This window comes from Chryseobacterium pennipullorum (genome assembly GCF_003384725.1).
GTDB classification, from domain to species: Bacteria; Bacteroidota; Bacteroidia; order Flavobacteriales; family Weeksellaceae; genus Chryseobacterium; species Chryseobacterium pennipullorum.
In genome coordinates this window covers 57672-111070 of record NZ_QNVV01000017.1, presented here as the reverse complement: position 1 = coordinate 111070, position 53399 = coordinate 57672, and the positions used below count along the sequence as shown (strand labels likewise).

Here is a 53399-nt window from a genome sequence, read left to right as displayed (position 1 = left end):
TTAAATGGACTTAGTCCATGGCTATATGCTAAAGAGTTTTTGATCAATTAGAGAATATTTTATATTTATAAACTGTTTGAAAAAGGGTAAGTCTTCAAATAGAATAGAAGTTAAGAAAAATTATAAATATCTCTATATTGAATTTAGAGGGAGTGACTTATTGGAAATTGTATACACAACTGAAAAGCCAGCCTTTACTTAAGACATAGGGAAGTCTACCCCTGCAGCTGCACTCAAAACAATCATTAATATAAGACCCAGTAATGATTTAAAAGAAACGTTGCCAAAGCCTGTTTCATGAAATTTTTATATCAAAAGTAAAGATCAATTCAATAATGTTGTGATTTATCTTTTGTTAAAATGCCTACCTTTGGGGACTTAATAAAGAACGTATTTCCGGAGATGTCCATTTCTGTCAGAAATATTTTCTCTCCAACAAAATTTTATTTTAGACATGCAGGTGAGCTCTACGAACGGTATTTCCAGGACGGTGATCTGGTTGATGGCAATTATTTCAGGACTTGTTGTAGCCAACAATTACTATAACCAGCCTTTGCTGGCACTCATTTCTACAGATCTTCATATTTCCGAAAGTGCTGCCAGCAGGATTTCTGTCCTTACTCAGATAGGCTATGCTTTGGGACTCTTGCTGATTGTTCCTCTGGGGGACAAATTTTTCCGCAAAAGACTGATTCTGATAGACCTTTTCCTGGTTTTTGGTGCACTGCTGTGGATGACCTTTGCGACCGAACTCTGGATGTTGTACGCTGCCAGTCTTTTGATTGGTGCGACTTCAGTAATTCCTCAATTATTTGTACCCATTGCGGCTGAGCTTTCTTCGGACAAAGAAAAATCTTCTAATATCGGATTGGTCATGTCTGGATTATTGCTGGGGATTTTACTGTCCAGATTTATAGGAGGAATTGTAGGAGAAGTCTGGGGATGGAGAGCCATGTTTGGTATTGCGGCCGGACTGATGATCCTGGTATGGCTTGCCGTTTATAAAATGCTTCCGGAAATGCAGCCCAACTTTAAGGGTTCTTATAAAGAGCTGATGCGTTCTGTTGCCCATCTGGCAAGAACTCAGCCTGTCCTTCAGCTGGCCGCCTTCCGGGGTGCCATGGCTTTTGGATCGATGTGCGCTTTATTTACAACCCTGGTGTTCCATATGGAAAAAGCGCCTTTTTACGCAGGCTCGTCAGTAGTAGGAAGCTTTGGCCTGGCTGGGGCTGTGGGAGCGCTGGCAGCAGCTAAAGTAGGGAAACTGCAGCGTTTTCTCGATATCAACAGGATTATCCTGTATTCTTTGCTGATTGTTATTGGAAGCTGGGGATTCACTTATTTTGCAGGAGATACTTATTGGGGGCTTATTGTGGGCGTCATTCTTGTGGACCTGGGTGTACAGTCCAGTCATATTATGAATCAAACCAATTACTTCATGATCAAATCCAATGCTGTGAACCGGCTGAATACCGTGTATATGGTGTCTTATTTTATCGGTGGATCATTGGGAACCTGGCTTGCATCTCTTGCCTGGCAGAAAGCAGAATGGACTGGCGTTTGTTTTGTAGGAACCTTGTTTGGAGTACTTGCTCTGCTCGCGCATCTACTATTCTCCAATAAAGTGAACAGCAAATTATAAAGATTATTTTTTCATTTCCGATCAGCTAAGCCCATTCTCTTTGAAAAGATTGGTTTTTTCTTACAAAGTAACCTGAAGGGACCGATCCCCATTAACCCTTACTTTAATTTTCAGCGTGCGTTGGTTCTTGGACCAATTCCCTGTGTTTTCCACCCCATTTGCTGAGTTCATTCCAAATCGGAATAAGCTCGCGGGCAATAGCTGTAAGTTCATAATCAACTCTTGGTGGAACTTCAGCATATACGGTTCTTTTGATCAGGTGTTCTTTCTCCAGCTCTCTCAGCTGTAAGGTGAGCATCCTTTCCGTTATTCCAGTGATGGATTTTCTAAGTTCACTGAATCGAAGTTTTCCTCCTTTAAGCTTATCAAGGATTAAAAGCTTCCAACGTCCTCCGATCTTACAGACGGCATAGGTCAGATCACACTCATGGATATATTGTCTGTTGATATTATTCGTTGAATTTTCTTTTATTTTCCCCATTACTTACAAATTTGTTAGTACCGTACAATTCGATGCATACAGTGCAAATGTAAGGTTTGAATTTTAATTTTGCCAGTACAAACATAAAAATAAGTTGTTATAAAGAACAGTAGCGCTAACGTTCATCCGGACAACATTAATTAAAAATAATCAACAACATGCAGTTAACACCTGAAATAAATCTGATTTTAAATCATTTACAGAAAATACAGACATTCAATGCGAAGGATTCCCTGGATGATATCCGTAAATACCTTGAGACTATGAGCTTTCAGCTGAGTGGCAAAAAAGAAGCTGTTTCGGTGATTGAAGAACTGGAAATTCCATACGGTAATCGACAGATTCCCCTCCGGGTATATTACCCAAAGGGAAAAATGACCCAACATTCATCCGCTGTTATTTATATTCATGGAGGATGGTTTATGGCTGGCGGATATGAAACCCACGATGCTGTTGCCCGGAAGCTGGCCAATACAACGGGGTCGGTCATTTTCTTTATCAATTACCGGCTTGCTCCCGAACATCCTTTTCCGGCAGGATTAGACGACTGCCTGGATGCTTCAAAATGGATTATAGAACAGTCCGAATCGCTGGGAATCGACCGGAACCGGATCGGAATCATTGGCGACAGTGCAGGAGGCGCTTTGGCAACTGCTGTTTCTACTCAGATTGGGGAGCTGCTGAAATTTCAGATCCTGATTTATCCTGCCTCTGATAATCAGCTGAATTCAACATCCTGGAGCACCTATGAAAATGGCCCCGTTCTCACCAGGGAGGGCGGAATACAGGCCTGGAAGTGGTACCTACCCCGGAAAGAAGAGAATAACCCACTCGCCGTGCCTGCCTTAATGAAAGATTTCAGATCGACACCTTCTACATTGGTTATTCTTGCAGAACATGATCCGTTGTCAGATGACGGAAGAAAGCTTGCTGAAAATATGGAAAATGCAGGAGTTTCTGTTCAGGTAAGTCTATACAAAGATATGGTTCATGGATTTATGCATATGGGAGAAATTCTGAATGAGGTACAGACCGCAGTAAATGAAATGGCATCATTTGCCATCCGGAATCTTGAAGCCGAAAATCTGGACTGATGACAAAGAAATATGCATACATCGGATGTCTGGGGCTTATTGCAGTGATTACGACAGAATTTGGAATCATCGGAATTCTGCCTCAGGTTGCAGCACATTATCAGATAAGTATAGACAAGGCAGGCTATCTGTTAAGCGCCTTTGCCTTGGTTATAGCACTTACAGGCCCTTTTATGACTTTGCTCACATCAGGGATCGACCGTAAAAAAGTAATGATAGCAGCTATTTTTATATTTTTGATGACAGGAATTATTTCTGCATTTTCACCCCCTTTCTGGTTGTTGATGACCGTACGGATACTTCCTGCATTTCTTCAGCCTGTTTATATTGCTACCGCTTTATCTGTTGCAGTCTCCCATGCGGATCCCGATAAAAAGAATGAGCTGATGGGTATCGTTTTTAATGGGATAGCCATCGCGACAGTTACCACCATTCCTTTTTCTACATGGATTTCCGGAATGTATTCCTGGGAGTATTCATTTGTTGTACAGGCAGTGGTAAGTTTTATTGCTTTATGTATGATCCATGGTATGTTACCGCGCATGCCTGTTAAAGAAAAGAAATCCTATGGAAGCCAGATCAGGATCTTAACACAGATCCCATTTATTCTGAGTACAATGACCAATTTCTTCATGATAACAGCCTGGTTTTCTACCTACAGCTATTTTGCAGACTATCTGAACAGAGCAAAAGAAATGGATACATCAATGGTAAGCTATATGATGTTTTTGTTTGGAGGATTAGGAATTGCTGGCAATTGGATCGCAGGTAAAATGCTCAATAAAAATGTCTCCCGTACAACAGCATTTTTTCTTTCCGGAACGTTAGTGGTTCCTGTTCTGCTGTATGTGGCGGGTGGAAATCTTTGGGCCAATATTGTGGTGATTGCTATATGGGGATTCCTTTATTCACCAAGTTTCCTGAACGCTTCTACCTACATGATCTCTTCGGCACCCGATTCTATGGAGTTTGCCAATAGTCTGGCGACCTCATTCGGTAATCTCGGGGTCACTTTAGGAACAACATTGGGTGGGTGGATCATCATCACAATGGGAGTGGAATATAATCCATGGATAGGCTGTATCTTCGGGCTTTTTGCCTTTTTGATGATGTTCCTTAAGGCTGCTGCTGAGAAAAAGAGAAGGGTCCTATCGGCCTGTCGTAATTAAACTGTAACAAATTTTGTTACATTGAATAAAATGTATTACATTTGATTAAAATTTTAGACAATGAAAATAGAAATATGGTCGGACATCATGTGTCCGTTTTGCTATATCGGAAAAAATAATTTTGAACAGGCTTTACAGAAACTTCCCTTTAAAGATGAGGTAGAAGTAGAGTGGAAGAGCTTCCAGCTGGATCCCTCTTTAGATCCTGACAAAACGCAGAATACCATTCAGTATTTCAGAGAAAAAAAAGGTGTTGCGGAGGCCCAGGCTACCCAAATGCTGAGCCAGGTTACCCAGATGGGAAAAGGAGCGGGGATTGATTTTGATTTTGAAAAAGCTTTGATCACCAATACCTTTAAGGCCCATAAGCTGCTTCATTTCGCTAAAAAACATAACCGGTCCAATGAAATGGAAGAGGCTTTGTTTATCGCCCATTTTATTGAGGGTAAAAATGTAGCGGATCCTGAAGTTTTGGTAAGTCTTGCAGAAAAGCTGGGCATTGATAAAGGAGAGGCCATCAAAGCAGTGACTTCTGATGAATTGGATTACGAAGTAAATCAGGATATTCAGGAGGCCAGAAATAATGGGGTTTCCGGAGTTCCTTTCTTCGTCCTGAATGGGAAATATGCTGTTTCCGGTGCCCAGCCGGTTGAGGTTTTTGAAAATGCCCTGCAGCAGACCTACAAAGAAACGGTAAGTCCTTTTAAAGATCTTTCCGGTGAAGGCGGTGCGTCATGTGATGCTGACGGTTGCAGTATTTAATATGAACCCAGACGATTTTATCCGTTTGGGGTTTTATTTAAATATTTTTATACATGCTTTTTACTATCTGATATTTACTACCCTGTTGGAGGCTAAAAAACAAAAAGCTGTTGTATCTTTGTGGATAGGCTAAAATCTAATTTTTCAATGATCAAAATTACTAACGGACATCAGTATCCGGTTGCGGATACCCTTTTTGTTTTTGCACTGGAGTCAGAAGCAGGGATCGTATTTGACGGTAAAAATAAACTCATAACAGGAATAGGAAAAGTAAATGCTGCCATAGAGCTCACCAGAGAGATTCATATCCGTAAACCCAAACTGATCGTCAATCTGGGATCTGCCGGAAGCAAAGGATTTCATAAGGGGGAAGTGGTATGCTGTACCCGATTTATTCAGAGGGATATGGATGTAAGGGGGCTTGGATTTCAAATGTATGAAACGCCTCTGTCGGGAATTCCTCCGGTTTTGGAATACGGTCTGAAAATGGAAAACCTGAAAGAAGGGATCTGCGGAAGTGGCGACAGCTTCGAAATGAATCATTCCGAAACGGATTACAATATTGTGGATATGGAAGCGTATCCGCTGGCCTTGATTGCTCAGAAGGAACATATTCCCTTCCTGTGCCTCAAGTACATTTCTGACGATGCCGGAAGTGATGCCGCCGATGACTGGAGTGTACAGGTACATCTGGCCTCTGAAGCATTTAAAAAGATACTTTTTTCGTAAAACTCAAATATGGCTGCTATTATCATTAACAAAGCTTCATGGGAAGATCTGGAAATCTTGCATAATCTAGGAATTCAAACCTTCTACGAATCCTTTGCTGAAAATAATTCCGAAGATGATATGCAGAAATATCTGGAAGAAAGCTTCAATATCAATACAATAAAAGCAGAACTTGCTGATCCTGATTCGACGTTCTACATAGCATGGGAAGATGATGAACCTGTAGGTTATCTGAAGGTAAATTGTGGTCAGGCACAGACCGAGTTACAGGATGAAGTAAGCCTTGAAATTGAAAGAATCTATGTAAAAAAAAGCCATCAGGGTAAAAAAGTAGGCCAGCTGTTGTATCATCAGGCAGTGGAAACCGCTAAGGCCCTTCGAAAGTCCTGCATCTGGCTGGGGGTATGGGAAGAGAATATAAGAGCGCTGAACTTTTACAGGAAAAACGGATTTGTTGTATTTGATCAACACATTTTCAGGCTTGGCAATGACGAACAGACCGACCTGATGATGAAAAAAGTACTGGAATAATACCATGCTGTACAGTGCTGTTTTTTCTTCTTTTCAGTGTAAAGAAATCCATCAGTACCAAACACAAACTCTGCCAAGACATCCCGAATGAATACCACCGCATTTTTACAACAGATCAACCAGTATCATCCATTATCCCAAGAAACAATAAAAGCCTTTCTGGAGATCTGTACAGAAGAGCAATACTCTAAAAATGATTTCCTGCTGGAATCCGGCAGCATGGCCAGGTATTATTACTTCGTCATCTCCGGGTTGGTAGGATATTATACCACCAGTGAACAGGGAGATTATCTCTATAAAATCTTCTTTGAGGAAAACAGCTTTGTCGCTTCTACAGCCGCTATCATTAAAAGCGAACCCAGTGACTTCAATATTGTAGCCCTGGAAGACTGTACCGTTATCCAGTATCCGGTGAGGGCTTTCCGGGAGCTGTTGACAATGCATCATGACCTTGCTCTTTTTCAGGTACACTATCTGGAAAAAAACTGGGTGGTACAAAAAGAACCTTTGGAAGTTTCCTTAAAATACGAAACAGCTAAACAACGGTATAGGCAGCTGATGGAAAACCAATCCTTGTTTAACCGGCTGAAACAGCATCATATCGCTTCTTATCTGGGAATCACTCCCACACAGCTCAGCCGTATAAAAAAAGAAATAAAATGATCAAAGCTTCAACATATGTTGAGGCTTTTCTTTTTTTTCATCCTGAACTTTGCGTCAGCATACGATCTGGGACAGGCACATTTTTTGAGTGATAGATCAAAGGGGTTTCAATACAGTGGAGTAGATCAGTGAAACCAAATGTCTAACCCGGATAGGGATGTACTCTTAAAGTATGCTTCATTGATTTTAAAAATTTTTTACAGCATGAAAAAGTTAATCAGCATTGTTATGATGATGGCGGTTGCAGCACAGCTTTCCGCCCAAAAAATTACCCATCAGGAAATTTTCAGTCCGAAAATGAACAAAAAGATCAAAACCATCGTTATTACTCCCAACCTGCAGAGCAAAATGACCTATCCTTCGGTCTATATTCTTCATGGCTTTAGTGGGAGCCCGGACAGAATCATCAAGCAAGATATTCCTGACCTTGTAAAGAAGGCACAGGAATATCAAACGATATACATCATTCCGGACGGTAATTATAGCTCCTGGTATGCAGACAGCCCTATTGTCAAAGATTCCCAGTATCAAACCTTTATTGGAAAAGAGCTGGTGGATTTTATAGATAAAAATTATCCAGTGAAGCCGGAAAAAAAATACCGCGGCATTCTGGGATGGAGCATGGGGGGATATGGGGCCACAAACATTGGGGTTACCTATAACAAGACCTTTGGTATAGTAGGAAGTTCATGTGGTGCTTTAGATTTAACATCAATAGGAGAGGGATATAATAAATATATGGTCAATAAAGTGTTAGGTCCTCTGGAACGTTTAAATTCTGCTTTTCTTACAGACTCAAAAATCAAACTGATGGCTGAGGCAGACCAACGCTATATTTTCGACTGTGGTACAGAAGATGTCCAAATGATTGGAATGAACAGGAGTTTTCATAAAAAGCTCACCGAACAGAAGATCCAGCACCTGTATACAGAATCTCTGGGTGGGCATGATACCCAGTACTGGAGCCGATCGCTCTCTGAGCAGTTGACCTTGTTCGACAAATTTTTCAAATAAAAAAATGCATAAAAAAATCCTTTTTAAGATCAAATCTTAAAAAGGATTTCATTTGATATTATTTAATTTACAATGTTTACAAAACATTAAAAGTGTTGGAAATTTTTCCCCAGATGTTCTTCAATCACAAAGAACGGGTCTTCCGTAAGGGTATGGCCTCTCATATCAATAAGGCTTACCTTGCTCATCATTCGGAGCATAATCCTTCTTTCGCACGGATGCTCTATGCCGTCAATATGTCTCACCCCTGCACGGAAAGCAGATCTTCCATGAGCACATAAATGATTGTTGACCAGGATCACATCTCCAGCCTGTGGTGTAAAATCAGAATAGATGAGATGTCTGGCCTCTTCCCAGAATTCTTCCAGATAGTGCTGGGCCTTATCAGACTGTCTGATGCTGGAGCTGAAAAGCTGTTCCGCAGCATCAAATCTTATAAAAGGAAGCTTTTTATTTCCATAGAGCACAGAGTCCAGTGTATCCTCTTCATTCATACCGGTTTCCAGGTTGGCATCCTTGGGGATTTTGTAGATGGGCTCAAAAAGCGGATGATAATTTTCCCCAATAACTTCGTGGGACCGGATAGAGTATAGGGTAGAAGGAACCTGCTCCTCATTCCGTACATACATAAAGCTTAAAAAATCAGCCTGATGTTTCAGGAAGGCATCCTCAGTATGTACATACAGATCTGTGGACGATCCTGATCCCGTTTGCGTTTCCTTCATTTTTTCATCAGGAATAATGGCGTGAATCAATCCGCCACCTTTTCGCTGGGAATAATACTGTACCGGTTTTGATGGTAGTGCACCATGAACCAGTGCGCAGGCAAATCCGTACAAATTAAACTTTGAGTAGTCGGCAGACTGCCAGTTTGCCGGAGTATTTCCGATATTCTCCTGGTCGATATCCATCAGTCCTTTAAAAATCAGTGCCCCATATTGATCTTTGGAAAAATCACTTGCAAAATCGGCGGCCATGTTTAAAATTCTTTCCGGCAGAAAGTAGGAAGCCAGCTGGTGAACATGTCTTATAAAATCGCGGTTTTCATAGCTGCCATATTTTTTCTGGAGATGCTCCGCTGCATCTTTTATCATTCTCCGTTCCTGAGAAGTAATCTCAATAACGACGGGAAGCAGTTTTACCGCAGTAATACTGTCGTTATCTAAAATTTTTATAGAATTCATTAAAAAAAGTTTGGTGTTAAGTAATAATTTTTATCTTTGTTTTTAATTATTCTAAATAACAATAGCGAGTTCAAATTTAGTAATAATTAAACAATTACCAAATAAAAGTTTAAAAAAATGAAAAATTTAAAGACCTGACTGTCAGATATATAAAATTGTATATCAAAAAAACCACAAACAATTTTCGATTTAAAAAATCACCAACAATTACTTATATGAACAATAATATAATATCCCTTGGAGCGCTTTCAGATGTAGCTTCACCTCAGATTTCGGGGAATTTTGGGAATATTTTTCATCCTGACAATTATGATCATTATCGTAATGCTGTCAATAGTACTTTAGACCTTGTACAGGAGTTTCTTTATAGAAATGATAAACCTTTCAGCGGGATTGAAGCCAGAGAAATGAAAGGGATGGTACAACAGATCGATCTCAATCAAAAACTTTCAAATTATAATGAACTTCTTGCCGAGGTAGATGATATCTATGTAAAACACGCCACGGCTTTCCACCTTCCCCAGTATGTGGCCCATCTCAATTGCCCGGTGGTAATCCCTGCCCTGGCAGGTGAAATTCTTGTAAGCGCCATCAATTCTTCGCAGGATACCTATGATCAGAGTGCCGGAGGAACTTTTATGGAAAGAAAACTCATAGACTGGACGGCCGGTCAGATCGGCTATAATACCTCGGAAAGCGATGGCGTTTTCACTGCAGGAGGTTCGCAGAGCAACTTAATGGGACTGGTGATGATGCGCGACTGCTTCGCCCAGAAAAGATACAACCACAATATTAAAATGGATGGCCTTCCTCAGGAGGCTAGTCGTTTCAGAATATTTGTTTCAGATAAATCTCACTTCAGTAATCTGAAAAATGCCTCCATCATGGGGCTTGGTGAGAAATGTATTGTTAAGGTACCCACAGATGACCGCTTCCGTATGGATATCTCTCTCCTGAAGAAATACATTAAAAGGGAAGAGCAGCTGGGTAATATCCCGATTGGTATTGTAGCCACAGCAGGCACCACGGATTTCGGTAATATTGATCCTTTAGAAGATATTGCCAACATTTCTGACCATTACAATATATGGATGCATGTAGACGCCGCATACGGCTGTGCTTTACTGCTGAGTGATAAATACAGGGATCTTATTAACGGGATTGAGAGAGCAGACTCCGTGACCATCGATTATCACAAATCTTTCTTTCAGCCCATCAGCAGCAGTGCTTTTATTGTTAAAAATAAAAAAGAGCTGTTGATCCTTAAACACCACGCAGACTATCTGAACCCTAAAGAAATGGATGAAGAAGAAATTCCTGCCCAGATCAATAAATCCATCACCCAGAGTACCCGCAGGTTCGATGCGCTTAAACTTTGGTTTACATTAAGAATGATGGGAAGGGAACAGCTTGCTGAATACACCGATACAGTAATAGATCTCACTAAGGATGCAGCAGCCATGATCACAGAAGATCCGGACTTTGAGCTTCTTTCCGATTCGGATCTGAGCGTTCTTGTTTTCCGCTACCTAAGGCCGGACATACATGATCTCAATGCTCTGAACCAATATATTAAAATGAAACTTTTCTACAGTGGGGAAATCCTGGTCGCCAGTACAAAGGTCGACGGAAATTTCTATCTGAAGTTTACGTTCCTCAATCCGATAACCACTACGGAAGACATCCACCAAATTCTCACCACAATCAAAAGGCATGGAAAAGACTTTAGTACAGAAAAATAAAACCGGAGAAAAAGCGAGGGAAATCACATTCAGGATTCTGCTGAACGGGATGCTGAGAGAGCTTGGAAACGGAAAATTCTACCAGGGCGTTCCGAAATACGATCCGCTCACAGCCAAGGCTCTTCAAAATAGTAAGTTTCCCCTCCATATAAGATTTGAGCTTAAGAAGAGCGGACTTTTTCTGTTTGCTCCCGTTTCTTATCGTTCAGAAAGTGCTTTTCATGAATATGGTCCCCATGTGTGGGCTGTGGATCATGAAAACCAGAAGGTCTTTGAAGTAGATACCGACGAGCTTATCGGGCTTATTTACAGGGAGTTTTCCGACACGTACAGTGAGACAGGACTCAATCGTTTTGCAGACAGGATCAAAAGCAGCTTAAAAAATCTGGAACTTACTACGGAAGCATGTTCACAAAAGGAAGAAACACTGACCTATTCGTTTTTGGAATCCGAACAGAAACTTCCGGCAGGACACCATCTTCATCCTTTTACCAAATCAAGAATGGGGTTTTCAGAAGACGAACAGATGCTGTTTGGGCCTGAATCGGGAAAAGGCTTCCCGCTGGATTATTTTCTTATTCACAAAGACTGTGTTACTGAGAAATCATTACCGGGAATCTCGGCGAAAGAAATATTTGAAAAACTGGTGTCTATACCGGAAAGCTACGATTTTGAAAACGCAAATGACTTCTATATTGTTCCATGCCATCCCTGGGAAGCACAATATCTTCTGTCTACTGAAGAATATCCGGAAATGCTGGGATCAGGAAAGATCATCCATCTCGGACAGCTGGGAGAAGAGTTTTACGCAACCTCATCGATAAGGACCCTTTATAACCCGGATTTCAGCTGGATGCTAAAATTTTCACTCCATGTTTTAATGACCGGATCGGTACGCACCAACAGTGTCAAAGACCTCAACAGGGGCTACGCGTCTGCCATTTGGTGGGAATATCAGAAACCTGCATTTGCAGAGAAGTTTCCGGACTTTCAATTATTGCTGGAACCTTCCTCTTTGAGCGTTCATTATGATGGAAAAAATATAGACAGCTTCAATATCCTGATCCGCGATAATCCGTTTACACCGGAAGACAAAATTCTTCTGCTCGCAAGACTTTGCCAGGATGAGTCTGTGAACGGCTTCAATTTTACAACCCATTTCTTCAAAGATGTTGCCGGTAAGCTGAGAACAACTCCTGAAGCCGCAACGATCATATGGTTTGAGAAATATGTGGATGTATTGCTGTCCCCTCTGAATGTGTTGTTCAACCAATTGGGAATGGCACCGGAAGTCCATCAGCAGAACCTTTTGATACAGCTTAATGATCAGCTTCTGCCTCAGACCATTTATGTCAGAGACGGACAGGGATATCTGTTAAGAGAAAGCTTTAAAGAAAAGTATCAGCCTATGATCAGCAGCTGTCCGGAAATTGATGAACTTTTCATACGGGATGGACGTCTTTTGGATATTGTTTCCCATCACCTCCTGGTAAGCAACCTGGGAGCGTTGATTTCTTCTATTGGTAAAACCGGATTTGTAAAGGAAAGAAAACTGATCAATATTCTGTATCAATCTTTTGAACGTCTGCATGAAACAGAGCCATCAGAATTGACAACATATGCATTGTACCAAAGATATTGGGCTGTAAAATCAAATCTTCAGTCGGCGGTCTTTGATGTGGACGGCGGCGCCAATGCTGCTGCAATTGTCTACGCTAAGGTGCCCAATCTCCTGCACAAATACTTTTTTTCGGATCAGCTGATTCATCCTCAGGGAAAAGAGGCTTTTTTTAAACGGTATTTCCAAAAAGAAGAGGTTACTATGAGCATGCGTCCGATAGATCTTGAAAATGATCTTGAAATGCTTCACGAATGGTTCAACCGCGAACATGCTGTGAAAATATGGCAGATGAACTGGCCGATATCCGAGCTGGAGACCTATTACAGACTGATGCTTCCGGGCGATGAAGCCCACAGCTATATTGTGGCCGGCAATGATGAACCTTCATGCAATATTGAAGTGTACTGGGCCTGCAGAGATATCGTAGGTGACTATTATGAAGTATTGCCAACCGATTACGGAACCCATCAGTTCATCGCACCTACCGATCCCAAAAAGAAATTTGTATCTCCTTCTACACAGTCTATGGTCGATTATGTGTTCGCACAGCCTGAGGTAGGTAAAATGGTTGGTGAGGGATCTGTAGATTCTCTGGCTTCCATGATGAACAAGGCACATGTAGGCTTCAAAGTGGACAAAGTGATAGAAATGCCTCATAAAAAAGCCAACCTTAATTTCTGCTACAGAGAATGGTACTGGGAAAAATTCCCTCAAAACAAAGACGTACCCATCACTACAAACATCAAAGAACATGAATAACGAAACGATATATAACATCATAGGCATAGGAATAGGTCCGTTCAATCTGGGGCTTGCCGCATTATCCGACCCGATTCCGGAACTTAAAACACTTTTCCTGGACCAGCGGGATGGTTTCGACTGGCATCCGGGATTGATGATTGACCATGTTACCCTGCAGACGCCTTTTCTATGTGACTGCGTATCGATGGCTGATCCTACAAGCCCGCTGAGCCTTTTGAACTATCTGAAAGAAACCGGAAGGCTGTATAAATTCTTTATCAGGGAAAGCTTCTTTATCCCAAGAAAAGAATACAACCGCTATTGCCAATGGGTGATTCAGCAGCTTCCACAATGCCGTTTTTCTACGCAGGTAGTGGATATCACCTATGAGGATGGCTTGTATCTGGTGACTACAATTCACACAAAAACCAAAGAAACGACGGTTTTCAAAACGGAGAGACTGATTCTTGGGACAGGAACACAGCCCAATATTCCTTCTTTTATTCCTAAAGATGATGCACGCATTATGCATACCAGCCATTACCTGTACCGAAAAGAAGAACTTTTGACTGAAGGAAAGAAAATAGCCATCATCGGCTCCGGACAGAGCGCTGCGGAAGTTTTTTACGATCTTCTTCAAAACAGAAATGAAACTACGGAACTGGGCTGGTATTCAAGACCGGACAGGTTCTTCCCGATGGAATATTCGAAGCTTACGCTGGAACTTACTTCTCCTGATTACGTAGAATATTTCTATAACAGAACCGAAACGGCAAAAAAAGCCATTTTAAGCAAACAGCAAAGCCAGTTCAAGGGAATCAATTATGATCTGATCAATGATATCTATGATTTCATCTATGATCTTAATATAGACAATGCCGATCCAAGGCTCAGAATTATTCCGAACAGCCAGCTGAACAGGGTAGAAATCAACGACCCATATCTTATGAATCTGGAATTTACGCAACTGGAACAGGAGGTTCCTTATGAACAGGAGGCGGATTACCTGATTCTGGGAACCGGCTACCGTTATCATGAGCCATCTTTCTTACAGAATATTCAATCGAGAATCAAAAGAGATTCCAGCGGATTGTTTGACGTCAACAGGAATTATTCCATAGACCATAACGGAGGCGAGATCTATGTGCTTCATGCGGAGGTACACACTCACAGCTATATTTCCACAGACCTTGGAATGGCCGCCTACCGTAATTCTTATATCATCAATGATATTCTTGGAAGGGAACATTACAAAATAGAGAAGAAAATCGCTTTCCAGGATTTTGATGTAGAACAATACGCTGAATTACCAACTGTCAAAATTTAATATTAAAAATGAACACCCACTTAAAAGATAATACCATTAGCCAGGAACACTGGCATCAGGCCAACAGAAACCTAATGGCCAAAACGATTGCAGAGCTGATACATGAAGAGCTTCTGAAACCAACTGTAACCTCTGAAGACCAGGACGGATTCACTGTTTTTACTCTTGAAACCGGTTTTGAAAACATTGTGTACCACTTCCGGGGCCAGGAAAGAATGATGGACTACTGGCATATTGATAAAAAAAGCATCGTCAAAACAGAGAATGGACAAGAGCAGCCTTTCCTTGATGTTGCCGCTTTCTTTATGGAAATGCAGGCTGTATTTGATCTTGATCCTTACACCATCGCAAGATATACGGAAGAATTGCTGCATACCCTGTATTGTGATGCCCTGATCTTAACCAAAGGAGTTATGGCTTCACAAGATCTTGCCGCTGCAGATTATCAGACCGTAGAACACAATATGACCGGACATCCATGGGTGATTGTGAACAAAAGCAGACTGGGTTTTTCTCCCCGTGACTTGAAGACATTTGCTCCTGAAGCAGAAGAAAACCTCAAAGTGATCTGGCTGGCCTCTCATACAAGCAGATCAGAATTTCAATCACTGAATCATATCAACAGGGAGGAATTTTACCGTTCCGAAATAGGAGATGTATTGTATCACGCTTTTCAGCAAAAGCTTATCAATGAGGGCAAAAATGTGGAGGATTATCACTTTATTCCCGTACATCCGTGGCAGTGGGAGCATAAGCTTCAGATTCATTTCGCCGGAGATATTGCTTCGGGACTTTTAATAAAGCTGGGCGAAGGAGAGGATACCTATAGCCCCCAGCAGAGCATCCGTACTTTGTTTAATGCAGATCATCCCGAAAAAAGATATCTGAAAACAGCGGTCTCTATCCTGAGCACCGGTAATATCAGAGGTTTGTCTCCGAAACAGATGAAAATTGCACCGTCGATTACAGATTGGGTAAAAGGTCTGATAAAGGATGATGCTTACCTTGAAGAGAAAGGAACTATCTTTTTAGGAGAAGAAGCTTCCATCGCTTATCTGCATCCACAATACGGCGCTATTGCTAATGTTCCTTATCAGTATAATGAATTTCTGGGTGCTTTATGGCGCGAAAGTGCTGAAAATTACCTGACGGAAGATGAGCAGATGGTCACTATGGCCTCTCTGCTTTACGTAGACGATAACGGAATTCCTCTCGTTCAGGCATTTGCAGAAAAAGCGGGAATGAGCATTAAAGAATGGATCACCAATTACCTTGATGCTTACCTTACTCCTTTGCTGCATATTTATTATACCCACTCGCTGTGTGTTACTCCTCATGGTGAAAACATTATGGTCGTCCTTAAAAATGGGGTTCCACAGAGAATTGTTATTAAAGATTTTGTAGATGATATTGTATTGACGACAGAAGCAAGGGAAAAGCTTCCTGCCCATCTGGCAGACGGATTGATCCAGTCTTCCAATAAAGAAAATATACCACTATTTATTCTGCTTGGTGTTTTCGATGCCTTCTTCAGATACCTTTCGAATGTACTGCATACATACTCTGACTTTAAAGAAGAAACATTCTGGACACTGGTTCACCACTGTATCGAAAACTACAAAGAAGAGAACGCACACCTTCAGGAACGTTATGAGAAATACGATCTGTATGTTCCTGCATTCAAGAGATTTTATATCAACAGCCTGCGTCTGAAAAATAACGGATACAGCGAAAACAAAGCGTTTGCAATTCCAAGAAAAGACGGGGCACTGCCTAATCCGCTGCACCAGATTGCCAACAAAAACTCTGTTGCAGCGGTATGAGGAAATTCCTGCATATACTAAAAGAAGGAACGGTTTTTACCTATGGAGCCCTGGCCGGAAAGAAAACAGAGCTTACTTCCGGAAGTATCAACCGTTCCATCTTTAGCTTAGCCATTCCTATGGTGATGGAGCTGGTGATGGAGTCCGTATTTGTAAGTGTCAATCTTTTGATTATTGCCAGATTAGGTGATAAGGTGCTTGGGCTTGTAGGAATTACGGATAACTACATCAATTTTGCATATGCCATTGCTGTTGGGCTTGGTATTGCGGCAGCTACGCTCACTGCAAGAAGGGCCGGTGAAAAAGACAAAGTAGGGATGGGAAGAACAGCTCACTATATTATGATGTTGGCGCTCTTTTTCGCCTTGCTTATCGGAGGGATTTCCTGTTATTTTGCGGCGGAAATTGTAAGCTTTTTGGGCATCAATGCAGATACTGTAAGTGACGGGCTTTCTTTTTCCAGACTGGTTTTTATAAGCATTGGGTTGGTGATCCTGCGTCTTTCTGTAAATGGGCTTTTCCGGGGAGCCGGGGATGCTGATCTTGCTATGAAATCACTTTGGATCTGCCATATCTCGAACATTATATTTGCCGTCATCCTGGTATTTGGATTGGGTTTTATTTCCGCTTTCGGATTGATGGGGCTAGCTTATGCCACGGTTTTATCAAGGCTCCTGGCTGTTTTATACCAGGCTTTTATTCTTCTTTCCGGAAGAACGAGCATCCAGATTCTGGTTCCTTTTCATCTGGACATTCCACTCTTACAGAAAATCCTGAAGATCGCCTTCGGAGGACTGGTTCAGTATATTATTCCCACATCCAGCTGGCTGATCATGGTGAAGATTATTTCAACCTTCGGAACGACCGCTCTTGCAGGGTATATTATTGCACAGCGTATTGCTTCAGTAGCAACCATGCCGGCATGGGGAATAGGCAATGCTGCCGGGGTGCTTACGGGTCAGAATTTAGGAGCCGGAGATCCTGAGCGTGCAGAGAAAACGGTCTGGAGGGCAGGAACGATCAACATGACTTATCTTGTGGCAGTAGCTTTGTTCTGGCAGCTTGCAGCAGAATACGTGGTGAAATTCTTCACGACAGAACCTGAAGTCGCACGGTATGCCGTACAGTACATCCACGTGGTTTCCATGGCCTATCTGCTGTTAGGATTCACCATGGTGATCAGCCGGGCACTGAATGCAGCCGGAAATATTATGCAGGTTACGCTGCTGTATATCATCATGTTTTATGTTATTCAGCTTCCGTTAGCCTACCTTCTGGGGGTAAGGTTTCAATGGGAACTGAGCGGAATATTCACGGCTATAGTTTCTTCGGAAATTGTATTGGCTGTGCTATTCCTTATGATTTTTAAAAACGGTAAATGGAAAACTATAAAAATTTAAAATGAACACAACAGAAGAATTTTATGAAATTATCGCCTCTGCAATTGCAGTAAAAAAAGAACTGGTGGATGAAAACCTTACCTATCAGGAAATTCCGGAATGGGATTCTATGTCTCATCTCCTTATTGTAGAAGCTCTTGAACAGTTCTACCAGATCAAATTTGATTTCAATGATATCCTGGAAATGGGTACTGTTGGAAAAATTCGTGAAAAAATGAAAAAATACGATGTCCTCGTAGAAAACTAAGAATATGAAAATTTTAGAAAATGTAATGGCCAACAAGAACCTGGTGTTTACAGAAGCTTCAAGCGGTACCACAATACCGCTTGAAGTCCTGTCCGGGTCTTTAGGCTTAAACCCTGCAGAAAAAGGATTGCTTTTTCTGTACAATGACAATCAGCTGCCCGGGATTGAGGTTCTCCTCAATTTTTACGGAACAGCACACACCATTGCCATATTGGGACAAAAGCTGCATTCGGAGTTTAAAGACCGTATCGAAGCAGAGTACCGTCCCAAATACATCTTTGATCCGCTTCGTGAAGAAATTCCGGGTTACAGCATGAAGAAGCTCTCGGATACCATCAGCATCTTTATGAAGGATGATTATCAGGATGAGGTTAACATTCATCCAGAAATCAAAATCTTGCTGAGTACTTCAGGAACCACTGGGATTCCGAAGCTGGTAAAGCTGTCAGATGAAAATCTCTATCAGAATGCCATCAGCATTCTTCAGTACATGCCAATTCTTGAGTCTGATGTTGTCCCCCTGAATGTACCGATTAATTTTGTGTATGGATTCTCTATTTTTACCACCAACTGTATGCGGGCGGGAAGAATCGTATGTTCAGATAAAGACATTATGCAGAAAGCATTCTGGGACGAAATGGAAGAATACGGCTATAGTACGTTGGGTGGTGTTCCTTATCTGTATGAAAACCTGAACAGAATAGGATTCTTCAGAAAAGACAGCCCGAGCATCAGGTATTTTACCCATACCGGAGGAGTGATCAACGCTGAGCTTAGAAAAACGATTTTCTCCTATTGCCATGAATTTGGGAAAGATTTTTTTGCACAATACGGACAGACTGAGGCTGGTGGAAGGATGGCGTATCTTACCACAGACGGATTGCTGGAAGAGGAAACGTCTATAGGAACACCTGTAAAGGGTGGAAATTTCAGTATAGATCCTGATACGGATGAGCTTCTTTTTTCACATTCCAGTATTTTCGGGGGATATGCCAATACCCTTGCAGACCTTGCAACCTATGAGCAGTCTTCGGTACTGCATACCGGCGATACTGCCAGAAAAGGACCTAACGGGATCTATTACATCACCGGAAGAATCAAACGTATTATGAAGCTTTTCGGAATACGCCTTAACCTGGACGAAGTAGAATTTATCCTTAAAAATGAGCTGAAGGGAAATACATTTGTATGTCTGAATTCCAACGATAAAAAAATTGTTGTGTTGTATGACAACCCGGATGTTGATCCCCAGGTCATCACAGAAACCATCAAAAACAAACTGCGTATCAATCCACAATATGTACGCACCGAACGTATAGAATCTTTTCCATTATCACAAAACGGTAAAATAAATTATCCCCTGTTACAAAACTTACAGCATGAAAACATCTAAAACCCTTATATTACTTCTTGGTCTTGCTTTATCTTCCCAATCGCTTTCTGCACAGCAGAACGACAGAATTCATGGCAAGATCATGCTGTCTGAACAGGCACCTGTAAAAAATGCCCTTTTAAGATTGGTCAACACTTCTTATCAGGCAAAAACAAATAATTTAGGAGAATACTACTTTGAAAATGTGCCACCTGGGGAATATACGCTTCAGGTGGTTTTAAATGATATTGAACTGATGCGTGAGCCTATTCACATTCAGAAAGATATCAGTGAAATTCCTGCCATTTACGCACCACTCAACAACAATGTCATCGAGGGAATTACAGTATATGCATTCAGCAGAAATAAGTTTCTGGATAAAGACAGCATTTCGGTTTCCAAAATGCCATTAAAGAATTTAGAAAATCCGCAGGCGTTTACCAGTATTAACCAGCAGATTATGAAGGAGCAGCTTACGTATGATATTTCAGAAGTATTAAAAAATGTTCCGGGTATGGTGAAAATGCAGGGGAGTCCCGGAAGAGGTTCCGGAGATGGAAGCTTCTACTACAGTCTGAGAGGTTTTCCTACAAAAGTATCGATGGTAGACGGAGTTCCCGCAACAACCAACGGAGAGATCGATCCTGCAGATATTGAACGTTTAGAAGTGATCAAAGGGCCGGCAGGAACTTTATACGGCGGAGCGGTAACATCTTTCGGCGGACTCATCAATTCGGTGACCAAAAAGCCAAAGGATTATTTCGGTGGAGAAGCCTCTTATCTTATGGGAAGCTATAATCTGAACCGGGTAACCGCTGATGTTTACGGTCCGATTACAGATTCGCGAAATATGTTGTTCCGTTTAAATGCGGCCTATCAGTATCAGAACGGATTCAGGGATTCTGAATTCAGGAAGTCGTTTTTTGTAGCACCTACCGTGAGTTATCAGGTTAACGACAGACTTAAGTTCAACTTAGGCGCGCAGATCTACAATTATGAAGGAACCAATACCCCGATTATTTTCCTTCCCAGAACAAGACCTTATTTTGCTCATAATCCCGATGAACTTGGATTCGACTGGAAAAAGTCATATTCCAATAATGATATGACCTTGAAGGCTCCGTCAATCAACGTAAAAGCAGAGGCTAATTACAAAATTTCAGACAAATGGTCTTCACAAACCTTGCTTTCAAGAAACTTCAGAAAAACGGAAGGGTTATACCAATACCAGTTTATCAGAGGAAATGAAAGTGATACCATATTGGAACGTAATGTACAATGGCAGAACTCAGAAGCTTCTTCTACAAGCATCCAGCAAAACTTTAACGGAGAATTTAACATCGGTAAGGTTAAAAATAAAGTATTGATCGGACTGGATTATCTTAATCAGTCTATTAACAATAATCATTCTCCGATTGTGGTTTTTGATAAAATTGATGGAAGAAACCCTTCAGGACCGGTGGGAGGATCAGTGACCGGAATATATGGTAACATATCCAGAGACCTGGCTCTTAAGAGAATTAACGGGGCTATCCAGGATGCTATTGATGTGAAAAAAAATGCATTAGTGAGAAATACTTCATCAGCGAACCTGTATGGAGCATATATCTCCAATGTAACCTATATTACGGACCGTTTGATTACATTGTTAAGTTTACGTCTTGATCATTATCAAAGTGAAGGACAGCTTAACATGAATACCAATATTCGGGCTGGGGAATTCAAACAGACCGCACTGTCTCCAAAAGTAGGAATAGTGTATCAGATCATTAAGGATCAATTATCTGCCTACGGAAACTATATGAACGGCTTTAGTTATACACCGCCTGTTATCCAGCAGTTGGCGGATTACAGCGGAGATATGAAACCACAGATGGCGAACCAGTGGGAAGTGGGAATAAAAGGAAATCTTTTGAGAAATAAAGTTAATTTCACCGTAGGATACTATGACATCCTTGTTGATAATATACAGCGTGGAATCGGAGTTTTCCAAGATGGGAAAGAATATAATATTGTTGTTCAGGATGGGACACAGAGAAGTAAAGGGATCGAAATTGAAACCATTATGAATCCTGTTCAGGGACTAAATATTATGGCCGGATATACGTATAACCACAGCAGATTTGAAAAAGCAGATGCAGATGTGGAAGGACGCCGTCCGGAATCTGCCGGCCCTGCCAATGTATTCAATTCATGGATCAGCTATATCCTTCCGATCAGTGGACTTCAGGGACTGGGAGTAGGTTTCGGGGTCAACCATGTAGGAAAGCAGATTACCGGAAACAAAGTGAAAACCGGACAGTTTGCATTTCCAGCTTATACCTTAGTTAATGCATCCATCTCCCTTGAAAAAGAAAGATACAGATTAGGATTTAAGATGAATAATCTGGGTAATGTACAATATTTCGCAGGACAGGGCGTTGTCGTAGCGCAGATGCCTCGTAATTTTGTTGCTGAGGTAAGCTTTAAATTTTAAGGATGAAGCTAAAGTTTAGAAAAATTGCATATCAGTTACATCTATGGCTCGGACTAACGTCCGGGCTTATAGTTGTTATCATGGCAGCGACAGGATGCATCCTTGCTTTTGAAGAAGAATTAAAGCCCATTGTTCACCCCAACAGATATTTTGTTGAGAATATAGGAAGAAAAAAGCTTAAACTTTCCGAGCTTACCACAAAAGCAGAACAGGCGCTCCCGGAAGGATTAAAAATCAAAAGAGTGGTGATTTCTTCCGACCCGTCGCGAACCTATGTATTCCGTACCCTGAAAATGGATAATGAAGCATGGACCTATTGGGGAACTTATCTGTACTATTACCGGATCTATATAGATCCTTATACCGGAAAGGTGCAGGAAATCGAAAATGCAAAACAGGACTTCTTTGAAATTGTACTGGATCTGCATCGCAGGCTTCTGCTGGGTGAAAAAATTGGGAAAGCCATTACCGGTTATTCTACGTTAATATTGGCTGTTATCCTTTTTTCGGGGCTGGTGATATGGTATCCCCGTAAAATGAGCAAAAGCATGCTGAAAGGAATGTTTTTCATTAAAACATCTGCCAATTGGAAGAGGATCAACTATGATGCTCATAATGTACTGGGTTTTTATTCGGTCATTCCTTTGCTGCTGATTTCTTATTCCGCATTGATATGGAGCTTTGGGGATGTAGACCAGTGGATCAAGAAAACCTTGAATGGAAATGGCCCTAAAGAAGAGAAAGCTAAAAGTACCCTGCCTTCCACAGAATTTTCAAGCCAGGGAAATATTCTGAACCTTATCGGAAGCACAATGGATAAAGGCCTTTCTAATAAGAAATCGGCTCTGATCAATTTCCCGAGATCGGAGGAAGGTACCTATTATGCTGAGCTAAGTTATGATGGAAGGCAATACCGGAACGAACAGTTTAATTTTGATCAATATTCAGGAGAGATCTTAAAATCTCAATCTTACAAAAACAAAAATATCGGCTATGGAACTGCATTAAGAGAAAGAAATTATGACCTGCATACCGGAAGTATTTTAGGAATGGCCACCCGCATTATCTATTTTCTGGCTGCTGTTATCGCAACATCGCTTCCGATTACCGGTTTTATTATTTATTTGAACAGGAAAAAGAAAAAACCGAAACACAAAAAAAATAAAGTTGTTTTTCCTGCTCATCATTAATAAAAGCCTCTGCAAAGGGGCTTTTATGTTATTCTTAGTACAATTTTGTGTGATTTAGCTGGTCAATACTTTCACGTTTTTTGAAAAGATTTCAATACTTTTTTCCATTTCTTCAAAATTCAGGTCTCCAAAACCCAGCCGCATTGCTGTAAGTCCTTTATTCTGATACAATAAAGTTTTAGGAATGAAAAGATTATCTTTTATACAATCGCGGCTCAGCTGCATCAGATTGATGGGAATATTCCACTCCAGCCATATGGCGAGTCCACCGGAAGGTTTCTGAAAAGCAATGCGTTCACCCAGCTTTTCCTGCAGCAGCAATGCAAAATGATCCCGTCTCTCCTGATATACTTTCAAAGATTTCTTCAGATATCGGTTGATTTCCCCATCAGCGATCATTTCTCCTAAGGCCCGTTCCATCAGGATGTCGCCCTGACGGTCAATAATACCAAGATACTTCCTCATCTCTGCCATCAGGCTTTCCGGGGCTACAATAAAACCGGTCCTGAATCCTGGGGCCAGCGATTTTCCAAAAGATCCTATATAGATGACCATTCCGTTGGTATCAGCACTGGCTAAAGGCAGAATTGGGCTTTTATCATAGTGGAACTCATAGTCGTAATCATCCTCAAGAATAATGAAGCCATACTCGTTGGCAAGTTCCAGCAGCTCCAGCCGTCTCTGTGCACTTAATGCCACAGTGGTTGGATAGTGATGATGGGGAGTAAGATAAAGCATCCTTATTTTCTTTTTCTGACAGGCCTCCCTTACACTTTCTACAATAATTCCTTCCTCGTCGATGGGAAGAGTGATAATATGGACTCCCGATTTTTGGAAGATCATATTGACAGAAAAATAACTAAGATCTCCCACCATCACAGTATCTCCCGCTTCGAGAAGAATTTCGGAGACAATATAGATGCTCATTTCCGTACTTCTTGTAATCAGAAGATTGTTTTTAGAAATAGGGAGCCCCCGGGACAGATTAAGATAGCGGGACAAATGCTCTTTAAAAAACTCACTGCCATCCTGGTTATAATGTCCCAGGGATTTCTGATGAGCTTTGCGTTTGAGGATGGAACTGTAAAACCGGGAATGCTGAACAATCTGGGTTAGCCGGATATCCGGAGCCCCGTCATTAAAAATAAATTCACAGTCCGAATGTTCAAAAGGATTATCAAGAATGTTGGAAATTTTAAACTGAAAACCCGGCTTTGTAGGATAGTTCTGAAGATAGTTCTGCTCAAAACTTTTCACTTGTAGCGGTTTTTCCTGGTCTTTTCCAATGACAAAGGTTCCTTTGTTTGGAAAACTCTCTATCCATCCCTGTGCAGAGAGTTCATCAAAAACTGCGACAGCAGTATTCCGGTGTACTTCGAGAATGCTGCTGAAAGCCCTAGTTCCGGGAAGCTTGGTGCCAAATGGCAAATAACCCCTCTGAATCGCATTCACTAACTGATTAGAAATTTGTAAATAGATCGGAGTTTCAGATTTTCGATCAATTTTTATAAAACTTTCGTAAGGAATTTTAACCGGACTATCCATAATATCAAAACTGGCACCATAGAACCATCCGGCAATATACTACTTTTGGCACCAAATTAAAAATCTATGGAGTTTTATCATCTGCTGAAAAAAATTGTACAGGAAGGAAATTCTCACGCCAGATGGCTGAATACTCTTTCTTTCATGGAAAATGCCGGAGCCAGGAAAATATCAAAATGTGAGCATCCCGTTCTGGTGACCCTGATCCAGCTGAAACATGCGGCTGAAGAACACCGTCATGCCTATTACCTTAAGAAACAGATCGGAAAAATAGATCCTGAACTTTGTAAGACCTATGAGAATGGAGAGCTTCTTGCTCCGACAGCAACCAGACAGTATTTGCATTCATTAGACATTAAAGCCTGCAGATACCTTCAGGACGTATTCAATCTGAACAAAGAAGACCTGAAATATGCAGCGTATCTATTTGTAACCTATGCTATTGAGGTTCGTGCTGATGAACTTTATCCCGTGTATCAGCAGGTTCTTACGGAAGAGTCATCTAAGGTGATGGTCAAGTCCATTATCCTGGAAGAAGAAGGGCATCTGGAGGAAATGATCAATCAGCTTGACGGTTTTTCCTCTGACTGGCAGGAACATGCAGACAACATTCTTGCTATTGAAAAGGAGCTGCACGACCAATGGATTACTGCCATTACTAAAGAGATTGCACAACTGAATTATGCCTGAGGAGAGCCATCATTTTTGGGAGGCCCTCCTTCAGAGAGAACAGCAGGGAACCCTAAGGGTGCTACGGGAAAAAACCGAAGGAATCGATTTTTATTCTAATGACTATCTTGGATTGGCGCGCAGTAAAGAATTCAGCGAAATCCTGCTGCAAAAGGTTACTGAAAACCCACAATTGCTTTCAGGAAGTACCGGATCCCGGCTCATCAGTGGAAACAGTCCTGTGGTAACGGAGACAGAAGAATATATTGCCCGGAAGCACCGGTTTCCCACAGCATTGCTTTTTCCGTCGGGCTATAATGCTAACCTTGCGTTGTTTTCTACGCTTCCAGACCGTCACGATACTATTGTTGTCGATGAACAGATCCACCGTTCCGTACATGATGCCTGCCGGATGTCTAATGCCAGAAAAGTGAAGTTCAGACATAATGATACTGATCACCTGGAAACTTTACTGAAGAAGCATGAAGGACGTTGTTATGTTGCGGTAGAAAGCCTGTACTCGATGGAAGGAGATGTTGCCCCACTTCGGGAAATCTCAGAACTTTCCAGGAAGTATGGTGCACATCTGGTGGTAGATGAAGCTCATTCGTTCGGGGTTTTCGGATATGGGATGGTTGATGCGTATGAGTTACAGGATTACGTTACAGCAGTGGTCGTTACCTATGGAAAAGCTTTAGGAGCTCATGGGGCGGCTATTCTCTGTAGTGATACTGTGAAGGCCTATCTCGTGAATTTTGCGTCGCCTTTTATCTATACTACCTCAGCACAGGATTATCAATGGATGGCCATACAAATGGGTTATGATTATTTGGAAGCTCAATCCGGGTTAGCAGAAAAGCTTCAGCAGAATATCAAAACTTTCAGAAATCAGAACATCAAAACACCTTCCTCCCCGGAAAGCCCGGTACAGGCAGTTGTGATTCCCGATAACCGGAAGCTTAAAATGGTACAGGAAGCTTTAACCCGGGAAGGTATTCTCACATACGCCATATACAGCCCTACGGTAAAGCAGGGTACTGAAAGACTGCGGGTTTGCCTTCACAGTTTCAATACGGACAAGGAAATTATACAGCTTACTGACATTATTAAAGAATTTATATAAAAACAAAGAAGCATCTAGGCTTATTACAATACGATCAGATATGAAGTTATTTATGACAGGAATCGGAACAGAAATCGGTAAAACCATCTGTTCAGCTATTTTGGTTCAGTATTTTAAAGCAGAGTATTGGAAGCCCGTGCAATCAGGGGATCTTCATCATACAGACAGTCACAAAATTGCGGAATGGACAGACCATGCGGTCTGTTATCCTGAAACCTACCGACTTCATCTGGCTGCCTCTCCACACCAGTCCGCCAGAACAGAAAATATCCAGATCGATCTGGACTGTTTTCAATTACCCGAAACGGAAAACCCACTGATCGTAGAGGGCGCAGGAGGATTGATGGTTCCGCTTTCAGACCATAGGTTTATGATTGATCTGATAGATCTGCTAAACCTTCCCGTTGCCCTCGTGGTAAGAAATTATTTAGGATGTATCAATCACAGCCTGTTGTCCATCATGGCCTTACAGCAGAGAAGCATAAAACTGGAATACCTCATTCTCAACGGCGAATTTCCCATCGATACAGAGAAGGTGATTTGCAGCTTTATCGAAAAAGAAACAAAAATTATCAGGATTCCGGAACTGACAGGTACCGGTAAAGAACATATTAAAGAAGCTGCACAACAATTAACAATAACAAAATTATGATAATGGATCAAAAAACAACAATCAGAAACAACTGGACCAAAGAAGAAATAGAGGAAATTTATCATTTACCACTCATGGAATTGATTTATAAAGCGGCTACTGTACATCGTGAATGGCACGATCCGTCTGAAGTACAGATTTCCACCTTATTGTCAATAAAGACCGGAGGATGTCCTGAAGACTGCTCCTACTGCGGACAGGCAGCGCGCTACCATACCAACATCAAAGTACAGGCTTTGCTTCCTACAGAAACAGTGATTGCTCACGCACAAAAAGCAAAAGATTCCGGTTCCTCAAGGTTCTGTATGGCTGCAGCTTGGCGTGAAGTAAGAAATAACCGTGACTTTGACAGGGTGATAGATATGGTAAAAGGAGTGAATGAGCTTGGGCTGGAGGTGTGCTGTACGCTCGGTATGCTTACCGAAGAGCAGGCGGTAAGACTCCAGGAAGCAGGACTCTACGCTTACAATCACAATTTGGATACTTCTGAGCAGTATTACGAAGAAATTATTTCTACCAGAACATTTGATAACAGAATCAATACCATCAATAATGTACGGAATGCCGGTATTACGGTGTGTTCCGGAGGAATTATCGGTTTGGGAGAAACCCACAGGGACAGGATCTCCATGCTTCTCACATTGGCCACTATGCCTAGACATCCGGAATCAGTTCCGATCAATGCCCTGGCCAGGGTAGAAGGGACCCCATTGGAAAAAAACGAAAAAGTAGATCCATGGGAAATGGTAAGAATGATTGCTACGGCAAGGATCGTTATGCCGGCTTCTATGGTAAGATTAAGTGCAGGCCGCATCGAAATGTCAGAAACGGAGCAGGCGTGGTGCTTTATGGCAGGGGCCAATTCAATTTTTACCGGAGAAAGAGAAACCCTATTGGTAACTCCTAATCCCGGTGTTTCTGAAGATATGCAGATGCTGCAGACCCTGGGCCTTAAGCCTATGATGAAAAAAGAAACATGCTGTTAAATAATTATGAATTACTCAGCTGAGTGAAACGCCTTTGCGACCTTAAAAGCAATATCAAAGTAATAAAACTTAGCGTCCATAGCGATAAGACTTAATATTAAAGCAGTGCATCACTTATAAATACTTTTCATCAATATCAAACGCTATGATTCACAAATAACATATGTATGTAGTCTGAATATTTTCATTCTCAATGGCATTTTATATAGCTGAGTGAAACGCCTTTGCGACCTTAAAAGCAATATCAAAGTAAAAAAAACTTAGCGTCCGTAGCGATAAAATTTAAAATTAGAGCAGTGCATCATGTATAAATATTTTTCATTAATATTTAACGCTATGATTCACAAAGAACATATGTATGAAGTCTGAATATTTTCATTCGCAATAGCATTTTATATAGCTGAGTGAAACGCCTTTGCGACCTTAAAAACAATATCAAAGTAAGAAAACTTAGCGTCCATAGCGATAAAACTTAAAATTAAAGGACTTCATCACGTAATAATACTTTTACATCAATACATGAATACAACAATAAAAAAAGCAAATCTTCAGCAAAGAGATAAAGCGGTCAACTGGCATCCTTACACCCAAATGAAAACAGCCGGTGAAGCGATTCCGATCGTTAGAGGAAAAGGAGTTTATCTTTATGATCATGATGGGAATACCTATATAGATGCCGTTTCTTCCTGGTGGGTAACTTTACATGGACATTCCCATCCTTATATAGCCCAACGGGTTTCCGAGCAGCTTCATACGCTGGAACAGGTGATCTTTGCCGGCTTTACCCATGAACCGGCTATACAGCTTTCAGAGAACCTTCTGAAGCTGCTTCCGGAAGGTCAGCAAAAGGTGTTCTATTCGGATAATGGATCTACTGCTGTAGAAGTTGCTTTGAAAATGTGCATACAGTATGCACATAACCGGGAGAAAAAGAAAACAAAAATTCTGGCCTTTAAGAATGCCTACCATGGAGACACTTTCGGAGCGATGTCTGTGAGCGGAAAGAGCTTCTGGACAAAACCTTTTGAAAGCATGCTTTTTGAAGTTATTTTCATTGATATTCCTAATGCCGGGAACATAGAAAGCTTACAACAGCAGATTAAAGATCTTGCTGGCGAGCTTGCCTGCTTTATCTTTGAGCCACTGGTACAGGGAGCGGCCGGAATGCTGATGTATGAGGCGAAAGACCTGGACAGGCTGATGAAATTCTGCAGAGAACAGAATATCCTGATGATCCAGGATGAGGTTTTTACCGGTTTTGGCAGGACAGGTAAACTTTTTGCTACAGACCATCTTATGGAAAAGCCAGATATTATGTGCTTCTCGAAGGGATTAACGGGTGGTACCATGCCAATGGGAATCACTACCTGCACCAATGAAATCTATAATGCGTTCTTATCCGAAGACAGACACAAAACACTGTTTCACGGACATTCTTTCACCGCAAATCCTTTAGCTTGCGCCGCTGCTTTAGCCAGCATGGAATTATTGCTTAATGAAGAAACCCGGAAGAATATCGAACGGATTACCCGTCAGCATTCTGCATTCACAAAAGTACTCGAGTCCGTACCCCAGGTGGAACACATTCGTCAGATTGGAACGATCTTAGCGTTTGATTTTAAAACCGGGCAGGGGACTTCCTATTTTAATGAAACCGGTAAAAAACTGTATAACGACTTCCTGCAGCGGGGCATTATCATGCGTCCGTTGGGTAATGTGGTTTATCTGGTGCCGCCATACTGCATTACTGCTGAAGAGCTGGATTTTGTATACCAGACTATTATGGATGTCTTGGCACAATATCAAGTATAAATGTCCAATTGATCCTTTTGTACTTCAGAAGGAAAACGATATATCTTTGCCTGTAGAATGATATGGTTTTTCCTTCTGTCGTTTTTACTGCCTCGTAAGCCTTGTTATCGTTTATCTGATGCAGCAGTAGCCTGTAACATGTACAGTTTTTTTTATGCTGAAGATATGGCTTGTTTTTTGAATTCTACCCATAAAATAATTTGTATGCTTTCAGTTTTTCTTATACACCTTGACTGGAAAGAATTATTAATGGGACACGAAGAATGGTCTTTTATTTTAGAAATTATTCTTCGGACTATGATTATGTTCCTTGCTATTATCATCGGATTAAGGATTCTTGGAAAAAGAGGTGTTAAGCAGCTTTCTATTTTTGAACTGGTTGTCATTATCGGTCTCGGTTCTGCTGCCGGTGATCCCATGTTTAATAAAGATGTAGGAATCATCTCTTCTCTTATGGTTTTTGTGGTAATCATTCTCCTTTATTCCATAGTTACATTTTTTATTGGGAAAAGTAAGCGTTTTGAGAAACTTGTAGAGGGAAAATCAATCTGTCTGATAAGAGACGGAGAGTTTTCCATTAACAATTTTCAAAAAGAAAATCTGGGAAGTGACGAATTTTTTGCAGAGCTTAGACTAAAAGGGGTTTCCCAGCTTGGGCAGGTGGAAATGGCCATTGAAGAAAGCTCCGGTGAGATCAGTGTATTTTTTTTCGAAAATCAATCAGTGAAGTATGGTCTTCCCATCATGCCGGATTCATTGGATCATCCCCTGAAAAACCTGAACAAAGAAGGTCATTATTCCTGTACATTCTGTGGTCACACGGAACATAAAAAAGCTGGAACTGCCGGTAAATGTCCGGACTGTGGTAAGGAGGAGTGGGTAGCATCCAGCAACAAAAAACGGGTGACCTAAGAAAAGGCTAGTCTTCTACATGCTTATTTCTTGCCGCTTTCATTCCAAAATAAAACATCAGCAGCACCGCAGTGCTGAGAAAATAAAAAGAAGCATTCCAGGAAATATCCCAGTCATGAAGTTTTCCGAAAACCGGCGGTCCGAATGCAGCAATCAGATAACCTACTGACTGTGCCATGCCGGAAATTTTTACCGCATTGATGCTGCTTTTGGTTCTTGTGGAAAAAAACAAAATAGACAAGGAGAAAGATAGACCATTCGCAATTCCTATGATGACAGCATTAAGATAAATCAGCTCCGATTTTAATACCACAAACATCAGGGTACTCACCAGCATCAGGGTGCAGACCAATACAATCATCCCTTTCTGGTCTTTCATTTTGCTGGCAATGATCGGACAGCAGAACGTTACCGGGATCATGGTGATCTGAATGACAAAAAGTACCCAGCCTGAACTTTCCCCCTGCATATGGTAATCTGCAAGGAAGGAAGGCAGCCACGCAACGAGGCAGTAATAAAACAAAGACTGAAGCCCCATAAAAATGCTGATGTTCCATGCCTGGGCAGACCTGAACATATTAAAGCCTGATGTGCTTAATGCAACTTTTACCTGATCCCGGTTTTTTCTGTTGAATAGGAGTTCTGTTACTAAAACAAGGAACCCTAAGGCTGCAATCACCAGCCAAATTCCAAGTGAACCACGCCATCCGAATCCGGTCCACTCTCCAATCCGTACACTGAAACCCGATGCCAGTGCTGCGGTAAGATTCATTGACACAGCAAAAATTCCCGTCATGAGGCCGATCTGTTTTGGAAAATTATTTTTAACGTATCCGGGGGTCACCACATTACCAATGCAGATTCCGAGGCCAATAAACAGGGAGCCCAGAAAAAGCCCCGAAAGGGTTCCTGTAATACGGAGAAACAGCCCAAAGCTTAAAATGATCAAAGAGTAGAGTAAAAGTTTACTGATGCCGAACTTGCTGGAAAATCTGCTGACCATTACCGAACAGATGGCAAACATAAAAAGAGGAATTGACGTCAGCATACTTACTTGAAAATTATCCAGCTTCAATGCATCTCTTACTTCATTCAGTACCGGGGCCACAGCCACAATAGGAGATCGTAGGTTACTCGAAATAAGTACCACCACCAGAACGTTGATGGCAAGCAGGAAATAGGAAGCATTCTTTCTTACTTCATTCTTCATCATAGGAAAAAACTTTTGTGCAAAATTAAGACAGTATTTTTGTTTAATTTTGCCAAAGTTTTAACCTAAAACGACAACAGATGAATGCCAATGATAGTATACAGATAGATGCACTGCAAAAACCCTATTTTGTTTGGTTCGAAGAAAACTGGGTTCATGATGATGTTCTTCATCACCATAATAAAGGACAATTGGTCTATGTGGAAAGTGGGTTTCAGTATATTACCATTGAGGAGCGAATTTATCTTCTTCCCCAGAATCATGCGGTATGGATTCCTCCCAATGCCATTCACAAAACAAATTCACATTCCGAAAAGATTAAGCTGATGATCATGTTTGCAGACTGTGATAAAAAGGATGCCTTCTATAATGACGTCAATGTGTTTTCGGTTCCTCCGGTTCTAAGGGAAATGATAAAATATGCCGAAAGATGGTCTAAGCTCATGACAAAGGATCCGGATGAAACAGTATTTCTTAAAGCCCTTTTTAATGAGTTGCCTCATTTTGTAAAGCTTTCACTGAAACTCCATCTTTGTCTTCCTAAAGATAAGCGTCTGGATAAAGCTATTGAATACATTCATCACCATTACCGGAACGAAATCAAAATAGATGATCTTGGGGGGACGGCGTCGCTATCTGCAAGAACCCTTGAACGTATTTTCAAAAAAGAAACAGGACTTACGATTAGCAAATACCAACAGATGCTGCGGATTATAAAAAGTCTCGAACTGCTCAGCTCGGATACCCTAACGGTATCAGAAATAGCGTATGAGGTAGGGTACAGGAGTGTACAGGCCTACACCAGAAGCTTTGGGTCTGTTATGCACTGCAGGCCTACTGATTTTATAAAGAAGATGAAATAGATTTTAGCTCAACCTTTATCAAAATTTTTTATCCCATATAGAAAGTATTGAGGGTTCAAATAAAAAAAGCGGAAGATTTTCAGAAGAACCGATGCGAGACTTCGTATTTTCTACAATCGGTTGGAAATAATAAAAGTTGACTTATTGCTGATTCAGTAGTATAGTATTCCTTTACAGACGGGTATTCAAAAAATTAATAGCAATATATATTTCCCATTTTATACTTTTTTCATATTATAAGTAATATTTCCATTATGGGATCATTGCAAACAAAAAGGCCCCCAAGAGTGGAGACCTTAAAAAAACACAAATGATGAAAAAAAATTATTTCGATTCACAAATATAAGGAAATTTTGTGTTATGCAAAGCATCATATGAGTCTTTTTTTTAAAAATTATTTATTTTAATTAAAAATAGCTATTCGGTAACTGAAACCTGTTTTTTTTAATATTTCGAAATTCATTATGTGGTACCTGAACGAATATTCAACCTCGTTAAAACAACTTCCTTTTTCTAATAAATTTTGGCTAAAAGCCAAATAGATGGTATATGATATCGTTGAACAGGCTCAGGCCTATCCCCATTGAATTTGTATTTATCAGTTCATTGTCCTAACAAGTACCCTTTACAGTCATTGACTTCTCAAAACTTTCATTGTGACTACACTCATAAAATAAGTTATGATATTTTCCTTAATTTGTTAGAAAACAGGCAAAATGAAACCTAAACAAATTAAAGGCGTTCCCGAACAAAAATCCGGTGGTTTTCATGATACTGAAAGCAAAAAAGAATTTGAGAAGGCATTGGTTCCTCTTAAATTTGAAATACTGAAGAAAAGGTTATTCTCTGTCAATATATGGGAAAGCTATTCCGGAAAAGGTTTTGCCATATTTAAGCTGTATGATTCTGAAGCTATGCCTGTTGACCGCGAGGTGCAGAAAGGGGATTTTGTCAGAATCAATATTCCGGGACCCGGAGAACCGTCAGCTGGCGGCTATGATTGGGTAGAAGTGACAGACATCTGTTATTATCAGGATGCTGCTTCTGAGACCATCCTGATCATCTGCAGACCTTCCAGAGATCCTCAGAAGAATGGGAATAAACATATTGCCCATTTTTACAGTTCAAAAGCTACCTCCACATTTATGATCCAAAGAAATGCTACGCACATCATAGCAGCGGTCTATGGACGAAATGAATCTCCTAACTTCAATGCAAGAATTATTGATGTGATCAGGAATCTGATCATCGCAGCAGGAGGAATGATGGGCGTTGCTAAAATCCAGTGGAAGCGGCTTGCAGATGGCTTTTTAGATTTTGATTAATGGCCGGTCGATTTTGACATAGATCATAGTTCTGCTACCATCGTCAGTCTAATTTCGCGGCTTACTAAAAAGCTATGGCAGAACTTGAAAAAATAATCTGGATATCCATTATTTTACTCATCATAATTTCGGTAAAAGACCGGATAAAACCGGCTCTTCCTATTGTCCTGGTTTCATCCGGATTGGTTTTGAGCCTTACCGGCATCATTCCTCCCATTGACATGAGTCCGGAAATAATCTTTTATGCGGTCCTTCCGCCCATATTGTTTGATGCAGCGTGGAATACTTCAATCCCTGATTTTAAAAAAGAACTTCCTGTTATCTCAGTTTTGGCAATAGGTCTGGTTTTTCTTACAACTACTATTGTTGCTGTTATTGTCCACTTTATCATTCCAGGGTTTACCTGGCCTCTCTCGTTCGTTCTCGGAGCTATTATATCCCCACCGGATGCCGTGGCAGCAACAGGCATTACGAAAAATTTTTCGCTGCCACAAAGACTTACAACCATTCTGGAAGGAGAAAGCCTCCTGAATGATGCTTCAGCCCTTATCGCCTATAAATGCGCCGTGATAGCCATTGTAAGTGGAATGTTTTCATTTTGGGATGCAGGAGTACAGTTTATAGGGATCAGTTTGGGGGGGATACTGATTGGTGTTGGTATGGGGGCTGTATTCTTAAAAATACACCGGTACTTTAACGGGCATTCCAATGCTGAAACATTTGCCGTTATCCTGCTTCCTTTTGCAGCATACAGCCTTGCAGAACACCTAGGTTGCTCCGGTGTATTGACCGTGGTGGTATTGGGGATGCTTCTGTCGTGGAATTCATTCACTTTATTCAGCGCAGGAAGCAGAATACAGATGAGCCACTTCTGGGAGGTGATTATCTTTATTCTGAACGGACTCATCTTTCTTATTCTGGGAATGCAGTTACCCACAGTCATTTCAAAGATCCCTTATAGGGAACTGCCTGTTCTCATCCTGCACGGCTTTTTCCTGTTTGCCGTGTTGGTGGTCATTAGATTTGCTGTGCTGGCTCTGTTTCCGGTTTTTTCCCACTACACACTCAAAAAAAAGAATACAACTGTTAGGCCGTCAAAGAAAGATTTTATTATTCTTTCATGGTCTGGGATGAGGGGAGTAGTATCATTGGCAGCTGCGCTGGCACTGCCAGTAACAGATGCTTCGGGAGCAGCTATAGGACAGAGGAATACGATCTTATTTTTGTCTTTTGTTGTCATTATTTTCACGCTGGTTATTCAGGGATTAACCCTTCCGAAACTTATCAGCAGGATCAAACCGGTTCCTTCTGACAAAAAAGAGGCAAGAGAACTTGATATTCTGCTTCTACAGAAGTCCATTTTCTTTTTAAAAAAAGATCAGTACGCTCATATCATGACAGAGAATGCCACTAAGACTATGATCGAAAAACTGACACGGGAAGAAATGCAGCTTCTTAATACTGTAGAGGAAAACCCGGACTCACAACAAACGGAATGGAAAAAGAAATATTTTGATCTTGAATTGCAACTTGTAGAGTATCAGAGAAAAGAGCTCATGAGAAGCTATCACAAAGGAGAATTTTCTTTAGAAACAGTCCGTAAAAAAGAATGGGAACTTGATTTCTGGACAGCAACCGTTTGCCATGAGATGGATTCCTTACAGGAACAGATCCGGTAAAGAGACACCTGACATATTCATTTTTTGATCTAAATCAAAGTTTGATATGGGTTGTTGAAAGACATTTGCAGTCAAATATTTATACAACAGAATTTATGAATACAACATTGGAAAAAGGACAGTCCATGAATTTTTATCAGGCTGTTACCCCTATTATTATTTCGGTATTTGGTGTTTATCTTACCATTGGCATTGCATTAGGTGTGTTACCCAGGTTTGTGCAGGACAATTTAGGGTTTGACAGTCTTATGGTAGGGCTTGTTATCGGATTACAGTCACTGGCTACATTGGTTACCCGCGCCTATTCGGGGAAAATAACAGATACCAAAGGGGCAAAAAAAAGCAAAACGTCCGGTGTAGTACTTGCCGTTATAGCAGGCATTATCTACGTATCGGCTGTACTGTTTCAGGTTAATCCTTCTTTGGCTATTGCCTTTCTGTTGCTGGCCAGAGTCATTCACGGCATAGGCGAAAGCTTTCTGATAACAGGGGCATTAACGTGGGGCATAGGCCTTGCAGGACACTCCAATTCCGGAAAAGTAATGACATGGAACGGGATTGCGATGTATGCAGGCATTGCTGTAGGTGCACCATTAAGTATATGGCTCAGCAAAGGGTATGGCGATCTTATGGTATTAATGATGATGATCCTGCTTCCACTGATAAGCTGGATGGCTACCATAAGGCTGCCAGCTGTAACGGTAGACAAAGATCATATCAGAACTCCTTTTTATAAAGTGATTGGTGTGATATCCGGACAGGGCCTTAGTCTGGCATTTGCGTCCATGGCCTTTGGGTGTATCGCTTCTTTTATTGCTTTACTTTTTTCGGCTAACAATTGGGGTGACGCCTCCATGGCATTTATGGTCTTCGGACTTTGCTATGTCCTTACGAGGATATTCTTTGCCTCTTTTCCAGACCGGTATGGAGGCTTCATGATAGCCTTCATTTCCTTGATTATTGAAGTCATAGGGCAGGTATTGATCTGGACTTCTGTCTCCAAAACAATGGCTGTCATCGGTTGTGGACTGACCGGAGTTGGATTCTCACTGGTTTTTCCTGCTTTGGGAGTTCTTGCTATTCGAAAGGTAAAACCGCAAATGAGAGGAACGGCATTAGGTGCTTATGTAGCTTTTGTAGACCTTTCCCTGGGACTCGCGGGACCTATAGCAGGATTAGTGGCCGGATGGCTGGATTATCAGGCTGTGTATTTATTCGGCGGGATCAGCTGTATTCTTTCAATAGTTATTTTACTAGGTAACAAAAAATAAATATAATATATATGATAGAAGATTCGGGAAAAACGAATAAGATACGTTCCGTATTTACGGTTAAGAATAAAAAATATCTCACGCCGCATCTGATCCGCGTAGTTTTTGAGATTGATAAAAGTCAGTCCAAGCTTTTGGCAAATGTCCGGTCCGGCTCAAACAACAAGATCTTAATTCCATCAGCAGAACGAGAGGGAAATTGTCTGTTAAGAACCTACACTAACCGTAAAATCGATTTGGAAAATGGTGAGTTGAGCATTGATTTTGTTGCACATGGCGATGAAGGACCTGCCTCGTGGTGGGCATTACAGGCGAAAGAAGGAGATCAGCTGGAAATAGGAATGAAAGAAAGCTCCAGATCCCTGATTCCTGATGCCGATTTCTATCTGCTGGCAGGAGATGCGACCGCCTTACCGGTAATCAGTGCGATTGTCGAACAGTTTCCTTCCTATGTAACAGCAAAGGTTATCCTGGAGGTCCCGGGTAAAGAAGATGAACTTGTCCTTTGTTCTGCCGCTGATATTTCTGTGCAATGGCTTCATAACCCTCATCCGCAAAAAGGCAGCGAGCTGGTAACGACGGTAAAATCCGTTGCAATCCCCTCAGATATACAGAAAAAATATATTTATATCGCTGCGGAATATACTTCGGTACGGGAACTCCGGGATTATTTCAGAACAATACTGAACTGGGATCCACAGGGGCTGTATGCTTGTTCTTACTGGAAAGCGGGACAATCTGAAAGTGAACGACCGAAGGGAACATAAAATCAATCAAAAAAGTAAGCGGGTAGGGCTTTTATTACTACATTTGCTTACCACTGATTTCAATACATGGAAGAACTTTTAGTTTCATATATCAAAAGCAAAATATCGGTAACAGATGAAGAAATGGGAACCATTATTTCCTATTTCAGGCCCATGAAGTTAAAAAAGAATGAACTGCTCCTTACCAATGGACAGTCCAGCCAGAGAACATTTTTTGTAGGATCTGGCTGTCTCAGGATATTCTTTATTAATGAGGACGGCCAAGATTCCACACGGTATTTTGCTTTTGAAAATCAGTTTGCCACAGCGCTGGTCAGTTTCATTACTGCAGAACCTTCTGAAGAATTTATTCAGGCTGTAGAGGATTCCGAAGTGTATTATATTACCCATAAAAATTTTTACCATCTGCTGGACCTTATTCCACAATGGGAAAAATTTTACAGAATGTATCTTGAAATGGCTTATGTAACAAATACCAGAAGGCTGATGTCTTTCCTGGTTCAGGATGCCCTGGAAAAATACCGTCAATTACTGGACGAAAATCCGATTATTGTACGACGGCTCTCAAACAAAATGGTTGCTTCGTATCTCAATATATCCCAGGAGACGCTCAGCAGGCTCAAATCGAAACTCTAATATTCTCTTTTTGATCCAGATCAATGGTTTTAAACGCTGTAATTTTCCAAATTTGCAGGTACAGTTAGATACATAATGAATACCCCTCAAACTTCGGTTCCGACTATTTTTACGGGAATTGTTATCCTAAAAGATAAAATTGCAGCAAACACTTACCACTTGAAAATTCAAAGTCAGAATTTTTCAATATTTCACGATATTACCGGTCTGGCAGTGTACCTGTACCTGTCTGATCCATATTATGATTCCGCAGCCCGCCGGCATCATGCCTATGTCTGGGATTATGATCCTGTTTACCATATTGCCGATTTTGCCATCACTATTTTTTCAGACGATACCCTGAAAGACTGGACACAAAGAATTCAGGAAGGGGATACGGTATTTTTCATTCCCTCATTGCTTGAAGGATCTCCTGATATTACCGGCGACCATTATTTCCTTATCGGTACTGCAGCATCACTTCCTCTCTTATACCAGATTTACAGAGCTTTACCGGTGGTGAAAAGGGTGACCAGTGTTATTTATGCGGAAGATAAAGAGAACATTTTCTCTGACCTTGATCACAGCTTCCCATTGAACTTTTTTTGTACAAGGCCTTTAAATCCACAAGTTATGCAGGAATATATTCAGAAATACTTTCCGAAAAATACAGGCCATACGGTAAGTTGTATTGCTATTGATGATGATACAGATGAGCTGCTCTATAAGTATATACAAGAACATATTAATCGGGAGATCAGGAAGATGTAGATGATGACCTTTCCGTCCTGTAAAATTCTTGAAAATTTAATACTGACAGTCTTTTCAAAGAAAATTTTAGCCCTATATTTGCGGTCATGTTAAAATGGTTTTCCATAGTATGTTCCATTATGTATTTATTTGCCACTACCAATACGGCGGAAGTGCTTAAAGTACCTATGTTTGTACAGCATTATATGGAGTACCACGGAAGCCTGTCAGAATTTGTGATGGAACATTACGACAATCACAAAGAAGATTCAGATTGGGATACCGATCAGAAGCTGCCGTTTATCAATCCACCCATTGTACTCACTGTACATGCTCAACTTCCGGAGCTTACCTTTGAGATTAAAAAACCAAAAGAAATTGCGGTTCCAAGAAAAAAAAGCATGTATCTGGAAAAGGATTTTTCCCATCTTTATCTTTCCCGGATTTTCCAGCCTCCCCGGCTATCCTGAGCGATTTAATTTTTTAAAATTAATGCTTGCCGTATCGTGTAAGCAGCTATTCTTATTACCATCAACAAATCCGTAATATCCACGTCGGTGTATCGCATTATGACCTTCAAGGTGTTGTAGCAAACCTATTTTCATAATAAGGTAAACGCTTTTTTAGGATCATACCATAATCTCAGTAAAATTCCAGGATGTCTAAAAAATATTTTGTGTCTTTTGTGATTTGAAGGATAAGGGTTATACTGTATGGATAGGATGTTCCGGGTGATCAACTAATTATTTTTTCATGTTAAATAAAATTATTGAGTTTTCTGTAAAGAATAAGCTCATCATTGCTCTGTTTACAGGGGCTCTCATTCTTTTTGGAATATATGAAACCACAAAACTTCCCATAGACGCTCAGCCTGATATTACCAACAATCAGGTTCAGGTCATCACCACAGCTCCTTCCTATGGAGCAGCAGACATTGAACGGCTGGTTACTTTTCCGATTGAGCAGGCTACCAGTAACATCAGCGGTATTACGGAACTCCGGAGCCTTTCCAGGTTTGGGCTATCATTGGTCACGATAGTCTTCGATGATAAAACCGATGTATACTGGGCGCGACAACAGGTTCAGGAACGCCTGCAGCTTGTACAGGAAAATATTCCTGAAGGAATCGGGAAGCCTGAACTGGGGCCTATCTCTACCGGCTTGGGAGAAATTTTTCAATATGTGGTCAGAGCTAAAAAAGGCTATGAAAATGTTTATGACGAAACGGAGCTCAGAACCATTCAGGACTGGGTAGTCAGACGTCAACTTCTGGGAACCAAAGGGGTTGCTGATGTCAGCAGTTTCGGAGGGAAATTGAAACAGTACGAGATTGCCATTAATCCTAATCAACTTCAGGCATTTGATATCAACATTAATGATGTTTTTGCTTCTCTGGAAAAAAATAACCAGAACACTGGAGGGGCTTATATAGAAAAGAAAGAAACGGTTCTTTTTATCAGGAGTGAAGGCCTTTTGGGAAGCACGGAAGATATTGGAAATATCCAGGTATCCAATACACCTGAAGGAATACCGGTTCATATCAAAGATGTAGCCTCTGTAAAAATTGGGTATGCCACAAGGTACGGAGCTATGACCTATAATGATACGGGTGAAGTATCCGGAGCCATTGTATTGATGCTTAAAGGAGAAAATGCCAACAAGGTCATTGCGAATATCAAACAGCGGTTGGAGAAAATTCAGGAATCCTTACCTGAAGGTGTAGTGATAGAGCCGTTTCTTGACCGTGCTAAAATGGTAAATAATACCATCAGTACGGTTAAAACAAATCTTATGGAAGGTGCCCTGATCGTTGTTTTTATCCTGGTCCTGTTTCTTGGAAATTTCAGAGCCGGATTATTGGTGGCTTCTGTTATTCCACTATCGATGCTGTTTGCGGTTATCATGATGAATATCTTTGGAGTGGGAGGTAATCTGATGAGCCTTGGAGCCCTCGATTTCGGGCTTATTGTAGATGGCGCCGTCATTATCGTTGAGGCAGTGCTTCATCAGCTCGCTCATAAAAAACATTTCGGAAAAGACGGCATGCTCAGCAAAAACGAAATGGATGAACAGGTTTCAGGTTCAGCCACCAAAATGGTGAACAGTGCCGTTTTCGGACAGATTATTATCCTGATTGTATATCTGCCGATATTTACACTGCAGGGGATTGAGGGAAAAATGTTCAAGCCTATGGCTCAGACGGTAGCTTTTGCTCTTATCGGAGCCTTTTTACTTTCCCTTACTTACATTCCGATGATGAGTGCTCTCGTTTTAAGCAGAAAGAAAAAGCAAAAGGAAAATATTTCTGACAAGGTGATGGCCAAAGTGGAAACAGGGCATCAGAAATTGTTAATAAAAGCGCTTATGTTCAGGAAAATCATCCTCCTTGGGGTCTTTATCCTTTTCGCCGGTGCTGTATTTATCCTGTCACGGATGGGAGGTGAATTCATTCCCTCATTGGAAGAAGGAGATTTCGCTGTAGAAATGAGAATCCTGCAGGGGAGCAATATTAATGAAACCAAAAAAGTAACCACCCAGGCGGCCAATATCCTTTTAAAGAAATTTCCGGAAATAGAAAAGGTGGTGGCGAAGATCGGAAGCGCCGAAATCCCAACGGAACCCATGCCTATGGATGCAGGGGATATGATTATTGTTTTAAAACCTAAAAAGGAATGGACCTCTGCAAAATCATTTCCCGAACTCTCTGAAAAGATGAGCAAGGCAGTAGGTGTTATTCCTGGACTCACGACCAGCTTTCAATTTCCGGTACAGATGCGTTTCAACGAGCTGATGACCGGAGCGAGACAGGATGTCGTCTGCAAAATATACGGAGAAGATCTTGACAGCCTTACCAGCTATGCCAAAAAGCTCGGAAGTGTTATCAATACAGTGAAAGGAGCTCAGGATCTGTACATAGAGCCTGTTGTAGGTGCTCCGCAGGTTGTCATTGATTATAACCGTGCAGAACTTTCCCGGTACAATATTTCCGTTTCGGAAATCAACAGGGTGGTTAATATGGCTTTCGCCGGTCAGACTGCCGGCGCATTGTATGAGGGCGAAAAGAAGTTTGACATTGTGGTCCGGATGAATAATGATTATAAAAAAGACCTCTCAACAATCCGGAATGTATTGGTTCCCACCGCTTCAGGGGAACAGATTCCTTTATCACAGCTGGCAAAAGTGGAACTTAGAAACAGTCCGAACCAGATACAGAGAGAGGATACCAAAAGAAGAATTATTGTAGGGTTCAATATCAGAGGACGGGATGTACAGACTATTGTAGAAGAAGTTCAGGAAAAGGTTGGGAAAAAACTCAAATTTTCGCCAGGATACACAATTTCTTACGGTGGAACCTTTGAAAATTTAAATGAGGCCAAAGCCAGGCTTGGAATAGCTGTTCCCATCTCTTTGGTGATGATCTTCCTCTTACTATTCTTTGCCTTCGGTTCTGTAAAGCACAGCTTGCTGATCTATACGGCAATTCCTCTATCAGCGATAGGCGGGATTTACTTTCTTGCATTAAGGGGCATGCCTTTCAGTATCAGTGCAGGAGTTGGATTTATTGCTTTGTTTGGTGTCGCTGTTCTTAATGGAATTGTTTTAATATCAGAATTTAACCGATTGAAGAGCAATGGGATAACCAATGTCAGCAGAATTGTCCTTACCGGTACCAGAATCAGGCTTCGTCCTGTTCTGATGACAGCGTTTGTAGCTTCTCTGGGTTTCCTGCCAATGGCATTAAGCAGCGGGGCGGGAGCGGAGGTACAGAGGCCTCTGGCTACAGTGGTGATCGGCGGGCTGATGCTTGCCACACTTTTAACCTTATTTGTCCTGCCAATTCTCTACGTCTTATTTGAACATATTAACAAGAATAAAATGAAATTTCCTAAAAAAATAAACTATAAAAAGCTATCTGTAGTCTTGCTTCTGATTTCTTTTGGAAGCTTTCAGGCGCAGGAACCTATTACCTATGAGCAGGCCCTGGAAAAAGCCTTTCAGCAAAACGGAACCCTGAAAAATTCAAGATTGATTTCGGAATACCAGCAACAACTAAAAGGCAGCTACCTTGATATCCCTCAGCTGGAAGTTTCCGGAGCATTGGGACAGATTCAGGGTGAAGAAACCGATAATTCATTGGTAATATCCCAGAAGTTCAGCTTTCCGACCGTTTACTCCAAGAGAAAACAGATGCTGGATGCGCAGTGGATGTCCGGTGTTATCAGCCAAAGACTTACCAAGGCTCAGCTTACCAAGGAAGTCACTGATGTTTTTTACAGAATATTAGTGCTTCAGGAGAAGAAGAAAGTACTGGAATACATTACCGGTTTATATACCATCTTTGCCGATAAAGCAGGATTGAGACTGAGAAAAGGTGAAGCCAATATTCTGGAAGAATCTACAGCAGAAATCCAGAAGGAACAGGTGAAAATCCAGATGGATACTCTTGAAAATGACCTCAATATTGCCATTCTACAACTCCAGCTTCTGCTTCAGTCCGATGTTCCTTATCATCCTGTGGCAGAAAAATCAACCTTGGACATCCGTCTGAAAATGACTGAAGATATGATCAGTCAACATCCGGAACTGCAGTATTTGCAGCAGCAAATCAAAGTAGGTGAAGCCGAGGAACAGCTGGAAAAAAGCAAACTTCTTCCTGATTTGATGGTGGGCTATACGAATCAAAGCATGAAGAACATCAATAACAATCGTTTTAATTCTGTGCAGGTGGGTGTTGGAATCCCGTTATTTACCAAAGGGCAGCGTGCGATCGCAAAAGCTGCAAAGGCAAAAATCAGCATCTCCGAAAATGAATTCCACAGGAAAGAAATTGAGCTAAAAAACAGATTGCGCCAACAACTGAATAATTTGGTAAACCAGCAGAAGATTATTGAAAATTACGAGCAGAAACAGCTTCCCAAGTCCGAGATCATTCTGAAAACAGCGCAAAAGCAAATGGATGCCGGTGAGATAAACTATCTGGATTGGGTAATCCTGGTCAATCAGGCCGTTAAAATAAAAGCTGATTATATTGATCAGTTGGAAAAACTCAATCAAACAGGTGCAGAACTTAATTTTTTAATTTCAAAATAACAGCGACATGCCACTAAGAAAAATATCAATATACAGCCTTGGTCTCGCAGCAGTTTTATCATCCTGTTCAGGAAAAAAAGAACAGGAAAAAACGGTGTACGAAAACACAAAATTTGCAGGTCAGCATGATAATACAGTACACCTGTCTGATCAGCAGCTCCAATCAGTAGGCATTACGTTGACCTCGATACAGGACAGGAAAATGGAAAAACAGATCATCCTCAACGGAAAAGCTGAGATTGCTCCTTCCTACCTCAGTTCGGTTTCCAGCATTATGGGCGGTCATATCAAATCTATTAATATCATTAATGGCAGCCATTTCACCAAGGGGCAGATTCTTGCTGTTGTCGAAGATCCACAGTTTATACAGCTTCAACAGGATTATCTGGTGACCAGGGCACAGCAGGAAGCAGCACGCCTGAATCTGGACAGGCAGAAAGATCTTAATATAAGTAAGGCAAGCAGTGACAAAACCATGCAAACCGCTCAGGCAGATTATTCCATGCTGAACGCCACCTTAAAAGGCCTTGAAGAAAAACTGAAAATTATCGGAATCAATGCTAAAGGTTTACATACCGGAAATATCAGAAGCAAAATTAATATTCATGCACCGTTTACAGGATTTGTAAGCAAAATCTTGGTGAATAACGGGCAATATATCAATCCTGCAGATACTTTATTTGAATTGATCAATCCTGCAGGGTTGCTTTTGGAACTGAAGGTTTTTGAAAATGATTTCAATGATGTAAAAATAGGCCAGCAAATTGCCGTGTACAGCAATCAGAATCCTGAAGTGAAGGCTGCTGCCAGCATTGTAAGTGTGGTGCCCGCTATTGAAAACGGAGGTTCTGCCACTGCGGTAGCGAAACTTGCATCTTCACATTCTGAGTTTGTAAAAGGAATGTATATTAATGCTGAAGTGAATGTCAGCAACCGGTATACCCAGGGACTTCCCAATGAATCTATAGTTTCTTTTGAAAACAAAAATTATGTTTTTGAGGATCTCGGGCAGTCAAATTATAAAATGGTTCCGGTGACCACAGGAATTACTGACAGTCAGTTTACAGAAATTCTGAAAGCAGACATCCTGAAGCATAAAAAGATAGTCTGCAAAGGAGCTTACAGTCTGTTGATGATGCTTAAAAATAAGGCTGAGTAGGAATTTCCACCAAAAAAATAAATTCAGGCTGTCTTACCATTATTTACAATGGGGACAGCCTTTGACTATTATAAAAGGTACGTATGAGATCAAATTCTGGTTGACTGTTTTCAGGGCTTCGGTTTGAAATTAAATGACATTTGACATGTTTTCCATATTGCAAGTGTTATTTAATGCATAGTTAATTTTAAAATGATATATTTAGGAAGTGAATCGTTGTAAAGGAATTTTTAGTGTATTAATGAAGAACTTTTATTGAAAATATGACAAAAAAAACCTTACACAATTTCCATATTCCGGTAATGGGCCTGTCTTATACCATAGACAGCCCGATCCGTGTCGCACAATATGGAATTTCTTCCGTAATCTCTATTATTGATGACGAAATCCTGGAGAAAATGAAAAACTTTTACAATCAAAAGTTTAACCTGGATTATCTGGGAATTTCGACAAAAACAGAAGATTACAGGGCAAAGAGAATTACCGCCTATCTGGATATGGTGGATGATATCGTGAATGAAAAATTTAAAGCTTTCAAGCATGAAATAAGCAAGAACAAAGAGGCTTTGAAAGATTTTATCGCGATGCTGCCTAATACTTCAGATGTAAAAAGCGGTCTTCAGAGTATCATCAGCCAAAGCGAGGGCTGGGGGACGCAAATCAAAAACTATATTGAAACGAATCTTAAGCCGGGTAGTATTGACGTCAACATTATGACGAAGGTGGATAAAGATAATTATAAAAACAATCAGCAGCTGCCGGTGATGTATAATGATGCCCATGCATCGCTCCGTGGGTTTGCCATGAGTAAATTATCTTCATCTATGGTTCTTTCTGCCGGGATGAACCCACGTCTGTACAGCTATATGGAAGAGTTTGAAGATTTTTTTCCGGATCAGCACGGTATTTTGAAGAAGAAAATTATTCTAAAGGTAAGTGATTTCCGTTCTGCAATGATCCAGGGAAACTTTCTTGCTAAAAAAGGCTTGTGGGTTTCGGAATACAGGATAGAATCGGGTCTTAACTGTGGCGGGCATGCATTTGCCACTGAAGGGATGCTTCTGGGACCGATCATGGAAGAATTTAGGCAGAAAAAAAACGAGCTGATACAGTCGGCACACGCACTAATGGTTAACGCCCTGGAACAAAAAGGTAAACCTGTTGTTTCAGAGCCTTTAGAGATGAAAATTACCGTACAGGGTGGAGTAGGCACTTCAGAGGAGCATGAGTTTCTGCTTGCTCAGTATCAGGTAGACAGCGTAGGCTGGGGCTCTCCCTTTTTACTGGTTCCTGAAGCCACCTCTGTAGATGCAGAAACCCGGAATCTGCTTGTAAAAGCCAAAAAAAAAGATTTTTACCTGAGCAATATCTCTCCACTTGGTGTACCCTTCAATACCGTAAAAGGAACTTCAAATGAAAAACTGAAATACGAAAAAGAAGCCCGTGGCAAATACGGAAGCTCATGCCCCAAAAAGCTGCTGGCCCTGAGTAAAGAATTTTCACCTGAAGGAACATGCACGGCTTCTAAAAAATATCAGGATATCAAACTGAAGGAACTGGAAAACAGAAAGGAAGCTCTGAGTAAAGAAGAATTTGACAAAGAAAGAACCGGTATTACAGACAAGGCCTGTCTGTGCGTAGGACTTGTCAATGCGGCATACATAGAACAGAATATCGAAATAAAAGGAGAAAAACAAGGGGTTGTCATATGTCCGGGGCCCAATATTGCTTTCTTTGATAAAGAGGTTTCACTATCTGAAATGATGCAGCACATTTACGGAAATGCCAATATCCTTTCCGGTATCCCGCGCCCGAATATGTTTATCAACGAGCTTAAGATGTATATTGATTACTTGAAAAAAGAAGTGACTGATGCGTCTATACAGGTTAGCCATGCCCAAACCAAAAAATGGAATTCTTTTAGAAAAAATATGCTCGAAGGAATAGCTTATTATCGGGACCTGTTCGGGACCTCATTATTCTTCAGAAATAGATTGTCAGAGATCAACCATCAGCTACAAACCTATACACTGGAACTTACAGCCATTGAAATTCCTCAGGCTGCTAAGTAATAGTATTTTTTAATTGATAGATTATAAGACCAGCCTTTAACCGAAGGCTGGTCTTTGTTTTTATCGGCCGGTACTGAGGTTATTTAAAGTTTGATGTAAGGGTTGGTGCCCCTTTGTGGAAGACAAAATGTTTGTTCTATTCACATTAATTTTTTTGCCCAATTAATCTGCTTTGGCAGTTGATCGTTTTACTCAGCGTAACCATTATATATATTATTTAGAAAATAGTGAGAAAAACATCAGCATTTCCATTTATTATACCTATAACATGAATGGTCATTTTGAATTCTTTTTGACCCTAATATTTCTTACCTTAGAGGTCATTTAGTAAATTTATTTTTATGGAAAAAAGAATGATCAAAAATACGGATCTGGCCATTGCACCTGTTAACTTTGGAGGAAATGTTTTTGGATGGACGCTGGACGAGAAACAGTCATTTGATATATTGGATCGCTTTACAGAAGCAGGGTTTAATTTTATAGATACTGCTGATACGTATTCATGGTGGGTTAACGGCAAAGGCGGACAATCTGAAGAGATTATCGGAAGATGGATGAAAAACCGCGGTAATCGTAAGGATATTGTATTGGCGACCAAAGTAGGTTCAGAAACAAAAGAACATGGTTTTGATATCAGTAAAAGACATATCTTACAATCTGTGGATGAGTCTCTGCAAAGGCTTCAGACCGATCATATCGACCTTTATTATACGCATTTTGATGATCATACTACCCCGGTAGAAGAAACTCTGTCTGCGTATGATGAATTGATCAAAGCCGGGAAAGTCCGTTATATTGCGGCTTCCAACCTTTCACCTGAACGTCTGAAAGCCTCGTTTGAAGCTGCGGAAAAACATAATCTTCCAAAATATGTAGCCTTACAGCCTCACTACAACCTTATGGAGAGAGAAGGTTTTGAAAACAATTATGCGCCTTTGGCAGAACAGTTTGATCTGAGTGTCTTTCCTTACTGGTCACTGGCTGCAGGATTTTTAACAGGTAAATATCGTGAGGAAGCAGATCTGGTGAAAAGCGCAAGAGGTGAAGGGGTAAGAAAATATTTGAATCCAAAAGGGATAGAGGTGTTAAAGGCCCTGGATCAGGTGGGAGAGAAGCATCAATCTCCACAAAGCACAGTTGCGCTGGCATGGCTGTTGGCCAATCCGCTGGTGACCGCCCCGATTGTCAGCGCAACAAGTACCTCACAGCTCGAAACACTGTTCAATGCCCCGAAGCTTGTTTTGGATCAGGAAGATCTGGATTTGCTTAACCAAGCAAGCCGGTAAAGTTTCTTTTATTGTATACCAGAACATACCATAAAAAGACAATCCGTTCAATGATTGAACGGATTGTCTTTTTTGTTTTTAAACCTTATGGAACAGGGGTGTTCTATGATTAATCAGAATATTCCTTCAGCAGCTGTCTGTAGCTCATCAGAATGGAAGATTTAGAAATAAATCCGATAAAATCATTGTGGTCGCTCACTACGGGAAGGTTCCATACTCCTGTATCATCAAAAACCTGAAGGATTTCCAAAGGCTTATTGTTGCGATAAATGACGGCGGGAGGTGCTTTCATCACCTGGGTGACCGTTTGCGAAGAATCAATTTCTTTATTGAAAAGATAGGGTCTTATATCGTCTAAGGTGAGAACCCCTTTTAGTTTACGGCTGTCATCCACAACCGCAAAAATATTTTTAGTCCCGTTTTTTACCAGTTCAAATAATTCTGTAATAGAAGCGTTTTCACTAATGGTCTGTGAATACGGATCGATGAAATCCTCGGTCCTTAACGCAAAAAGAAGGTTTTTATCATGCTTATTAGTGAATATCTTTCCTGCATCAGCCAGAGATTTCAGTTCCGGTGAAATAGGAGAGAACCATTTGGCAATAAGGTAAGACACTACAGAAACTATCATAAGCGGGATAAACAGGTCATATCCAAAACTGGATTCAGCGATCAGAAATATGGCTGTAAGCGGCGCATATAGTACGCCACTCATGGCTCCGGCCATCCCCACAAGAACGAGGTTAGTTACCGGAACATTGGTAAATCCGATATGTTGACAGATCAAAGCAAATAAATAGCCCAGGGTTCCTCCGGCAAAAAGCGAAGGAGCAAAATTTCCTCCATTTCCACCACTGAAGATGGTAAAAGAGGTAGCAAATGCTTTTAGGAGCAATACCAAAACTAAAAATATAATAACCGTCCAGTCTCCGATTTCAAAATACCTGAAAAAACTGTTTTCGATAATAGAATATGTATTTCCGTTAGTCAGTGCCTTTACCGTTTCATATCCTTCACCAAACAAAGGAGGAAAGAGCACACACAGAAGAGATAAAACAGCTCCTCCAAACATGGCTTTACGCATTTTTGAAAGCCGAAGTCCTTTGATAAAGTGTTCCACCTTTTGAGAAATAATCACAAAATACCGGGCGTATACTCCTGTTACAATTCCAAGGATAAGATAATAAGGAAGATTTTTATAATTAAATGGTTCTCTGGTATAAAACCTGAACAGAATGTCTTCCTGAAGCAGTACCCTGGATAGGAGACTTCCACATACTGCAGCCACCACCAATGGAATAAAATCGGTAAATACCACACCGGTCAGCAGAATCTCAAAAGCGAACATAATCCCGGCAATAGGAGCGTTAAAGGCAGACGCAATTCCGGCAGTGGCACCGGCGGCAAGCAGTAAAGTACGTTCTTTATAGCTGAGGCGGTACGTCTGGGCATAATTGGAACCAATGGCTGCTCCCGTTACGGCTATAGGACTTTCTAATCCTGCGGAACCTCCCAATCCCACAGTAATGGCACTCTGTATCACCTGAGAATACATCTTCACAGAGGCTACAATACTTGAGTTCTGGGCAATTTCGTAGAGAATAGCACCAATTCCTTTACGGTCCTGACCTTTAAACAATGTAAGAACAATGAGGGTAGTGAGTACAATTCCTAAAAAAGGAAAAACAATATAGAAGAGGATCTGATATTCAAAGTGTACCTTATTGGTAATAAAATAATGGATGTCGTGAACAAGAGTTTTCAGAATAACGCCTGCAAGACCGGCAGTACAGCCCACCAGAATTCCGGAAAGCACCAGAAACTGATTTCTGCTCAGCCTGTTATTCAGCCAGTGCAGAATGAGCTCATAGCTGCGTGCTTTTTCCAGTCCGTATTTCTGGAAATCTCTTTTAAATTTAAGGAAGCTCAGGTATTTTTTTTTGTTGTGAATTTTCACTGTAGAAACATTTAATGCTGCTCCGGAATCAGTACAGCTGTGTAAATTTAAGAAATATCTTTATAAATAATTGATGTTTAAGACCCTTAAATTGATTTTGTTATAGAGTAATGTTTTGTATAGCAGTATTTTAGAGCCGTTAAATATTTTTTTAAAAATCTGCCTTATAAGAGAATGTTATGGTAGGTTATAATAATTGGGGCGCTAGGGAAGGACCTCACCATGAAATGTATATTCCGGAATCCGAACGATAAAAAGGCTCATTGATTTATTAGTGAATAAGTATATTAAAAATGCCGGAACAAAAATTCCGGCATTTAATTTATTTTTAGAAAACCTATAATCTGAATACAGTAATAGTATAAGATTTGGCAATATTTCCATTATTGGTAATCGTATAGGTATTGGCACCGGTCTTTGCGAGGGTATAGTCAAATTGTGTTCCATTCCCTCCATCCGCACAACCGGTTACGTTAACAAATTTAACACCCCAGTTTACTGATGATCCAGCTGCACCGGGAGAAGTGGTTACAACTCCCACTTTATCCCTTGCTACCGAACTCTGATACCCTAATGACATATCAGAATAGATATAGGTGGAAATCATTGTTCTTCCACATGCATTAGTTGCGCGGATGATAAACATTCCGGCAGGAATATTAATGGCCGCTGGTATGGTTACTGTACCGCTGGCTCCGGCAGCTATACTGGTGCTGGTTGTGGAATAGCTGTATTTCGCTGAAACCACATCTCCGGTTATCGCATCTCTTACAATGATATTATGATCTGCAGGTGTTTGATCGAGTAAATTCCGGATGCTGAGAGGCTGGTTATTGGCTTCTATGTCAAGTTTTCTCTGGGGATTTGTTTTTCCAATTCCCACATTTCCGGCCGTAGTGGTTATAAAGTCATTTAGCTGTTGTGCTGCTGTAGGCGTACCGGACACTGGATTGTCTTTGCCTGCATCTACATGAAATACCCCCTGAACATTGGTCGTGTTAACCCCCATTTGGGCATGGCCCACTGTAAACAGAAATCCAAAGACTATAAAAAATAATTTCTTCATAATGTAATTTTTTTGATCAGTCATTATCACAATGATTTTTTATCATCAGTAATTACAGACGGAAAATCGTTAAGAAATAAGTTCGCGCCACGTTTCCGTTATTCACGATCAGATAACTACTCGCTGTTGGTTTGGAGACCGTATAATCGAACTGGGTGCCATTTCCTGTACTACAAGCAGCTACTGACGGAAATTTAACGGTCCATACGCCAGAACCGCTTCCGCCACCTGGAATAGGTCCAATGGTGGAAGTTCCCACGACATTACCTGCAATCGCTGTAGCATACCCCAGTGAAATATCAGAATAAATAAAATTCGTAATCATATTAACCCCACACGTGTTATTGGACTTTATCACCAGCATTCCATTGGGAATAGCAGCCGTAGCGGGGATCGTTACAGTACCATTGGCTCCGGGTTGAATAGTAATACTAGTGGTATAGACATATCTTGTGGCTACCACATCACCATTCAGGTTGTTAATCGTCATAAATTCCTGGTCATTAGATATCTGCTGAGGAAGATTGGTAATTCTCAAACTGGTGTTATTGGCGTCAATCTCAAGTTTCTTTTGAGGATTTGCAGTTCCAATTCCAACGTTTCCTGCCGAGGTAACAACAAAATCATTCAGCTGCTGTGCTGCAGTAGGAGCACCGGATGCCGCATTATCTTTGGCCCCATCAACATGGAGTACAGCCTGAGGGTTAGTAGTATTGATACCAACTTGTGCATAGCTTAATGCAGAAATTAGAATACAAAAGATCGAAATTCGTTTTTTCATAATGTTTTATTTAGTGGAAATTTTTTAGTTTGTGTTTAGTCAGAACCCGCCACTGAGACAGTTCATACGTTATGCATCTCAACATTATCCATGCCAAGATGTAAGGAATCTATAAGGTCTTTCCGAAAATATAGGAAATAGTTCTATCGAAACATATCCCGAGGTTGGGACAGCGTGTTCATTTTTTTTCATTGTGTAATTTTAATGCAAATCTATTGATTTATTGAAATTTAACCAAATTATTTAAGAAAAATTATTATTTTTTACGTAAAATAGAAATATGATATACTGATTTTAACTTATAACGCATATGTGTTTTGTAATTCTAAATCATAATGGAATATGTGTAGTAAAGTGATCGGACAATAGCTTAAATCTTGTATTAAGTTGTATTTTGATGTTGACCAAAACGTGAGACACGCTGCTTCCTTTATGATCTCTTCAATGTGAATGAAATGGGAGTAAAATCTTCTAAAAAAAATCTAAAGCCGGCTCAGAAGGGTGAATTGGCGAAAGATATACAAAATTGCTGATTGATATTTTTACAATCCAGTGTTTATGGTGGCTCTGCACTGAAGGGCTGATATTTTTTAAAGAATT

The 53399-nt window shown here is 40.9% G+C and carries 42 protein-coding genes; 35 read left to right on the top strand and 7 right to left on the bottom strand.

Annotated elements, in window-relative coordinates; translation table 11 throughout:
- Positions 1-454 precede the first annotated feature (454 nt).
- Positions 455-1642 carry an MFS transporter gene (locus DRF67_RS16775; RefSeq protein WP_115929455.1) on the top strand — a complete coding sequence of 396 codons (1188 nt, stop codon included), beginning with the start codon at positions 455-457 and terminating at the stop codon, positions 1640-1642.
- A gap of 103 nt (positions 1643-1745) precedes the next feature.
- On the opposite strand, the gene DRF67_RS16770 is transcribed toward DRF67_RS16775, so the two are convergent.
- The gene (locus DRF67_RS16770) at positions 1746-2123 is read right to left on the bottom strand and encodes a winged helix-turn-helix transcriptional regulator (protein WP_115929454.1); all 378 of its coding nucleotides are present in this window, start codon (positions 2121-2123) and stop codon (positions 1746-1748) included.
- A gap of 158 nt (positions 2124-2281) precedes the next feature.
- Between DRF67_RS16770 and DRF67_RS16765 the strand changes: the two genes are divergently transcribed.
- The 7 genes from DRF67_RS16765 (at position 2282) to DRF67_RS16735 (ending at position 8085) form a co-directional block, all read left to right on the top strand.
- Positions 2282-3217 (top strand): alpha/beta hydrolase, encoded by a 936-nt coding sequence (locus tag DRF67_RS16765; protein WP_115929453.1) that lies wholly within the window; start codon positions 2282-2284, stop codon positions 3215-3217.
- The gene (locus DRF67_RS16760) at positions 3217-4386 is read left to right on the top strand and encodes an MFS transporter (RefSeq protein WP_115929452.1); all 1170 of its coding nucleotides are present in this window, start codon (positions 3217-3219) and stop codon (positions 4384-4386) included. Before DRF67_RS16765 ends, DRF67_RS16760 begins: the two co-directional genes overlap by 1 nt.
- Before the next feature lie 60 nt (positions 4387-4446).
- Positions 4447-5148 (top strand): DsbA family oxidoreductase, encoded by a 702-nt coding sequence (locus DRF67_RS16755; protein WP_115929451.1) that lies wholly within the window; start codon positions 4447-4449, stop codon positions 5146-5148.
- Between the two features lie 147 nt (positions 5149-5295).
- Entirely contained in the window at positions 5296-5877 is a 582-nt protein-coding gene (locus DRF67_RS16750) for a 5'-methylthioadenosine/S-adenosylhomocysteine nucleosidase family protein (protein WP_115929450.1), read from the top strand.
- A gap of 9 nt (positions 5878-5886) precedes the next feature.
- The gene (locus tag DRF67_RS16745) at positions 5887-6408 is read left to right on the top strand and encodes a GNAT family N-acetyltransferase (protein WP_115929449.1); all 522 of its coding nucleotides are present in this window, start codon (positions 5887-5889) and stop codon (positions 6406-6408) included.
- An 87-nt stretch (positions 6409-6495) separates the two neighbouring features.
- The gene (locus DRF67_RS16740; RefSeq protein WP_115929448.1) at positions 6496-7071 is read left to right on the top strand and encodes a Crp/Fnr family transcriptional regulator; all 576 of its coding nucleotides are present in this window, start codon (positions 6496-6498) and stop codon (positions 7069-7071) included.
- A gap of 204 nt (positions 7072-7275) precedes the next feature.
- Entirely contained in the window at positions 7276-8085 is an 810-nt protein-coding gene (locus DRF67_RS16735) for an alpha/beta hydrolase (RefSeq protein WP_115929447.1), read from the top strand.
- A gap of 86 nt (positions 8086-8171) precedes the next feature.
- Here the strand turns inward: DRF67_RS16735 and DRF67_RS16730 are convergent, their stop codons facing one another.
- Positions 8172-9269: a Fe(II)-2OG oxygenase family protein gene (locus DRF67_RS16730; RefSeq protein ID WP_115929446.1), complete on the bottom strand. Its 1098-nt coding sequence runs from the start codon at positions 9267-9269 to the stop codon at positions 8172-8174.
- A 215-nt stretch (positions 9270-9484) separates the two neighbouring features.
- Here DRF67_RS16730 and DRF67_RS16725 point away from each other — a divergent pair, with 215 nt between their 5' ends.
- Genes DRF67_RS16725 through DRF67_RS16685 form a run of 9 tightly spaced genes read left to right on the top strand, consistent with a single transcriptional unit; the run spans position 9485 to position 23208 of the window.
- Complete coding sequence (locus DRF67_RS16725; protein ID WP_115929445.1) at positions 9485-11011, top strand: pyridoxal phosphate-dependent decarboxylase family protein; 1527 nt, start codon at positions 9485-9487, stop codon at positions 11009-11011.
- Positions 10983-13391 carry a GNAT family N-acetyltransferase gene (locus DRF67_RS16720; protein ID WP_115929444.1) on the top strand — a complete coding sequence of 803 codons (2409 nt, stop codon included), beginning with the start codon at positions 10983-10985 and terminating at the stop codon, positions 13389-13391. The genes DRF67_RS16725 and DRF67_RS16720 overlap by 29 nt, the downstream gene beginning before the upstream one ends.
- Entirely contained in the window at positions 13384-14700 is a 1317-nt protein-coding gene (locus DRF67_RS16715; RefSeq protein WP_115929443.1) for a lysine N(6)-hydroxylase/L-ornithine N(5)-oxygenase family protein, read from the top strand. Before DRF67_RS16720 ends, DRF67_RS16715 begins: the two co-directional genes overlap by 8 nt.
- A gap of 8 nt (positions 14701-14708) precedes the next feature.
- On the top strand, positions 14709-16523 hold the full coding sequence (locus DRF67_RS16710; RefSeq protein ID WP_115929442.1) for an IucA/IucC family protein: 1815 nt from the start codon (positions 14709-14711) through the stop codon (positions 16521-16523).
- A complete protein-coding gene (locus DRF67_RS16705) occupies positions 16520-17923 on the top strand; it encodes an MATE family efflux transporter (RefSeq protein WP_115929441.1) in 1404 nt (467 codons plus the stop codon). The genes DRF67_RS16710 and DRF67_RS16705 overlap by 4 nt, the downstream gene beginning before the upstream one ends.
- Position 17924: 1 nt before the next feature.
- Positions 17925-18170, top strand: a complete 246-nt coding sequence (locus DRF67_RS16700; protein ID WP_115929440.1) for an acyl carrier protein — start codon at positions 17925-17927, stop codon at positions 18168-18170.
- A gap of 4 nt (positions 18171-18174) precedes the next feature.
- Entirely contained in the window at positions 18175-19563 is a 1389-nt protein-coding gene (locus DRF67_RS16695; RefSeq protein ID WP_115929439.1) for an AMP-binding protein, read from the top strand.
- Positions 19550-22018, top strand: coding sequence for a TonB-dependent receptor (locus DRF67_RS16690; protein ID WP_115929438.1), 2469 nt, complete (start codon positions 19550-19552; stop codon positions 22016-22018). The genes DRF67_RS16695 and DRF67_RS16690 overlap by 14 nt, the downstream gene beginning before the upstream one ends.
- A 2-nt stretch (positions 22019-22020) precedes the next feature.
- Positions 22021-23208, top strand: coding sequence for a PepSY-associated TM helix domain-containing protein (locus tag DRF67_RS16685; RefSeq protein ID WP_115929437.1), 1188 nt, complete (start codon positions 22021-22023; stop codon positions 23206-23208).
- A 54-nt stretch (positions 23209-23262) separates the two neighbouring features.
- On the opposite strand, the gene DRF67_RS16680 is transcribed toward DRF67_RS16685, so the two are convergent.
- Complete coding sequence (locus DRF67_RS16680) at positions 23263-24753, bottom strand: aminotransferase-like domain-containing protein (protein WP_115929436.1); 1491 nt, start codon at positions 24751-24753, stop codon at positions 23263-23265.
- Between the two features lie 66 nt (positions 24754-24819).
- On the opposite strand from DRF67_RS16680, the gene DRF67_RS16675 reads away from it, so the two are divergent.
- The 6 genes from DRF67_RS16675 (at position 24820) to DRF67_RS16650 (ending at position 30907) form a co-directional block, all read left to right on the top strand.
- Complete coding sequence (locus DRF67_RS16675; RefSeq protein WP_115929435.1) at positions 24820-25443, top strand: hypothetical protein; 624 nt, start codon at positions 24820-24822, stop codon at positions 25441-25443.
- Complete coding sequence (locus DRF67_RS16670; RefSeq protein WP_115929434.1) at positions 25436-26545, top strand: aminotransferase class I/II-fold pyridoxal phosphate-dependent enzyme; 1110 nt, start codon at positions 25436-25438, stop codon at positions 26543-26545. Before DRF67_RS16675 ends, DRF67_RS16670 begins: the two co-directional genes overlap by 8 nt.
- Before the next feature lie 40 nt (positions 26546-26585).
- A complete protein-coding gene (bioD, locus tag DRF67_RS16665; RefSeq protein ID WP_115929433.1) occupies positions 26586-27197 on the top strand; it encodes a dethiobiotin synthase in 612 nt (203 codons plus the stop codon).
- Between the two features lie 2 nt (positions 27198-27199).
- Complete coding sequence (bioB, locus tag DRF67_RS16660) at positions 27200-28183, top strand: biotin synthase BioB (protein WP_115929432.1); 984 nt, start codon at positions 27200-27202, stop codon at positions 28181-28183.
- A 519-nt stretch (positions 28184-28702) separates the two neighbouring features.
- Positions 28703-29995: an adenosylmethionine--8-amino-7-oxononanoate transaminase gene (gene bioA, locus DRF67_RS16655; RefSeq protein ID WP_115929431.1), complete on the top strand. Its 1293-nt coding sequence runs from the start codon at positions 28703-28705 to the stop codon at positions 29993-29995.
- 204 nt (positions 29996-30199) lie between these two features.
- Positions 30200-30907 carry a DUF421 domain-containing protein gene (locus tag DRF67_RS16650; protein WP_115929461.1) on the top strand — a complete coding sequence of 236 codons (708 nt, stop codon included), beginning with the start codon at positions 30200-30202 and terminating at the stop codon, positions 30905-30907.
- A gap of 7 nt (positions 30908-30914) precedes the next feature.
- Here the strand turns inward: DRF67_RS16650 and DRF67_RS16645 are convergent, their stop codons facing one another.
- Positions 30915-32120, bottom strand: a complete 1206-nt coding sequence (locus tag DRF67_RS16645; protein ID WP_228435838.1) for a CynX/NimT family MFS transporter — start codon at positions 32118-32120, stop codon at positions 30915-30917.
- 77 nt (positions 32121-32197) lie between these two features.
- Here DRF67_RS16645 and DRF67_RS16640 point away from each other — a divergent pair, with 77 nt between their 5' ends.
- The 12 genes from DRF67_RS16640 (at position 32198) to DRF67_RS16585 (ending at position 48995) form a co-directional block, all read left to right on the top strand.
- The gene (locus DRF67_RS16640) at positions 32198-32980 is read left to right on the top strand and encodes a helix-turn-helix domain-containing protein (protein WP_115929429.1); all 783 of its coding nucleotides are present in this window, start codon (positions 32198-32200) and stop codon (positions 32978-32980) included.
- 716 nt (positions 32981-33696) lie between these two features.
- Positions 33697-34305, top strand: a complete 609-nt coding sequence (locus DRF67_RS16635; RefSeq protein ID WP_115929428.1) for a hypothetical protein — start codon at positions 33697-33699, stop codon at positions 34303-34305.
- 74 nt (positions 34306-34379) lie between these two features.
- Positions 34380-35984: a Na+/H+ antiporter gene (locus DRF67_RS16630; RefSeq protein WP_115929427.1), complete on the top strand. Its 1605-nt coding sequence runs from the start codon at positions 34380-34382 to the stop codon at positions 35982-35984.
- 95 nt (positions 35985-36079) lie between these two features.
- Complete coding sequence (locus DRF67_RS16625) at positions 36080-37255, top strand: MFS transporter (RefSeq protein WP_115929426.1); 1176 nt, start codon at positions 36080-36082, stop codon at positions 37253-37255.
- Between the two features lie 11 nt (positions 37256-37266).
- Positions 37267-38022, top strand: a complete 756-nt coding sequence (locus DRF67_RS16620; RefSeq protein ID WP_115929425.1) for a siderophore-interacting protein — start codon at positions 37267-37269, stop codon at positions 38020-38022.
- A gap of 66 nt (positions 38023-38088) precedes the next feature.
- Entirely contained in the window at positions 38089-38658 is a 570-nt protein-coding gene (locus tag DRF67_RS16615) for a Crp/Fnr family transcriptional regulator (protein WP_115929424.1), read from the top strand.
- A gap of 75 nt (positions 38659-38733) precedes the next feature.
- Positions 38734-39408 (top strand): hypothetical protein, encoded by a 675-nt coding sequence (locus DRF67_RS16610; protein ID WP_115929423.1) that lies wholly within the window; start codon positions 38734-38736, stop codon positions 39406-39408.
- 119 nt (positions 39409-39527) lie between these two features.
- Positions 39528-39857 carry a hypothetical protein gene (locus DRF67_RS16605; RefSeq protein ID WP_115929422.1) on the top strand — a complete coding sequence of 110 codons (330 nt, stop codon included), beginning with the start codon at positions 39528-39530 and terminating at the stop codon, positions 39855-39857.
- Between the two features lie 283 nt (positions 39858-40140).
- The gene (locus tag DRF67_RS16600) at positions 40141-44478 is read left to right on the top strand and encodes a CusA/CzcA family heavy metal efflux RND transporter (RefSeq protein WP_115929421.1); all 4338 of its coding nucleotides are present in this window, start codon (positions 40141-40143) and stop codon (positions 44476-44478) included.
- Between the two features lie 7 nt (positions 44479-44485).
- Positions 44486-45637, top strand: coding sequence for an efflux RND transporter periplasmic adaptor subunit (locus DRF67_RS16595; RefSeq protein WP_115929420.1), 1152 nt, complete (start codon positions 44486-44488; stop codon positions 45635-45637).
- Between the two features lie 263 nt (positions 45638-45900).
- Positions 45901-47709, top strand: a complete 1809-nt coding sequence (locus DRF67_RS16590; protein ID WP_115929419.1) for a hypothetical protein — start codon at positions 45901-45903, stop codon at positions 47707-47709.
- A gap of 341 nt (positions 47710-48050) precedes the next feature.
- Positions 48051-48995: an aldo/keto reductase gene (locus tag DRF67_RS16585; RefSeq protein WP_115929418.1), complete on the top strand. Its 945-nt coding sequence runs from the start codon at positions 48051-48053 to the stop codon at positions 48993-48995.
- A 109-nt stretch (positions 48996-49104) separates the two neighbouring features.
- Here the strand turns inward: DRF67_RS16585 and DRF67_RS16580 are convergent, their stop codons facing one another.
- From DRF67_RS16580 to DRF67_RS16570, 3 genes are all read right to left on the bottom strand, one after another.
- A complete protein-coding gene (locus DRF67_RS16580) occupies positions 49105-50952 on the bottom strand; it encodes a chloride channel protein (protein WP_115929417.1) in 1848 nt (615 codons plus the stop codon).
- A 337-nt stretch (positions 50953-51289) separates the two neighbouring features.
- Positions 51290-52018 carry a hypothetical protein gene (locus tag DRF67_RS16575; RefSeq protein ID WP_123912768.1) on the bottom strand — a complete coding sequence of 243 codons (729 nt, stop codon included), beginning with the start codon at positions 52016-52018 and terminating at the stop codon, positions 51290-51292.
- 52 nt (positions 52019-52070) lie between these two features.
- A complete protein-coding gene (locus DRF67_RS16570) occupies positions 52071-52799 on the bottom strand; it encodes a hypothetical protein (RefSeq protein WP_115929415.1) in 729 nt (242 codons plus the stop codon).
- Positions 52800-53399 lie beyond the last annotated feature (600 nt).

Excerpts from the sequence above, each read along its gene's own strand:
- DRF67_RS16775 (WP_115929455.1), top strand. The coding sequence starts at position 455 with ATGCAGGTGAGCTCTACGAACGGTATTTCCAGGACGGTGATCTGGTTG.
- DRF67_RS16770 (WP_115929454.1), bottom strand. The coding sequence starts at position 2,123 with ATGGGGAAAATAAAAGAAAATTCAACGAATAATATCAACAGACAATAT.
- DRF67_RS16765 (WP_115929453.1), top strand. The coding sequence starts at position 2,282 with ATGCAGTTAACACCTGAAATAAATCTGATTTTAAATCATTTACAGAAA.
- DRF67_RS16760 (WP_115929452.1), top strand. The coding sequence starts at position 3,217 with ATGACAAAGAAATATGCATACATCGGATGTCTGGGGCTTATTGCAGTG.
- DRF67_RS16755 (WP_115929451.1), top strand. The coding sequence starts at position 4,447 with ATGAAAATAGAAATATGGTCGGACATCATGTGTCCGTTTTGCTATATC.
- DRF67_RS16750 (WP_115929450.1), top strand. The coding sequence starts at position 5,296 with ATGATCAAAATTACTAACGGACATCAGTATCCGGTTGCGGATACCCTT.
- DRF67_RS16745 (WP_115929449.1), top strand. The coding sequence starts at position 5,887 with ATGGCTGCTATTATCATTAACAAAGCTTCATGGGAAGATCTGGAAATC.
- DRF67_RS16740 (WP_115929448.1), top strand. The coding sequence starts at position 6,496 with ATGAATACCACCGCATTTTTACAACAGATCAACCAGTATCATCCATTA.
- DRF67_RS16735 (WP_115929447.1), top strand. The coding sequence starts at position 7,276 with ATGAAAAAGTTAATCAGCATTGTTATGATGATGGCGGTTGCAGCACAG.
- DRF67_RS16730 (WP_115929446.1), bottom strand. The coding sequence starts at position 9,269 with ATGAATTCTATAAAAATTTTAGATAACGACAGTATTACTGCGGTAAAA.
- DRF67_RS16725 (WP_115929445.1), top strand. The coding sequence starts at position 9,485 with ATGAACAATAATATAATATCCCTTGGAGCGCTTTCAGATGTAGCTTCA.
- DRF67_RS16720 (WP_115929444.1), top strand. The coding sequence starts at position 10,983 with ATGGAAAAGACTTTAGTACAGAAAAATAAAACCGGAGAAAAAGCGAGG.
- DRF67_RS16715 (WP_115929443.1), top strand. The coding sequence starts at position 13,384 with ATGAATAACGAAACGATATATAACATCATAGGCATAGGAATAGGTCCG.
- DRF67_RS16710 (WP_115929442.1), top strand. The coding sequence starts at position 14,709 with ATGAACACCCACTTAAAAGATAATACCATTAGCCAGGAACACTGGCAT.
- DRF67_RS16705 (WP_115929441.1), top strand. The coding sequence starts at position 16,520 with ATGAGGAAATTCCTGCATATACTAAAAGAAGGAACGGTTTTTACCTAT.
- DRF67_RS16700 (WP_115929440.1), top strand. The coding sequence starts at position 17,925 with ATGAACACAACAGAAGAATTTTATGAAATTATCGCCTCTGCAATTGCA.
- DRF67_RS16695 (WP_115929439.1), top strand. The coding sequence starts at position 18,175 with ATGAAAATTTTAGAAAATGTAATGGCCAACAAGAACCTGGTGTTTACA.
- DRF67_RS16690 (WP_115929438.1), top strand. The coding sequence starts at position 19,550 with ATGAAAACATCTAAAACCCTTATATTACTTCTTGGTCTTGCTTTATCT.
- DRF67_RS16685 (WP_115929437.1), top strand. The coding sequence starts at position 22,021 with ATGAAGCTAAAGTTTAGAAAAATTGCATATCAGTTACATCTATGGCTC.
- DRF67_RS16680 (WP_115929436.1), bottom strand. The coding sequence starts at position 24,753 with ATGGATAGTCCGGTTAAAATTCCTTACGAAAGTTTTATAAAAATTGAT.
- DRF67_RS16675 (WP_115929435.1), top strand. The coding sequence starts at position 24,820 with ATGGAGTTTTATCATCTGCTGAAAAAAATTGTACAGGAAGGAAATTCT.
- DRF67_RS16670 (WP_115929434.1), top strand. The coding sequence starts at position 25,436 with ATGCCTGAGGAGAGCCATCATTTTTGGGAGGCCCTCCTTCAGAGAGAA.
- bioD (WP_115929433.1), top strand. The coding sequence starts at position 26,586 with ATGAAGTTATTTATGACAGGAATCGGAACAGAAATCGGTAAAACCATC.
- bioB (WP_115929432.1), top strand. The coding sequence starts at position 27,200 with ATGGATCAAAAAACAACAATCAGAAACAACTGGACCAAAGAAGAAATA.
- bioA (WP_115929431.1), top strand. The coding sequence starts at position 28,703 with ATGAATACAACAATAAAAAAAGCAAATCTTCAGCAAAGAGATAAAGCG.
- DRF67_RS16650 (WP_115929461.1), top strand. The coding sequence starts at position 30,200 with ATGCTTTCAGTTTTTCTTATACACCTTGACTGGAAAGAATTATTAATG.
- DRF67_RS16645 (WP_228435838.1), bottom strand. The coding sequence starts at position 32,120 with ATGATGAAGAATGAAGTAAGAAAGAATGCTTCCTATTTCCTGCTTGCC.
- DRF67_RS16640 (WP_115929429.1), top strand. The coding sequence starts at position 32,198 with ATGAATGCCAATGATAGTATACAGATAGATGCACTGCAAAAACCCTAT.
- DRF67_RS16635 (WP_115929428.1), top strand. The coding sequence starts at position 33,697 with ATGAAACCTAAACAAATTAAAGGCGTTCCCGAACAAAAATCCGGTGGT.
- DRF67_RS16630 (WP_115929427.1), top strand. The coding sequence starts at position 34,380 with ATGGCAGAACTTGAAAAAATAATCTGGATATCCATTATTTTACTCATC.
- DRF67_RS16625 (WP_115929426.1), top strand. The coding sequence starts at position 36,080 with ATGAATACAACATTGGAAAAAGGACAGTCCATGAATTTTTATCAGGCT.
- DRF67_RS16620 (WP_115929425.1), top strand. The coding sequence starts at position 37,267 with ATGATAGAAGATTCGGGAAAAACGAATAAGATACGTTCCGTATTTACG.
- DRF67_RS16615 (WP_115929424.1), top strand. The coding sequence starts at position 38,089 with ATGGAAGAACTTTTAGTTTCATATATCAAAAGCAAAATATCGGTAACA.
- DRF67_RS16610 (WP_115929423.1), top strand. The coding sequence starts at position 38,734 with ATGAATACCCCTCAAACTTCGGTTCCGACTATTTTTACGGGAATTGTT.
- DRF67_RS16605 (WP_115929422.1), top strand. The coding sequence starts at position 39,528 with ATGTATTTATTTGCCACTACCAATACGGCGGAAGTGCTTAAAGTACCT.
- DRF67_RS16600 (WP_115929421.1), top strand. The coding sequence starts at position 40,141 with ATGTTAAATAAAATTATTGAGTTTTCTGTAAAGAATAAGCTCATCATT.
- DRF67_RS16595 (WP_115929420.1), top strand. The coding sequence starts at position 44,486 with ATGCCACTAAGAAAAATATCAATATACAGCCTTGGTCTCGCAGCAGTT.
- DRF67_RS16590 (WP_115929419.1), top strand. The coding sequence starts at position 45,901 with ATGACAAAAAAAACCTTACACAATTTCCATATTCCGGTAATGGGCCTG.
- DRF67_RS16585 (WP_115929418.1), top strand. The coding sequence starts at position 48,051 with ATGGAAAAAAGAATGATCAAAAATACGGATCTGGCCATTGCACCTGTT.
- DRF67_RS16575 (WP_123912768.1), bottom strand. The coding sequence starts at position 52,018 with ATGAAGAAATTATTTTTTATAGTCTTTGGATTTCTGTTTACAGTGGGC.
- DRF67_RS16570 (WP_115929415.1), bottom strand. The coding sequence starts at position 52,799 with ATGAAAAAACGAATTTCGATCTTTTGTATTCTAATTTCTGCATTAAGC.